Origin of the sequence: Dyadobacter alkalitolerans DSM 23607 (assembly GCF_000428845.1) — a bacterium.
Classification (GTDB): domain Bacteria; phylum Bacteroidota; class Bacteroidia; order Cytophagales; family Spirosomataceae; genus Dyadobacter; species Dyadobacter alkalitolerans.
In genome coordinates this window covers 403,700-461,370 of record NZ_AUAS01000004.1, presented here as the reverse complement: position 1 = coordinate 461,370, position 57,671 = coordinate 403,700, and the positions used below count along the sequence as shown (strand labels likewise).

General features: G+C 46.9%; 54 protein-coding genes (2 of these 54 running past the window's edge). 37 read left to right on the top strand and 17 right to left on the bottom strand.

The window, feature by feature from the left end; translation table 11 throughout:
* The 7 genes from G395_RS0110570 to G395_RS32395 form a co-directional block, all read left to right on the top strand.
* Positions 1-2,184: the 3' portion of an Rv1355c family protein gene (locus G395_RS0110570; protein WP_026630020.1), read on the top strand. Its footprint begins 93 nt before the window's first position; the window shows 2,184 of its 2,277 coding nt (coding positions 94-2,277); the start codon falls outside the window, past its left edge; its stop codon occupies positions 2,182-2,184.
* Entirely contained in the window at positions 2,184-2,876 is a 693-nt protein-coding gene (locus tag G395_RS0110565) for a hypothetical protein (RefSeq protein WP_026630019.1), read from the top strand. Before G395_RS0110570 ends, G395_RS0110565 begins: the two co-directional genes overlap by 1 nt.
* A gap of 7 nt (positions 2,877-2,883) precedes the next feature.
* Entirely contained in the window at positions 2,884-5,055 is a 2,172-nt protein-coding gene (locus G395_RS29140; RefSeq protein WP_035360910.1) for a sensor histidine kinase, read from the top strand.
* The gene (locus G395_RS0110555) at positions 5,048-6,139 is read left to right on the top strand and encodes a hybrid sensor histidine kinase/response regulator (RefSeq protein ID WP_026630018.1); all 1,092 of its coding nucleotides are present in this window, start codon (positions 5,048-5,050) and stop codon (positions 6,137-6,139) included. Before G395_RS29140 ends, G395_RS0110555 begins: the two co-directional genes overlap by 8 nt.
* Positions 6,140-6,146: 7 nt before the next feature.
* Positions 6,147-6,536, top strand: coding sequence for a response regulator (locus tag G395_RS0110550; protein ID WP_026630017.1), 390 nt, complete (start codon positions 6,147-6,149; stop codon positions 6,534-6,536).
* A gap of 363 nt (positions 6,537-6,899) precedes the next feature.
* Positions 6,900-7,082 (top strand): hypothetical protein, encoded by a 183-nt coding sequence (locus G395_RS0110545; RefSeq protein WP_026630016.1) that lies wholly within the window; start codon positions 6,900-6,902, stop codon positions 7,080-7,082.
* Positions 7,083-7,228: 146 nt separating this feature from the next.
* Positions 7,229-7,378: a hypothetical protein gene (locus tag G395_RS32395; RefSeq protein WP_169720023.1), complete on the top strand. Its 150-nt coding sequence runs from the start codon at positions 7,229-7,231 to the stop codon at positions 7,376-7,378.
* Here G395_RS32395 and G395_RS0110535 read toward each other — a convergent pair whose 3' ends face one another.
* From G395_RS0110535 to G395_RS0110520, 4 genes are all read right to left on the bottom strand, one after another.
* The gene (locus G395_RS0110535; protein WP_026630015.1) at positions 7,379-8,083 is read right to left on the bottom strand and encodes an L-ribulose-5-phosphate 4-epimerase; all 705 of its coding nucleotides are present in this window, start codon (positions 8,081-8,083) and stop codon (positions 7,379-7,381) included. It abuts the gene before it with no gap.
* 11 nt (positions 8,084-8,094) lie between these two features.
* Positions 8,095-9,585 carry an L-arabinose isomerase gene (gene araA, locus G395_RS0110530; protein ID WP_026630014.1) on the bottom strand — a complete coding sequence of 497 codons (1,491 nt, stop codon included), beginning with the start codon at positions 9,583-9,585 and terminating at the stop codon, positions 8,095-8,097.
* Positions 9,586-9,609: 24 nt separating this feature from the next.
* The gene (locus G395_RS29135; RefSeq protein ID WP_051350105.1) at positions 9,610-11,295 is read right to left on the bottom strand and encodes a ribulokinase; all 1,686 of its coding nucleotides are present in this window, start codon (positions 11,293-11,295) and stop codon (positions 9,610-9,612) included.
* Positions 11,296-11,401: 106 nt separating this feature from the next.
* Positions 11,402-12,106, bottom strand: a complete 705-nt coding sequence (locus G395_RS0110520; protein WP_026630013.1) for an NUDIX hydrolase — start codon at positions 12,104-12,106, stop codon at positions 11,402-11,404.
* Between the two features lie 212 nt (positions 12,107-12,318).
* Here G395_RS0110520 and G395_RS0110515 point away from each other — a divergent pair, with 212 nt between their 5' ends.
* From G395_RS0110515 to G395_RS0110485, 7 genes are all read left to right on the top strand, one after another.
* The gene (locus tag G395_RS0110515) at positions 12,319-12,903 is read left to right on the top strand and encodes an RNA polymerase sigma factor (RefSeq protein ID WP_035361018.1); all 585 of its coding nucleotides are present in this window, start codon (positions 12,319-12,321) and stop codon (positions 12,901-12,903) included.
* A 72-nt stretch (positions 12,904-12,975) separates the two neighbouring features.
* Entirely contained in the window at positions 12,976-13,992 is a 1,017-nt protein-coding gene (locus tag G395_RS0110510; RefSeq protein WP_026630011.1) for a FecR family protein, read from the top strand.
* 148 nt (positions 13,993-14,140) lie between these two features.
* Positions 14,141-17,752 (top strand): TonB-dependent receptor, encoded by a 3,612-nt coding sequence (locus G395_RS0110505; protein WP_051350120.1) that lies wholly within the window; start codon positions 14,141-14,143, stop codon positions 17,750-17,752.
* 32 nt (positions 17,753-17,784) lie between these two features.
* Complete coding sequence (locus tag G395_RS0110500) at positions 17,785-19,515, top strand: RagB/SusD family nutrient uptake outer membrane protein (protein ID WP_026630009.1); 1,731 nt, start codon at positions 17,785-17,787, stop codon at positions 19,513-19,515.
* A 35-nt stretch (positions 19,516-19,550) separates the two neighbouring features.
* The gene (locus G395_RS0110495) at positions 19,551-20,771 is read left to right on the top strand and encodes a metallophosphoesterase family protein (RefSeq protein WP_026630008.1); all 1,221 of its coding nucleotides are present in this window, start codon (positions 19,551-19,553) and stop codon (positions 20,769-20,771) included.
* Positions 20,772-20,842: 71 nt separating this feature from the next.
* On the top strand, positions 20,843-21,682 hold the full coding sequence (locus G395_RS0110490) for an endonuclease/exonuclease/phosphatase family protein (protein WP_026630007.1): 840 nt from the start codon (positions 20,843-20,845) through the stop codon (positions 21,680-21,682).
* A gap of 209 nt (positions 21,683-21,891) precedes the next feature.
* Complete coding sequence (locus G395_RS0110485) at positions 21,892-22,464, top strand: hypothetical protein (protein WP_157486645.1); 573 nt, start codon at positions 21,892-21,894, stop codon at positions 22,462-22,464.
* A gap of 26 nt (positions 22,465-22,490) precedes the next feature.
* Here the strand turns inward: G395_RS0110485 and mtgA are convergent, their stop codons facing one another.
* Positions 22,491-23,177 (bottom strand): monofunctional biosynthetic peptidoglycan transglycosylase, encoded by a 687-nt coding sequence (mtgA, locus tag G395_RS0110480; protein WP_026630005.1) that lies wholly within the window; start codon positions 23,175-23,177, stop codon positions 22,491-22,493.
* Between the two features lie 133 nt (positions 23,178-23,310).
* Here mtgA and G395_RS0110475 point away from each other — a divergent pair, with 133 nt between their 5' ends.
* Complete coding sequence (locus G395_RS0110475; protein ID WP_026630004.1) at positions 23,311-24,597, top strand: DUF2851 family protein; 1,287 nt, start codon at positions 23,311-23,313, stop codon at positions 24,595-24,597.
* On the opposite strand, the gene G395_RS0110470 is transcribed toward G395_RS0110475, so the two are convergent.
* Positions 24,587-24,787, bottom strand: coding sequence for a hypothetical protein (locus G395_RS0110470; RefSeq protein WP_026630003.1), 201 nt, complete (start codon positions 24,785-24,787; stop codon positions 24,587-24,589). The genes G395_RS0110475 and G395_RS0110470 overlap by 11 nt on opposite strands.
* 24 nt (positions 24,788-24,811) lie before the next feature.
* Positions 24,812-26,230, bottom strand: coding sequence for a CCA tRNA nucleotidyltransferase (locus tag G395_RS0110465; protein ID WP_026630002.1), 1,419 nt, complete (start codon positions 26,228-26,230; stop codon positions 24,812-24,814).
* A 92-nt stretch (positions 26,231-26,322) separates the two neighbouring features.
* Here G395_RS0110465 and G395_RS0110460 point away from each other — a divergent pair, with 92 nt between their 5' ends.
* Both G395_RS0110460 and G395_RS0110455 read left to right on the top strand, forming a co-directional pair.
* Complete coding sequence (locus tag G395_RS0110460; RefSeq protein WP_051350104.1) at positions 26,323-26,592, top strand: hypothetical protein; 270 nt, start codon at positions 26,323-26,325, stop codon at positions 26,590-26,592.
* Entirely contained in the window at positions 26,567-26,914 is a 348-nt protein-coding gene (locus G395_RS0110455) for a toxin-antitoxin system TumE family protein (RefSeq protein ID WP_026630000.1), read from the top strand. The genes G395_RS0110460 and G395_RS0110455 overlap by 26 nt, the downstream gene beginning before the upstream one ends.
* Positions 26,915-26,925: 11 nt before the next feature.
* Here the strand turns inward: G395_RS0110455 and G395_RS0110450 are convergent, their stop codons facing one another.
* Both G395_RS0110450 and G395_RS0110445 read right to left on the bottom strand, forming a co-directional pair.
* Positions 26,926-27,297 carry a globin domain-containing protein gene (locus G395_RS0110450; RefSeq protein ID WP_026629999.1) on the bottom strand — a complete coding sequence of 124 codons (372 nt, stop codon included), beginning with the start codon at positions 27,295-27,297 and terminating at the stop codon, positions 26,926-26,928.
* A gap of 8 nt (positions 27,298-27,305) precedes the next feature.
* On the bottom strand, positions 27,306-28,079 hold the full coding sequence (locus G395_RS0110445; protein WP_026629998.1) for an AMP nucleosidase: 774 nt from the start codon (positions 28,077-28,079) through the stop codon (positions 27,306-27,308).
* A gap of 50 nt (positions 28,080-28,129) precedes the next feature.
* Between G395_RS0110445 and G395_RS0110440 the strand changes: the two genes are divergently transcribed.
* Entirely contained in the window at positions 28,130-28,579 is a 450-nt protein-coding gene (locus G395_RS0110440) for a type I restriction enzyme HsdR N-terminal domain-containing protein (protein ID WP_026629997.1), read from the top strand.
* A gap of 89 nt (positions 28,580-28,668) precedes the next feature.
* On the opposite strand, the gene G395_RS0110430 is transcribed toward G395_RS0110440, so the two are convergent.
* Positions 28,669-29,280 (bottom strand): YceI family protein, encoded by a 612-nt coding sequence (locus G395_RS0110430; protein WP_026629996.1) that lies wholly within the window; start codon positions 29,278-29,280, stop codon positions 28,669-28,671.
* A gap of 75 nt (positions 29,281-29,355) precedes the next feature.
* Entirely contained in the window at positions 29,356-29,814 is a 459-nt protein-coding gene (locus G395_RS0110425) for a MarR family winged helix-turn-helix transcriptional regulator (RefSeq protein ID WP_026629995.1), read from the bottom strand.
* A 152-nt stretch (positions 29,815-29,966) separates the two neighbouring features.
* Here G395_RS0110425 and G395_RS0110415 point away from each other — a divergent pair, with 152 nt between their 5' ends.
* From G395_RS0110415 to G395_RS0110405, 3 genes are all read left to right on the top strand, one after another.
* Entirely contained in the window at positions 29,967-30,545 is a 579-nt protein-coding gene (locus G395_RS0110415) for a Maf family nucleotide pyrophosphatase (RefSeq protein ID WP_035360899.1), read from the top strand.
* 27 nt (positions 30,546-30,572) lie between these two features.
* Positions 30,573-32,078 (top strand): alpha-amylase family glycosyl hydrolase, encoded by a 1,506-nt coding sequence (locus G395_RS0110410; protein WP_026629993.1) that lies wholly within the window; start codon positions 30,573-30,575, stop codon positions 32,076-32,078.
* 154 nt (positions 32,079-32,232) lie between these two features.
* Positions 32,233-33,168 carry an SMP-30/gluconolactonase/LRE family protein gene (locus G395_RS0110405; RefSeq protein ID WP_229204126.1) on the top strand — a complete coding sequence of 312 codons (936 nt, stop codon included), beginning with the start codon at positions 32,233-32,235 and terminating at the stop codon, positions 33,166-33,168.
* Here the strand turns inward: G395_RS0110405 and G395_RS0110400 are convergent, their stop codons facing one another.
* Both G395_RS0110400 and G395_RS0110395 read right to left on the bottom strand, forming a co-directional pair.
* Positions 33,169-33,705, bottom strand: coding sequence for a hypothetical protein (locus G395_RS0110400; RefSeq protein WP_026629991.1), 537 nt, complete (start codon positions 33,703-33,705; stop codon positions 33,169-33,171).
* 11 nt (positions 33,706-33,716) lie between these two features.
* Positions 33,717-34,235, bottom strand: coding sequence for a hypothetical protein (locus G395_RS0110395; protein ID WP_026629990.1), 519 nt, complete (start codon positions 34,233-34,235; stop codon positions 33,717-33,719).
* Between the two features lie 163 nt (positions 34,236-34,398).
* Between G395_RS0110395 and G395_RS0110390 the strand changes: the two genes are divergently transcribed.
* The gene (locus tag G395_RS0110390; RefSeq protein ID WP_026629989.1) at positions 34,399-34,902 is read left to right on the top strand and encodes a GtrA family protein; all 504 of its coding nucleotides are present in this window, start codon (positions 34,399-34,401) and stop codon (positions 34,900-34,902) included.
* A 5-nt stretch (positions 34,903-34,907) separates the two neighbouring features.
* On the opposite strand, the gene G395_RS0110385 is transcribed toward G395_RS0110390, so the two are convergent.
* The 4 genes from G395_RS0110385 to G395_RS0110370 form a co-directional block, all read right to left on the bottom strand.
* Positions 34,908-36,092 carry an acetyl-CoA C-acyltransferase gene (locus G395_RS0110385; RefSeq protein ID WP_026629988.1) on the bottom strand — a complete coding sequence of 395 codons (1,185 nt, stop codon included), beginning with the start codon at positions 36,090-36,092 and terminating at the stop codon, positions 34,908-34,910.
* Between the two features lie 107 nt (positions 36,093-36,199).
* Complete coding sequence (locus G395_RS0110380) at positions 36,200-36,451, bottom strand: DUF6814 family protein (protein ID WP_026629987.1); 252 nt, start codon at positions 36,449-36,451, stop codon at positions 36,200-36,202.
* Between the two features lie 37 nt (positions 36,452-36,488).
* Entirely contained in the window at positions 36,489-38,024 is a 1,536-nt protein-coding gene (locus G395_RS0110375; RefSeq protein ID WP_026629986.1) for an MFS transporter, read from the bottom strand.
* 148 nt (positions 38,025-38,172) lie between these two features.
* Positions 38,173-38,475 carry a hypothetical protein gene (locus G395_RS0110370; RefSeq protein ID WP_026629985.1) on the bottom strand — a complete coding sequence of 101 codons (303 nt, stop codon included), beginning with the start codon at positions 38,473-38,475 and terminating at the stop codon, positions 38,173-38,175.
* Positions 38,476-38,664: 189 nt separating this feature from the next.
* Here G395_RS0110370 and G395_RS0110365 point away from each other — a divergent pair, with 189 nt between their 5' ends.
* The 15 genes from G395_RS0110365 to G395_RS0110295 form a co-directional block, all read left to right on the top strand.
* Positions 38,665-39,414 carry a carbohydrate-binding family 9-like protein gene (locus G395_RS0110365; protein ID WP_026629984.1) on the top strand — a complete coding sequence of 250 codons (750 nt, stop codon included), beginning with the start codon at positions 38,665-38,667 and terminating at the stop codon, positions 39,412-39,414.
* A gap of 49 nt (positions 39,415-39,463) precedes the next feature.
* A complete protein-coding gene (locus G395_RS0110360) occupies positions 39,464-40,564 on the top strand; it encodes a lactonase family protein (RefSeq protein WP_157486643.1) in 1,101 nt (366 codons plus the stop codon).
* A 189-nt stretch (positions 40,565-40,753) separates the two neighbouring features.
* Positions 40,754-41,974: an aminotransferase class V-fold PLP-dependent enzyme gene (locus G395_RS0110355; RefSeq protein ID WP_026629982.1), complete on the top strand. Its 1,221-nt coding sequence runs from the start codon at positions 40,754-40,756 to the stop codon at positions 41,972-41,974.
* A 45-nt stretch (positions 41,975-42,019) separates the two neighbouring features.
* Positions 42,020-43,270, top strand: a complete 1,251-nt coding sequence (locus G395_RS0110350; protein ID WP_026629981.1) for an amidohydrolase/deacetylase family metallohydrolase — start codon at positions 42,020-42,022, stop codon at positions 43,268-43,270.
* A 37-nt stretch (positions 43,271-43,307) separates the two neighbouring features.
* Positions 43,308-45,050 carry a PQQ-dependent sugar dehydrogenase gene (locus G395_RS0110345; RefSeq protein ID WP_026629980.1) on the top strand — a complete coding sequence of 581 codons (1,743 nt, stop codon included), beginning with the start codon at positions 43,308-43,310 and terminating at the stop codon, positions 45,048-45,050.
* A gap of 125 nt (positions 45,051-45,175) precedes the next feature.
* Positions 45,176-45,604 (top strand): c-type cytochrome, encoded by a 429-nt coding sequence (locus G395_RS0110340; RefSeq protein ID WP_026629979.1) that lies wholly within the window; start codon positions 45,176-45,178, stop codon positions 45,602-45,604.
* 19 nt (positions 45,605-45,623) lie between these two features.
* A complete protein-coding gene (locus G395_RS0110335; RefSeq protein WP_026629978.1) occupies positions 45,624-47,120 on the top strand; it encodes a PQQ-dependent sugar dehydrogenase in 1,497 nt (498 codons plus the stop codon).
* A gap of 30 nt (positions 47,121-47,150) precedes the next feature.
* A complete protein-coding gene (locus G395_RS0110330; protein WP_026629977.1) occupies positions 47,151-47,618 on the top strand; it encodes a RidA family protein in 468 nt (155 codons plus the stop codon).
* A 391-nt stretch (positions 47,619-48,009) separates the two neighbouring features.
* A complete protein-coding gene (locus tag G395_RS0110325) occupies positions 48,010-48,621 on the top strand; it encodes an RNA polymerase sigma factor (protein WP_026629976.1) in 612 nt (203 codons plus the stop codon).
* Between the two features lie 193 nt (positions 48,622-48,814).
* Positions 48,815-49,918, top strand: coding sequence for a FecR family protein (locus G395_RS0110320; protein WP_026629975.1), 1,104 nt, complete (start codon positions 48,815-48,817; stop codon positions 49,916-49,918).
* A 196-nt stretch (positions 49,919-50,114) separates the two neighbouring features.
* Positions 50,115-53,549: a SusC/RagA family TonB-linked outer membrane protein gene (locus G395_RS0110315; RefSeq protein ID WP_026629974.1), complete on the top strand. Its 3,435-nt coding sequence runs from the start codon at positions 50,115-50,117 to the stop codon at positions 53,547-53,549.
* A gap of 24 nt (positions 53,550-53,573) precedes the next feature.
* Complete coding sequence (locus G395_RS0110310) at positions 53,574-55,133, top strand: SusD/RagB family nutrient-binding outer membrane lipoprotein (protein WP_026629973.1); 1,560 nt, start codon at positions 53,574-53,576, stop codon at positions 55,131-55,133.
* Positions 55,134-55,291: 158 nt separating this feature from the next.
* Entirely contained in the window at positions 55,292-56,563 is a 1,272-nt protein-coding gene (locus G395_RS0110305) for an amidohydrolase/deacetylase family metallohydrolase (RefSeq protein ID WP_026629972.1), read from the top strand.
* 66 nt (positions 56,564-56,629) lie between these two features.
* Positions 56,630-57,562 carry an RraA family protein gene (locus G395_RS0110300; RefSeq protein ID WP_026629971.1) on the top strand — a complete coding sequence of 311 codons (933 nt, stop codon included), beginning with the start codon at positions 56,630-56,632 and terminating at the stop codon, positions 57,560-57,562.
* A gap of 65 nt (positions 57,563-57,627) precedes the next feature.
* Positions 57,628-57,671, top strand: partial view of a bile acid:sodium symporter family protein gene (locus G395_RS0110295; protein WP_026629970.1) — the beginning only. It continues 1,063 nt past the right edge of the window; 44 of the gene's 1,107 nt are visible here — the first part of the coding sequence; its start codon is at positions 57,628-57,630; its stop codon lies off the right edge, out of view.

Sequence of the window (57,671 nt, the reverse complement as noted above, 5' to 3'; positions counted from 1 at the left end):
TCCGACTATCAACAAAAAATCGTCCTGGATCTGTTTTCTTCCCAAATGAAGGAGCTGATTAAGATACAAAATCCCAGGAAAAAGCTTACAAGTGCTGAAATTGACGAAAAGTATGACGAATGGATTTCAGGTAAAGATCCCGATCTGCTGGGTTCGTGGGTTTATTATCCCTGGACCAACCGGCTGCTGCACATTCTCAACAAGCACGACTTCGTAACATTAAGAACCAGCAGAAACCATTATAAGATTACCCCGCACGAACAGGCAACATTATCTGAACGCAGAATTGGTATCATCGGACTTTCGGTTGGTCATGCAGTTGCACTCAGCGTTGCTACCGAACGCATTTGCGGAACATTAAAACTTGCTGATTTTGACACAATTGAGCTCAGTAATTTGAACCGGATAAAAACCGGTCTGCACAATATAGGGATTAACAAAGCGATAGTGACGGCCAGGGAAATTGCGGAGATAGATCCCTACCTGGAAATAGAATGTTATACGGAAGGAATTACAGAAGGCAATATCACTTCATTTCTTACCGAAGGCGGTAAGCTGGACATTCTCGTTGACGAATGTGACGACCTGGAAGTAAAGATCAGCGCGCGTCAAATGGCCAAAAGCTTCCATATTCCCGTTGTGATGGAAACGAGCGACCGGGGAATGCTGGATGTGGAACGTTTTGACCGGGAAACGGACAGGCCCATTCTGCACGGAATGCTGGCTGACATTCCAGCTGAAAAATTAAAGAACATTAGCCCCTCCGACCGCTTTCCATTAGTAATGCGCATTATTGATGCCATGAACACTTCCACCCGGGGGCGGGCTTCATTGCTGGAAATCGGGCAGACGATCACCACCTGGCCGCAGCTTGCTAGTGCGGTAACACTGGGCGGAGGCGTTGTAACCGACGTTTGCAGGCGCATTCTGCTGGATCAATTTACGGATTCGGGAAGATATTATGTTGATCTCGAAACCCTGATCAATAATAAACCAGACCTCTCCGCGGTCGCCGTTTATAGTAATCCGAACGCACCATTCGACCTGCAACGGGCTGTTGCCATTATTGATTCCCTACCCCAGACTCAGGCGGATGCTATTCCGAACGCGGATGAAATCGGGCAGATTGTTAATGCCGCAACAAAAGCATATTCAACCGGGAATGACCAGCCCTGGAAATGGGTTTTCCGAAATGGTCTGCTGCATTTATTTCACGATACATTCCGCTCGCATTCTTTTTCTAATATCAATAACATGGCCGCGCACCTCGCCCTTGGCGCTGCCTATGAGCATGCGTTGCTGAAGGCCAGTCAGCTTGGCTATCAGACCATCGTACAAAAATCCCCTGTTACAGATTCGAACGAGCTGGTTGCCAGCATTCAATTTATAAAAGAAACCCAGCCCGGAAATAACACTAACGGGCTTGCAGAATCCCTGGAATCTTTCGTAATACACCGGAATTCAACCTTGTCCCATGCGTTGCGAGAAGAAGAAATGAATGCCCTGTGCAAGGCTGTGGAGAGCGTATCCGGTGCTGATGTTCAACTCATTACCGAAAAAGAACAGCTCGCTCAACTTGGAAGAGTTGTCGCCGCCTGCGACAGGATAATGATGCTTCATCCGGAAGGTCATAACGACTATTTCAACCGCGACATCCGGTGGCCGGGCGCGGAAAATGTGAATGCAGGCGACGGTGTTCCTATCCAGGCTTTGGCCTCATCCCCAGCGCATATGGCCGCATTATCCATTGTTAAGGATAAAAAAATCGCTGCCGCGCTAAGCGCATTTGGTGGTGGAAATGCTTTAACGGAACCTATCCAATTCAGCGTCGCAGATGCTTCCTGTGTGGCTATTATTACATTGCCGGATGCAGCAGATCAGTACTTTCTGGGAGGAGTTGCTTCTCAAAGGCTTTGGTTAACCGTTGAACAACTCGGTCTGGGCGGCCAGCCGTTGCTATCACCCCTGTTTTTGTTTGAACGGCTTGATTCAGGCATCGGGTTAAGTGTTACAGAAAAAGACAAATTACAAGGTTTACGCAATGAGTTTCAAAATATCATATCTTTAAAAAATAACACAAAAGCAGTTTTTCTATTTAAGATCATCAAACCGGAAATGCCAGCGATTCCATTACCACGCCTTCCATTGAATGAAACCTTGTTTATTGTAAACGACGCAATTTGATGGTAGCAAAAATTAAAGCGTACAAGTCAACTGAGGATATCGAAACCTGTTACAGGTACATTGACGAGCACCGAAAAGTATTGGAAGCCTATGGCGTAAAGCAGGTGACTTCCGCAAGCCATGACTGGCTGAATGATGAAAATACTTATGTGATCATTGTTGAGTCCGAGGACGGTGAAAAGATTTATGGCGGCGGGAGGATCCAGGTCCGTAATGAGAAAATGAAAATGCCGATGGAAGATGCCATTGCCAAGAAGGACGAGCGCATTTACGGGTACGTAGACAATCTGAAAGAAAAAAAGATCGCCGAGTTCTGCGGCCTCTTCAATTCCAAAGAAGTGGCGGGTTACGGTATCGGAAGCATTTTCCTTGGGAGGATCGGTGTTGCGATCACGTCGCAGATCGGCGTTGAACATTTATTTGCATTGTGCTCTCCGCCTACCTTGCGCCAGTGCCTGCGGATCGGGTTTGAAATTATCCGTGATTTGGGGAACAACGGAACATTTTATTATCCCAAAGAAGGCCTCATCGCCACCGCCATTATCGTCAATGACCTGGCCAATCTGCCCCAGGCACATGAAGAAGAGCGGGAGCGCATTATGCACCTGCGCGAGCATCCGGTTCAGTTTGCGGTGGAAAAAGGCCCGAAGGGAGAAATTGCATTACATTACGATCTCGATATGAAGATTTAGGATTTTTATGAAATTTTTAAAGCACCTATTTGCAATCACATTTCTACTTTTCGCAAAGCTCGTTTACGGCATCCCGGTAAATTTTTACCAGGGCTCACAAATCATTGGCAAGCAGGTTGAAATTTTTGAAGATGCCACCAATGCGCGCAGTTTCGAGCAGATCCTGAAATCCAACGCGTTCGTTCAGAGTACGGACGACACGCCTAATATGGGGCTAAGCCAGTCCACATTCTGGATCCGGTTTTCCATCGCCAACAAATCGGCCAGCTCGCTGCTATACCTGGAACTTGCGCATCCACTGATACATACCTGTGAGCTTTTCGAGGTTGAGGGCGCAAAGGTCAAAGTTGAAACAAATCGTGAAAATGCGGAATTTAATGAACGACGGATCAAACACCAGAATCTTGTTTTTGCGCTTGATATAAGGCCAGGCCAGCAAAAGAACTATTATCTGCGGGTGAAGGGCTACAACCAGGTGATCCTGCCACTCATCCTGCGCGACCAGGAAACATTCTTCGAAGCCGCCCAGATCGGCGAAACCATTAATGGCATTTTCGCAGGGATCATTGCAGTAATGGTGCTTTATAATGTCTTCATTTACTTCTCCACCCGCGACAAGAGTTATCTGTTTTACGTGCTTTATGTGTTGTTCGTAGGATTGGCACAAACCGCATTGTCAGGTTATGGGTTCAAGTATATCTGGCCATTTGCACCAAAATTCAACTCCGTAGCAACCATTTACTTCTCGGGTGTTGCCGGAATCTTCGCCATGCTTTTCGTGAAAAACTTTCTCCAGCTTCCCGAAAAATGGCCGCCAGGGGTCTTCATCCTGAATGTGATCATCGCACTTTATTCGTCCACAGGCTTACTGAACCTGCTTGGGTTTGAATTGCTGAGCTTTCGCGCGGTCGATGTATCAGGAGGAGTTGGAGCCATCGGGCTTTTTATAATCGGGTTTAAACTTTCGAAAGAAAATTATCGTCCTGCCAAACTTTTCTTATTGGCCTGGAGTATTTTCCTGCTTGGTCTGTTCCTTCTTGTTTTGCGAAATATCAACATCCTGCCGTATAATATTTTCACAACTTACACCATGCAGTTCGGCTCTATTGCAGAAGTTGTGCTGCTATCTATTGCACTGGCTGATAAGATTAATATATTTAAAAAGGAAAGGGAAGAATCACAGGAAGAAGCCCTGCGAGTGTCGCTGGAAAATGAGAAAATCATTATGGAGCAAAACATTAATCTGGAAAGGAGTGTCAACGAGCGAACTGCCGAGTTGCAACATGCTAATACAGAACTAAATGTGACGCTCAACAAACTGAAAGACACACAGACACAGCTGCTGGATTCCGAAAAAATGGCTTCGCTCGGTCAGCTTACAGCCGGGATCGCCCATGAGATCAACAATCCGATCAACTTCGTGAGCTCGAACATCAGGCCCCTCCGCCGTGACATTGACGACGTCCTCGAAATCCTCGATTCCTACAATGACATTCAGGGCGTTGACTCAATTGATCAGTTACAGGTTAAGATCAAAGAAATCGAGCGATTGAAAGAAGATCTGGATCTTGACTACATCAAAACCGAGCTGGGCACCTTGCTGAAAGGCATGGAAGATGGCGCCAGCAGGACGGTCGAGATTGTAAAAGGTTTGAAAATATTCTCCCGCGTAGATGAATCCGACCTCAACGTCGTCAACATTAATGAGGGCATTGAGTCAACCCTTATTATTTTGAACTATCAAATGGGTAATTCCATACATTTGGTAAAAGAACTAGGGAATATCCCGAGTATCGAATGTTTCGCAGGCAAGCTGAACCAGGTGTTTATGAATATCCTCAATAACTCCATTTACGCGCTGCTGAATGCTAAAACAGAGGGAAAAACCCCGACAATTTGGGTCAGATCCTGGCTGAAAGACCCGGACAATATTTCTATTTCCATCCGGGACAACGGGCCCGGTATGCCGCCCGCGGTCCGCGCGAAAATTTTTGAGCCGTTCTTTACCACCAAGCAGGTGGGAGACGGAACAGGCCTCGGATTATCCATTGTATTTAAAATAATTGAAGTTCACAGCGGAAATATCCAGGTAAATACCGAAGTTGGAGAGGGAACAGAGTTTTTGATCACCCTTCCAGTAAAACAGAAAGCACGCCCTATCCACGATTTCAATGAGTGAAAAACCAATAACCATCCTTTACATTGACGATGAGGAGCATAACCTTCATTCGTTCAAGGCTTCTTTCCGGAAGCAGTACGATATCACAATCACCTCATCCGTAGTAGATGCGGAAGAGATTCTTGAAAAACAGGATTTCTGCATTATTCTCGCAGATCAACGCATGCCCATTATGACGGGTGTGCAGTTTTTTGAGAAAATCAGGACAAAATATCCAAAACCAATCCGGATTCTGATCACAGGCCACACCGACATCGGGGCGGCGATCGATGCCATCAACAAGGGAGAAGTGTTCAGGTTTATCGACAAGCCCTGGGATTATGGTTATGTTGAGAATGCGATTTCGCACGCCTACGAGATTTATAAAACGCGCGAAGATCTAAAAGAACGGAATGAAGAGTTGCAGAAGGCGAATGAAGAGCTCGATAAGTTTGTTTACAGCGCTTCCCACGACTTGCGCGCGCCGTTGATGTCGGTGCTGGGGATCGTGAACCTGGCGCTGCTGGAAGACGATGTCAAATCACAAAATGAATATCTGGAACTGATCCGGCAATCGGTTAAAAAGCTGGATACATTCATTATTAATATCATTGATTATTATAAAAACGCAAGAGGCGTTCCCGTTGTTACCAACATCAGCTTCGAAGAGCTTGTAACCGAAGTGCAGGCCACCATCCAATATCTGCCCGAATACGGCAACCTGAAAATGACCACTGACATTGAGCAGGATGGTGTGTTCCAGTCGGATGTGATGAAGCTCCGGATTATATTCAATAACCTGATTAACAATGCTATAAAATTCCAGGATACTACTAAGCAGAACCAGTTCGTGCATCTGAAAATTAAGTCCACGCCCAGCGCAGCCAAGATCATCATCGAGGACAATGGCTCGGGCATTAAAGATTCGGATCAGGACAAAATATTCAAAATGTTCTACCGGGCAGGCGCAACAAATAGTGGATCAGGCATAGGTTTGTACATTGTACATGAAGCGATTACTAAACTCGGAGGTGAGATTAGCGTTTCTTCCAAAGTTGGCGAAGGAAGTATTTTCGAAGTCAACATCCCTTCTATCCATAAATAAGAAATACATGAAGCCACTTTTACACTTTTTCCTTATAGACGACAGCACATTCGATCTGTTTATATACGAAAAGTTATTGAAAAAAAGTGGCATAACGGACTCTGTCAAGACATTCAATTCCGCGCGCGATGCGCTCAAACATCTTGTCAGTGAAGCGGATAGCCTTCCTGAAAGCATTATTCTGCTGGACCTGCAAATGCCCGACATGAACGGATTTGAGTTCATAGACGAATTCGACCATCTTCCGGAAAGTCTCCATAACAAGATCAAACTCTTCATGTTATCCTCCACCATTGACACCCGGGACATCGACAAGGCAAAGGCCAGCCGGCATATCATCGATCTCCTTCCCAAACCATTGGAAATCTCAACTTTGAAGCGAAAGCTCGAAATCTGATTTTTGTATTTTGGCGTGTTTCCGCCTGCGTTGATTGTTACCAAGTCCTTACTCTCAGATACATCAATTGTCCTAAAACACTTAGGCATAGATCTTTATCTTTCTTTTGCATAACGCCTTAGGACTAAATGAAAATTACGTTTGCAGGCTTCCGGTTAGTACAATTCCCAGTTTGTCCAGAAATGTAACAAATTTTCTTCGTTTCAGTCCACACATTAGTGCCAAGTGGGAAATTTATGCCACATGATATAACAATATACACTATTAATATAATCTTTTTAATTTTTCTAAAAATTAGGCATGCCGGGGAACAGGTTTATTGCCTGGTTTTTGCATATAGTAATCTTTAATATCCCTTTTTAAATGAAAACTGATAGCAAAACCCTGTCTGAGATCTTGAAATTGCACGCGGAGTACGTTAAGGAGGTTGAATTTAGTGGCATTAAGCCCTTGTCGATGGAAATCTATAAAACCAACTCCAACAATTTCGTTCGCTGGATCCAAGACGATTTCAACCCCGGAAGTAAATTGCGCAGAGGTGCGTGAGATGCGTCAGCCAACAAAGACATTCTTACTCAACGTTTAACTAGCATATGACTATCAGGAACACTTTCCTGATAGTTTTTTTTTACCCCAAACTTTTCTATGTTTGGTGAACGTTCATAGGAAAGTCATCCTTCAAATATTCAAATATGTTATTTGCTCTTTTCAACCTTTTCAAAGGTCGCTTTTCCAAGGAATCCATTAATGAAGCGAAAGCGAGTGAGAAACGCATGTCGCGCCAGGAAGCATTGCAGCAAATGCGCAACATTGCCAGCAAACGCCCTGAAAATAAGAACTAATCAGCAACCCTGTCCGTAGTAAGCATCCTTTCCGTGCTTACGAAAATAATGCTTGTCAATCAGGCCTTGCTTTATGGTCTGAGCAGACGGGTTAATGTGCATTGTAAGGTAAGCCATCTTTGCAATCTCTTCCAGCACAACGGAATTGTAAACGGCCTTAGCCGGATCTTTCCCCCACGTAAACGGCCCGTGGCAAGCCACCAGGACCATCTCCGTTTCTTCATAATTCAACTTATTGTCCCCAAATAAATCCAGGATCTGGTTACCCGTTTCCAATTCGTAGTCGCGCTGGATCATTTCATCGGACATCACTTCGGTTACAGGCACAGCCGTTGTCAAATGGTCGGCGTGTGTGGTGCCCAGGTTCGGGATCGCCATAATCGCCTGCGCCCACGCCACGGCGTAGGTTGAATGTGTGTGGCAGACGCCGCCAATGGACGGGAAATTCTTATAAAGCAATGTGTGGGTTTTCGTATCCGAAGATGGCCGCATATTGCCTTCCACAACCTGGTTATCCAGATCCAGCAAAACTATATCCTCCACTTTCAGCTTATGATAAGGCACGCCGCTGGGCTTAATAGCGATGACGCCCGCACTGCGATCGATCCCGCTCACATTACCAAACGTAACAATGGCCAGGTTCTCCCTGGGAATCTCCATGTTAGCTTCGTAAACCTGCTCTTTTAAATAGGTGTATTTAGACATGCTTTTTAACGTTATCTATACGAAGCCTCGCTCCATCTCAATTCATTTTTCAACTGCCTGAGCGACGTGTTCTTATCAATCACAACCAGCTCAACACCCGTCATTTCGGCCAGCATTTCAATGTGATCTGTGGTGAGGTTCTGGCTGTAAACCGTGTGGTGTGCGCCGCCTGCGTAGATCCAGGCCGCGCAACCCGTAGCCATATCCGGAGCTGGTTTCCATAAAACCCTTGCAACCGGAAGTTTCGGAAGTGCTTCGGTCACTTCCACCGCTTCCACTTCGTTCACCAGGATCCGGAAACGGTTGCCCATATCCACCAGGGAAACATTAATAGCAGGACCTGCCGCGGCATTGAAAACCAGTCTGACAGGATCTTCCTTTCCACCGATGCCCAGGGGATGAATTTCGCAAGACGGTCTGCCGGAGGCAATGCTCGGGCAGATTTCCAGCATATGCGATCCCAGCACGAGGTTATTGGCCGGGTCGAAATGGTAAGTATAATCTTCCATAAAAGAGTTTCCGCCTGCCAGTCCGCTGCCCATTACTTTGAGCGCCCGTACCATGGCCGAGGTTTTCCAGTCACCTTCGCCCGCATAACCATAGCCCGCCGCCATCATGCGCTGAGAACCAATGCCCGGAAGCTGCTTCATGCCGTGCAGATCCTCGAATGTGTTGGTATAACCCTTGAAATTTCCGTCTTCCAAAAAGTATTTCAATCCCAGTTCAATCCGGGCAGCATCCCAAAGCGCCTGATGTCTCCCGTCTCCCTTACGAATGCCGTCCGCCAGATCATAAAGCGATTCATATTCGTCAATCAAAAGTCCGACTTCCTGCTCCGAAACCTGATTTATAACAGCAACCAGGTCGCCCACAGCGTACGTGTTCACCGAAAATCCGAATGTCATTTCAGCAGCAACCTTATCGCCGTCGGTAACAGCCACTTCGCGCATATTATCGCCAAAACGAACAAATTTCGCACCTTTCATATCATGCCGGGCAGCCGCCACGCGTGTCCATTTTGCAAGATCCTCTATAATGTGCTGCTCCTGCCAATGTCCTACGATCACCTTCCGGTTCAGGCGCATACGCGTCATCATAAAACCAAATTCCCGGTCGCCGTGTGCCGACTGGTTCAGGTTCATGAAGTCCATATCAATGTTCGCCCAGGGAATGTCGCGGTTAAACTGCGTATGCAGGTGGAGCAGCGGTTTCTGCATGATCTGCAAACCGCGGATCCACATTTTTGCAGGTGAAAAAGTATGCATCCAGGCTACGATGCCAATGCAGTTTTTAGCCACATTCGCATCCTGCATAATATTAAAAATCTCTTCCGATGACTTCACGACAGGCTTAAAAACCGTCCTGACCGGCATCTGAGCAGATTCGTCGAAATGCTTGCTGATGATCTGCGCATGTTCCGCAACCTGTCTGAGCGTGTCGGCGCCGTACAGATCCTGACTGCCCGTAATAAACCAAATTTCAAATTGTTTTAAATCAACCATTATGATTGTGGAAAGGGTTACATTTTACAATGAAGCGGATAATATATTTTCGGGAGCCGGCTCCCATTTGCGCAGAAAGTCGTTTTCCAGGAATGCACCAGACTGCGTGTATTTTTGATATAATGATTGATAAACAGCCGTTTGCGCCGGTCTGGGCGTATAAACAGCGTCAAAGCCGGAGTTCATGGCTTCCTGTGCTTCCGGCAGGGTCTTGTGAATGCCCGAAGCAACTGCGGCGAACATGGCCGCGCCCAGCGCACAGGCCTGCTCGGAAGCAGCGACTTTGATAGGCATATTAAGCACATCCGCCAGCGTTTGCATCACAAATGCCGATTTCTTGGCAACACCACCAATCGCAATGACTTCATGAATCGGAACGCCTTCTTTCCTGAACCGCTCCACGATGCTTTTGGAGCCGTAAGCTGTGGCTTCCACCAGCGCTTTGAAAATCCGGACGTGATCGCTGGCCAGGTTCAAGCCCAGTATGGCGCCTTTTAATGTATGTTTCGCATCGGGCGTCCGGCGGCCGTTCATCCAGTCGATGGCGATAATGTCATTTTCGGTGACGGGCAGTTTTGCGGCTTGTTGGGCCAGATGCGGAATGAGTTCTTTCGATAATTTCTGCGCAGCTTCTTCGCCCAGCAATGTTCTCACAGGCTCAACGATCAATTTGGAAAACCACGCATAAATGTCACCAAATGCAGATTGACCGGCTTCCATACCCAGCATACCGGGAATAATGGAGCCGTCGACCTGGCCGCAAATGCCCTTGATCAATAAATGTCCAACTTCCTCATTCGGAGCGATCAGCATGTCACAAGTCGACGTGCCGATCACCTTACAAAGTGAATAAGGCTCAATTAATGCTCCTACTGCGCCCATATGCGCATCAAAAGCCCCTACACCAATGACCGTGTCGGCTGGAATGCCCAACTTTTCGGCCCATTTTGGCGAAATGGTGCCCATCGCTTCGTCTGAAGTTTGTGTCTGGGAGAAAAGCCGGTCGCGGATGCCATTAAGAAGCGGATCAAGCTTGGTCAGGAACTCATTGGGTGGCAAACCGTCGAAATCGCTGTGCCATAATGCCTTGTGTCCGGCTGCGCACCTGGATCGTTTCAATGTCAGCGGGTCTGTGTTACCGGTCAGTTCGGCAGAGATCCAGTCGCAATGTTCGACCCAGGAAAATGCTTTGTCGCGTACTTCGCTGTCTGTCCTAAGCGTCCGCAGGATTTTGGCCCAGAACCATTCCGACGAATAAATCCCGCCGACGTATTTGGTATAATCTGTTTCTAAACTGTGTGCCAATGTGTTGATTTCCTCGGCTTCGGCATTGGCCGTGTGATCTTTCCAGAGGATAAACATGCCATTCGGATTCTCGGCAAACTCAGGCAGAAGTGACAACGGTGTTCCGTTCCGGTCCACAGGAACAGGCGTAGAACCCGTCGTATCCACCGAAATGCCCCGAACATTATCACGCGCACCTTCGGGTGATTTGTCCAATGCTTCCAGCAAAGCAGCCTCCATGGCTTCCAGGTAATCCAGCGGATGCTGCCTGAACCGCGACGAAGCTGCATCGCAGTATTTTCCCTGCTTCCAACGACTGTATTCCCGAACCGCCGTCCCGGCCTGATCGCCCGTATGCGCGTTCACAACCAGCGCCCGCACGGAGTCCGTGCCAAAATCAATCCCTATAACGTAACTTTCTTTCATGATCGCTTTATTTCACTTATCACGTAACAAATATAAATAAATTTGTTTATGGTGTTATTTTGACACAATTAATATTACTGATTGACGCCCAAACAAATCTCCTACCCTATGACTGCTTCATGCTGTCGGGCATAAAATTCCAGAACGAGTGAAACTTTTCCTTATATCTAATTTCGTCCAGCTTGTACAAAGTAGCCTTTTTAGTGGTGCTATTGCTGTTCTTGTTTCCGGTGTCTATCAGTAATCCCGTTGACAAAAGTTTGCGGCTGAAATTACGCCTGTCAAGTGGGATGTTGTAGATGGCTTCGTAGAGCTTTTGGAGTTGGGGAATGGTGAAAAGCTCGGGTAAAAGCTCAAAACCAATGGGATGCAGCGCAGCTTTGTATTTTAAATGTTCAATGGCCTTGCAAACCATATCCTCATGATCAAATATCAGCGCCGGACGATTTTCAAGCGTAATCCAGGAAGCATTATGGCTCTTAACCGCCTCAGCGTCATGGTCATCGATCTGAATGAGTGCAAAAAACACAACCGAAACGGTCCTTTCAGCCGGATCTCGGTGGATCTTTCCGAACGTTTCGAGCTGCTCGACGTAGATGTTTTTCAGTCCCGTAAGATTGTATAAAATGCGCGCTGCACCATCCGAGAGGTCTTCATCCGCATTGAGAAAACCGCCCATCAGCGACCATTTCCCCTTTTCAGGCTCAAAATTCCTTTTAATCAGCAACAGCTTGATATCCTTCCCGTCGAACCCGAAAATAATACAGTCTATTGCCAGCAGAATGCGCGAAGCCTGCGGATAATTATTCATTCAATTAATCGTGTAGGGATAAATATTCGGCAATTTAAAGAACCGGCGTTTACAAAAAGCATTTGCCGTCAGGGTCATTTTATATTAATGTTAAGAAAGTAAAAAAAAGAACGAGATTACTTAATCTGTTAAAAGATTCAATAAGGAAATATTGTCCGAATTTTGTGAGCTATTCCAATCCGGGCAGCCGGAATTCAAAGGAAATCTTCGTTATGAACGCCATCTATACTTCCTGTTCCGATGAAAATATCCTTGCGCTGATCAGCGAGCAGGACGACGAGCTGGCTTTTGCCGAGCTTTATAACCGTTATTTCAATGTGCTTTTCAATTATGCATACAGCAAGGTGAACGACCGGTTCGCTGCGCAGGAAATTGTGCAGGAACTATTTGTAAACATCTGGCAGAAGCGTCACGGGCAGCAGATCCTTTCCTGCCGCACATTCCTTTTTGCTATCACTAAAAAGCAGATCATTTCTTTTTACCGCAAAGAATTTACCCGGAAACAACATTACGATCATTGGGAATCACTGCATGCAGATCCGGTTGACTTTGCCGACCAGCATACATTGGCAGCCGACCTGCAAACCCGGTATGAACAAGGTTTGCACTTGCTGTCACCCAAATGTCAGGAAGTGTTTGTGCTGAGCCGGCAGGGCGTTCCCAACAAGCAGATCGGCGACCGGCTTGCGATTGCCGAGAAGACGGTGGAGCAGCACATTTCCAAAGCAATCCGAATTTTAAGGGCACATTTAAAAGACCACATGATCTCAGGCATCCTCTTTTTCTTTTTTAATTAAAAAAAATTTGCACCCCACCTAAGGGTTTGCTTGCCGGCGCGCGACTTGAAGTTTGATACCATACTTTAAGCAATGAAGGCACCCTTTATCTCCCCGATTTTATTAGAAAAATATCTCCTCGATCAATGCAACGATCAGGAAAAAGAAGAGGTTGAGGCGTGGTATGCCGCCATCAAAGGGGATGCCGACCATCTGGAAAATGTATCGGAAACAGAAAAGTCCTCCATCAAGGAAAGCACTTTCGAAAGCATTAAAGGTGAACTGAATATTCTGGACGAATCGCCGGCACGGCCTTTCCCATGGCGCTGGATTTCAGGCATAGCGGCATCCGTGGCCATTGCAGCGGGGCTTTATTTCAATTACCCGATTCAAAAAGAACAGCCCGTTTCTGTAATTGAGGAGATCCAGCAGAAGAAAAAATCAGACATTGTTCAGTTTGTCAATACGGAATCCAGGATCATTACGCATACGCTGCCGGACAGCAGTTCCATCATCATGCACCCCGAAGCTTCGGTAACCTATCCCGCCCGCTTCGATGCAGACCGGCGCATAGTCACGTTTTCGGGAGAAGGGTTTTTCGATATAACAAAAGATAGAACCCGACCTTTCTTCATCCAGAGCGGAGAAATGGTCATTAAGGTGCTGGGAACAAGCTTTAATGTAAAAGCTGCTTCGGCTCAGAAGGTATTTCAGGTGGATGTGCTGACGGGTAGCGTGGAAGTTACCGCGCCGGGCACTGAGACAAAGCCACAGCAGCTCGTCCTGAAACCAAAGCAGCAGGCCATTTTTGAAATTGAATCCAAAAGGCTGACTGCGAAGCAAATAACCATACAACCCCGCAAGGAGATATACGAGCCGGTAACAGTGGTTTTCGAAGAAGCGCCGTTGAATAAGGTCATTGAGCAGCTCGAAAAACGGTTCAACGTAAACATTCGCTTGTCTAATCCCGCCACTGCCACGTGCAGTGTAACCGCCAATTTTGAGGCGCAGCCATTTACGGTGATCCTGGAAATGCTCTGCACGACCTTGGAAGCCAACTATACTATTTCAGGAAACACAATTTTACTCAATGGAACACCTTGTGAATAACCGCCTATGAACCACCGATCCATTCCACCATGAAAAAACCGGAGGTGTACCACCACCCCCGGTCCAAAATTCCATCCTTTTAGCCTCGTACCACCGAAACTAAGGGATGATTTACCCAACAGTGCTTAACCATCAGACAATCAAAATTATGCAAAAAACAGTACGTAACAAGCCCGTAAACTGGCAAATGATTATGCGCATTGGATTGCTTCAATGGCTTTTTGTAGCCTTACTGGCAGGCAGCAGCTATGCAAAGGAAAGTACAGCCCAGTCTATCCTAAGCAAGGATATGACAATCAGTCTTAAAAATGTTTCACTGAAAGAAGCATTGGATGAGATTCAGGAAAAAGTGGATGCGAAATTTGTTTACAGCAGCAGGGTTTCGCTTAAAGAAAACGTAAGTATCGAGGCAAAAAATCAAAAATTGTCCAAAGTCCTGGATCAGTTGCTTGTTTCCCGCGGCATTAATTACCAGGTTATCAACGGGCAGATCGTGCTGGCAAGAGGAAAGGCCGCGAAGGAAGAATCCAACATTCCGGACCTGGAAGAAAAGCTGCAAAATTACGTCCTGCCGGTTGAAATCAATGTAAAAGGCACAGTAACCTCTTCCGATGGCCAGGGCTCCCTGCCCGGCGTAAGCGTTGTCCTCAAAGGAAGCTCCACCGGGACAACGACAGATGGAAACGGGAACTTCGAGCTCGTGGTGCCCAATGTGGAATCGGTGCTTGTATTCAGTTTTGTGGGTTATACATCCCAGGAAGTGGTGGTAGGGAACCGTTCGACAGTGAATATCACGCTGGCAGCCGACAACAAGGCTTTGGAAGAACTGGTTGTGGTAGGTTACGGAACGCAGAAACGCGTAAACCTCACCGGCGCGGTAAGCCAGGTGCAATCGAGGGATTTGGAAAACAGGCCATTGAACAATATGTCGCAAATTCTCCAAGGCATGGTGCCCAACCTGAACATTACATTCGGAACGGGCCAGCCGGGGCAAGGCGGTAACTTGAATGTCCGTGGTGAAACCTCGATAAACGGCGGCGGCCCGCTCGTGCTGGTCGACGGCATCCCGGGTGACATTAACCGCATTAACCCCAATGACGTGGAGTCGGTTTCGGTTTTGAAAGATGCGGCCGCGTCCGCGATTTATGGTGCACGGGGAGCGTTCGGGGTGATTTTGGTTACTACAAAAAGTGCGAAGAACGGAAAGACGAGCGTGAGTTACAGCAACAACTTCGGCTGGTCAACACCGACAGTGAGTACAAACTTCCTTACCAATGGTTACGACCATACCCGCATCAATGACGAGGCATTCAAGCGTGCCAACGGAAATACCTACACGCGTTATTCCGAAGAAGATTATGCCGAGCTGGAAGCGCGTCGCTATGACAAAACGGAGAATCCTGCACGTCCATGGACAGTGGTGAAGAATGTCAATGGAAAAGACATTTACAATTATTACGGAAATTACGATTGGTGGAAAACGCTTTTCAAGCAAGTGGAGCCATCCGTGCAGCATAACATCAGCCTTTCGGGCGGCACGGATAAGGTCAATTATTTCCTGTCAGGTTCTGCATTCCAGAAGGATGGGATTATGCGGATCAACACAGACAGGTTCAATTCCTATACATTAAGAACCAAGGTAAATGCGCAGCTGACGCCGTGGCTGAAAGTGAGCAATAACACGCAGTATTTCGATTCGCGCTACAAATATCCGGGTTTGAAAGGCGGTGCAAATGCCAACTTTACCGCCATTACCGTGCACGCGCTTCCCGCCTATGCGCCGCGCAACCCGGACGGGACCGCAACTTACAACACATTGAAAAACAACTACTCCATTGGTGACGGATTGTTCGCAAACTTGTTGAAAGGCGTTGCCGGCGGTGAAAAAAAAGTACATGAGCTCACGACCATCAACTCGGTTACCATTGATTTTACCAAAACCTGGAACCTCGTTGCAAACCACTCCTACTCGTTCTACATCACGGATGATTGGTATCGCTCCGCCGTTGCCCAATACTCGATCCAGCCGGGCATCCTGGCAACGGTCCCGAACTACAATACAGACCAGCTCGAAAAGACCTTCTGGTTTGACCCTATGCATGTTACCAATGTTTATTCTTCATATAATAAAACATTGGGTAAACATTATCTGGGCGCAACTGCGGGGATCAACTATGAATCCAAAAAGCACCAGGTGCTGACAGGCGCACGCAAAAACCTGCTTTCCGAAGACATTAACGACCTCAATCTCGGAACCGGAGAGCAACTTGTGAACGGCGGCGCTTACGAATATTCGCTTTTCGGTGCGTTTTTCAGGCTGAATTACGACTATATGGGCAAGTATCTGCTGGAAGTAAATGGTCGCTATGATGGTACATCGCGGTTTGGCGCGGGCAGGCGTTACGGATTTTTCCCGTCGGTTTCGGCCGGTTGGAGACTGAGTGAGGAAAAGTTCTTCGAATCAGCCCGCAATGTGGTTAGTAACCTCAAAATCAGGGCTTCATATGGAACATTAGGCAACCAGCTTCCGCCTAAGTTCAATGATAATCCAAGTTCCGCGAGCTTTTATCCCTACATCGAAATCATGCCGACGGCCCTTTCGTCATGGATCAATAACGGACAAAAAATCCCTTACGTAGACAGCCCCAACCCAATCGCTGCCGGCCTGACCTGGGAATCGGCAACGACTTCGAACATTGGTCTGGATGCAGATCTTTTGAAAGGCAAGCTGACCATTGCCATGGACGCTTATATCCGCGAAACTAAGGATATGCTTGTTCCGGGGCGTGTGCTTCCATCGGTGTATGGCGCCACGGTGCCTACGCAAAATGCAGGTGATTTGAAGACAAAAGGATTCGAACTTTCCGTGGCGTGGAAAGACCAGTTCAAACTGGCCGGGAAGACATTTGCTTACAATGCCACTTTCATGGTGTCGGATTACAAAGCGAAAATTACGCGTTATGATAACCCAAACAAGCTGCTATCCAGCCGTTACGAAGGACAAACCCTGGGTGAAATGTGGGGGTATTCCATTGACGGATATTTTAAAACCAATGATGAGGCGCAAGCCTACCCGATTGACCAGTCATTGGTTAACAAGCAGCGTTTGAGCGCACCGGGCGAGTGGAGTAAATTACAGGCAGGCGATCTTAAATTCCTGGATTTGAACGGTGACGGCAAGATTTCCGAAGGCGCAAACACACTGGCGGACCACGGCGATCTCAAAGTGATCGGTAATACCAACCCGCGTTTCAGATACGGCCTTAATCTGGGTGCTTCCTGGGGTGCATTTGATTTTTCTGCGCTGGCTCAGGGCATCCTCCGCCGGAACTGGTATCCGGGAGCAAATGCAGATAAATTCTGGGGCCCTTACTCCCGTCCCTACTATTCATTTCTTCCCGAAAACTTCGAAGATGATATCTGGACGCCTGAAAATACGGATGCTTACTTCCCTATCCTGCGCGGCTACACAGCGCTTAACGGCGGTGGAGACCTTAATGCCCGCAATGATCGGTATGTGCAGAATGTGGGTTATCTGAGGTTGAAAAATATCGTGCTGGGTTTTACCATTCCTGAGCGCATCAGCAAGAAGGTCCGCATTCCCCGGGCGCGCATCTACGTTAGTGGCGAAAACCTGTTCACTTACACGCCTTTAAGATCCAAATATATTGATCCTGAGCAATTTGACGGTGATTTTACAAATGGTAGAACCTACCCGCTTTCCAAAACATACTCTGCGGGCCTAAGCATTAATTTCTAAAATCATTTGCCAAAACATTAAAAGAAAATCAAATGAAAAAGCTGATATATATCATGACCCTGGCCATCGGGCTGGCTTCGTGCGACCTCGACAGGCTTCCGCTTGACGCCATTTCTCCCGAGACTTTTTTCAAAACAGAGAACGACCTGCTGCTTTATACCAACTCATTTTACAATATGCTCCCGAGCGCGGAGGACATTTATAATGAAGATGTTGATAATGTGGTCAAAAATAATTTGCGCGATGAATTGCAGGGGACGCGGATCGTGCCTACCAGCGGAGGCGGGTGGAGCTGGACCAATTTGAGGAACATTAATTACTTCCTGGCCAATTCCGGCAAAGTCCAGGACCCGAAAGCTGTGGCAAAATACAATGGCGTCGCGCGCTTTTTTCGTGCCTATTTTTATTTTCAAATGGTCAAAAGATTTGGTGACCTGCCCTGGTATAGCGGCCCGATTGAAGCAGGAGATGAAACATTGCTAACCAAAGCCCGCGATCCGAGGACATTGGTGATGGACTCTGTAATGGCAGACATTGACTTCGCGATTGCCAATCTGGACGGCACACGGCAAATTGGCACCGTTACAAAATGGACCGCATTGGCTCTTAAATCCCGCATTGGGTTATATGAAGGCACATTCCGGAAATATCACACCGAATTCAACCTCCCCGACTCCGAGAAATTCCTGGACGCCTGCATTACGGCCTCGGAAGATCTGATGAAAAACAGCGGATACAGCATTTATAAATCAACCCCTAAAACGGCTTACCAAATGTTATTCGCATCCGACAATGCGATTGCAGACGAGGTGATCCTGGCGCGCGATTTCAGCGATGCATTGCAGGTCTATCACAACCTGAACTATTATACCATGACGGCATCTTACGGAAAGCCGGGATTGGAAAAGAAGCTTGTCAACAGCTATTTAATGGCTGATGGCTCCCGGTTTACCGACATGAAGGGCTACGAAACCATGCAGTTTTATGACGAAGTCCAGAACCGCGATCCCCGCCTTACACAGACAATCCGCACGCCGGGTTATACGCGCATTGGCGAAACAACCCCGCTCGTTCCGGAGTTCGGAGCAACGGTTACGGGTTACCAACTGATCAAATTTGTTTCGGAGCCAAAATGGGACACATTCGGGAAGGACATTACCGACATGCCTATCTTCCGCTATGCCGAAGTGCTGCTCAATTACGCCGAAGCAAAAGCAGAAAAGGGCACATTAACGCAGGCTGACCTGGACATTTCTACCAAACTCACCCGCGACCGCGTGGGCATGGTGAACATTAATATGGCCACAGCCAATGCAAAACCGGATCCCTATCAGGCCGCGCAATACACAAAACTGACCGGCAAAAATACGGGCGTGATCCTGGAAATCCGTCGGGAAAGACGCATTGAGCTGGTGATGGAAAACTTCTTTCGCTGGGATGACATTGTGCGGTGGAAAGAAGGCCAGTTGCTTACGAAACAATTTAAAGGAATGTATTTTCCTGGCCCCGGAAATTACGATCTGGATAAGAACGGAAAGATTGACCTTGTCATTTATGAAGGCACGAAGCCGGCTGTTCCGGGCGCGCAGTTGTTAAAACTCGGCAGCGAGATTCTTCTGGAAAATGGCAACAAAGGCGGGAACATTGTTATCAACAGCCACATTACCAAAAGGTTTGACGAAAATAAGGACTACTTATATCCTATCCCTACGCAGGAAAGGCTCTTGAATCCAAACCTCACCCAGAATCCAAACTGGAAGTAACTTTAAGCTTGCATCTATTCCTAAACCCATAAATTATGCTTTCAGACAGAAGGTCGTTTCTTGAAAAAATGTCGCAGATCGGCGCGCTGAGCCTCTTGCCCCTATCTGCTGCGCAAGCCGGCGACTCCAATGCATTGTCAGAAGAAAAAAACCATTTCGTTGCGGGCCCTTATTTACAAAATATGGGCACCAACGAGGTGACCATTATGTGGATCACGCATAAAAACAGTTTCAGCTGGGTCGAATACGGGGCCGGGACTTACACCAGCAAACGTGAATTTGGCTACAACAATGGACTGATTGAAGCTAATAATCGTATCAATAAGGTCACATTAAGCGGACTAAACGCAGGCACGGAGCACAAATACAAAATCGTATCCACGGAAATAACAGGTTATAAAGGCTCGAAAGTCGAGTTCGGCGACACCATTGCCAGTGCGATGTTTGGCTTTAAAACACCGGCTGAAAATGAGGACGAGTTTAAAATGGTGATCTTCAACGACATTCACGACCGTCCGCAAATTATCCCGCAACTCCTTTACCGCCACGGCTATACGGGCAACGCCCGTGATTATGACTTCGTGGTGTTCAATGGCGATTGTTTTGATTGGGTAACAGAAGAAATTCAGATGGTTAACCATTTGATCAAGCCTGCAACTGACATTTTCGCTTCTGAAATCCCATTTATCCTCACGCAGGGAAATCACGAATGCCGCGGAAGCTTTTCGAGGCACATTCCGGCTTATTATGCCTATCCCGAAAACAAATATTACTATGCTTTCACGCGCGGACCGGTGCGGTTCTTAGTCCTGGATTCCGGCGAGGACAAAACGGATGACAGCGTGGAATATGGCGGCCTTTCGGCCTTTGACCGTTATCGTGAGGTTCAGAAAAAATGGTTGGAAAAAGAAGTGGAATCTGCGGATTTTAAAAAAGCCGATTTCCGGATCGTCCTCATCCACATATCGCCTTATCATTCGGGGGATTGGCATGGAACATTACATTGTCGCGAGCTTTTCGGTCCGGTTTTGAACAAAGCCAAAATCGACTTACAGATTTCCGGCCATACGCACCGCTACGCCACCCACGAGCCGGATGCAACGCATAATTATCCGATCGTGATCGGCGGAGGCCCGCTGGAAGGCAAAAGAACATTGATCAAACTGCACGCGACCAAAAAACACCTGGACCTGAAAATGATCCGGGACGATGGCGAAGTGGTTGGAAAGTTTCTGCTTGCAAAAAAGGGAAAATGATCACGCAGCCAAAATATCAATAACCGGCAAGCCTGTTAACTTTGCTTCTGTTCACAAATCATAAGTTTTAAATGAAAAAAATCGCCTTCGCCCTTTCCCTGATGTTAGCATTGTCGCAAAGCACTTTTGCGCAAAAAAATACGATCAATGTTGCCTCTTATAACCTCCGTTATAACACCGCTAATGATGGTGTAAACGCCTGGCCCAACCGCAAGGAAAATGTGAAAGGGTTGATCCGGTTCCATGAATTTGACATTTTCGGTGTACAGGAAGCACTGATAGGTCAATTAAAAGACGTGGCCGAATTGACGGAATTCACATTCTACGGAAAAGGCCGGGATGATGGCAAGGAAGGCGGAGAACATTCGGCCATCTTTTACAAAAAAGATCGCTTCAAAGCCCTGCAATCGGGCGATTTCTGGCTTAGCGAAACGCCGGACAAGCCTGGCAAAGGTTGGGACGCAACCTGCTGTAACAGAATTGCTTCCTGGGTTAAGTTCCAGGATCTGTTAAGCAAAAAAGAATTCTATTTTTTCAATGTTCATTTTGATCACCAGGGCGTTGAGGCCCGCAGACAATCGGGTCATTTGATGGTAAAAAAGATCAGCGAGATTGCCGGAAAATCTACGGTCATCCTCACAGGTGATTTCAACTCAACGCCTGAAACCGAGCAGATTAAAACTATTCAGGGATTGCTTAACGATTCGCATGAGGTTACAAAACAGCCTCCCTACGGTCCGGAAGGAACATTTAACAGTTTCAAATTTGACGCGGCTATGGACAAACGTATAGATTATATTTTTGTCAGCAAGAACATTAATGTGCTTAAATACGGCGTTTTAACAGATGCCAAAGAACAACGTTACCCATCTGATCACCAGCCGGTTTTGATCAAGGTTGAGATCAAGTAACGGACGCGGTCCGCGTGCCGGCTTTTGGCAAATCGATTCTGGAATTTTTTTCCTAATTTACTTGTCAAAAGCCGGCAATTTAAAGCCGGCTGCGTCTAAATTTCCGCTGCAAGATGACCAAATGTTTCCTCCGGGTTATTGCTTTTTTCTTTCTCCTATCCCCTGCTTTTGGTCAGATTATTAAAATAAAAATTGTCAACCCGGAACAAATGAAAGGCCGTAAGGCCATTTTATTGACCCGTGAAAAAGGCTTCGCAGCAACTGTTCATTCGATCAAGCTCGGTCAGGACAGCATTAATTTGCTCATGGAAAAGGACTTGGTTCCCAACCTGTATCAAATGCAAGTCTCCCAGCTGAAAGGCCAGTTCTTCTTTTTTCTCGAAAACGGCGTAAAGATCCAGCTCGACACGACAGATATTTCCAGATCGGTCGTCAGCAATTCCAGGAGCAATGAAGAATGGCGGGATTACTGGAACAACATTCAAAAGCCCTCCGACGACCGCCTGCTCATCTACACCGCTGGTGAAGGACGTGCCAGAAACAGATCCCAAGCCGACAGCATCGATTACTGGCGCGGTCTGCAAGCCCTCGAACGCCTGGATCTCCAAACCAAAACCAGCATCTTCATCCAGAACAATCTCAGCTCATTCGTAAGCCTCTACCTCTTGAAAATCAACTGGTACGCCTTGAAAAACCAAGGATTATTCGAAAAACTCAACCCAGCATTAGCAAAGCACCGGACTTATAAGTTTTTGAAAGAGAAAAGCCGGGGGAATAGTTGAATTAGGGTTTTACAGATATATTCGCCTTACAAATCCGCAATATACTTTTGCCCACCCAGATACCGCATTTGCCGTACAATTTGCCCGGTTCGCTTTTGGACGTAGCCGGATGGGTTTTTGATGGAGAAACGGACGGGGTTTGGGAGCACTGCGGCGATGCGGGCGGCTTCGAAGCGAGTGAGCTTTTTGGCGGATTTATTATAGTATCTTAATGAGGCTGCTTCTACGCCGAATGTCATTTTTCCCATTTCGGCTACATTCAAATACACTTCCAGAATGCGCTCTTTATCCCAGATTAATTCGATTAAGACCGTGAAATAGGCTTCCAAACCTTTCCTGACAAAGCTCCTGCCATGCCATAGGAAGACGTTTTTAGCAACCTGCTGAGAGATCGTACTGGCACCGCGCGCACGTTTCCGCTTCTCTGTCACTGCATTATAGATCTGGTCAAAATCAAATCCCCAGTGGTTCGGGAAATTCTGGTCTTCGGATGCTACAACCGCCAGAGCAACCTCTTTTGAAATATTTTCATACGGCTCCCAGTCGTGATGGATTTCCGTGTCTTCGTCGGCCCGGAAAGCTTCGATTTTTCTGGATAGCATAAATGGCGTTACCCAAACCGGTAAGAACTTCAAAACCAGCACCCAAAAGATTGAAAGAACGAAAAAAACAATGAGAATTCTAAGCGCAATAAATTGCAAACGGCGGAGCATAAAACTTTTTACTTCAAAAACCTGTGACCAAACCAAAACATCAGCGTACAAAGAACAGAAACTAATCAGGTTTAGACAAAGAAAATAAAGGCCATTACATTAAATATTTCTACACACGCTAATTCTAAATGCGATGAATGAAGATATCCTGAGTTTTATATGGCGATTCCAATATTTCGCCAACGAAGCCCTTTGCACCGATGAAGGCAGCAGGCTCTCCATCCTCCGAACAGGCCACAAGAACGCCAATGCAGGCCCTGATTTTTCTGAAGCACGGGTTATCATCGACGATTTTCAATGGGTAGGAAGCATTGAAATCCACGTAAAATCCTCCGACTGGTTTCTGCATAACCATGAAACCGATCCCGCATATGAAACAGTAATCCTGCACGTGGTGTGGGAAAATGACAGACCTATTACAAGGGGGGACGGCACATTATTGCCAACTCTGACATTAAAGAACATCGTCGACCACTCGGTTCTGGAACGATATGCGACATTACAGGACGAATCCCAAACGATTCCCTGTGCATCCATGTTCGCGCAGGTGCACGACATACAAAAATATGGAATGCTGGACCGGGTGCTGCTGGAAAGGCTCGATAGGAAAGCAGCTCTGGTGATGGATTTATTAAGTAAAAACAACAACGACTGGGAAGAAACGGCTTATCAATGGTTGGGAAGGCACTTTGGTTTCAAATTAAATGACGCACCATTCGCACGACTTACTGAAATTGTTCCCTGGAAAATAATCCGGAAACACCGCGAAAAACTGAACCAGATTGAAGCACTGCTTTTCGGTTGTGCAGGACTCATCCCCGCCGACTCCAATGACCCTTACATTCGCCAGCTACGAGCGGAACATCATTTTCTGAGCGCCAAATATGGCTTGAAAGATCAGCAAATGAATCGTCATGAATGGAAGAACCTGCGCATGCGGCCTGCTGGTTTTCCAACGGTTCGCCTCGCTCAATTCGCCCGGCTGCTGCACAAAAACGGGAATCTGTTTCCAGAGATTATATCTGCGCAGTCGTTTTCGAGCTTGCAGGCCATGTTCCAGATAGAGCAGTCAGATTACTGGCAGGACCATTATCTTTTTGGTAAAAAATCCAAAGGTAAGGTGCCATTGTTGGGAAAGGATTCAGCGTACTTACTGATTGTCAATGGTGCTGTGCCACTTTTGGTCGCATATGCAAAGCATCGGCAACAGCCCGAACTGCTGGAAAAGGCCATCTATTGGTTGTCGGAAATCGGCGCAGAAAAAAACCGCATTACGCGGGAGTGGGAGATATTAGGAATGAATGTCAAGACCGCCGCTGATTCACAGTCGCTTATAGAGTGGTATAACAATTACTGTACATTCCGGAAATGTCTGGAATGCACAGTTGGCGCCACACTGTTGCGCTCGGTCAGCCTTTAACAAGGTTTACACCGGTAAGCAAAAACACGGTGCCGACCAGAAACGGAACCACGGATTCCCACTTGGAAACGGTAAGTCCCAAAACGGGCTTGTCGGATAAAAATGCGATGCAGGCAAAAAGCAGAACCGAAATGCCCAGGATAGTGAGAAGTGCGCCGAAGAAGCGTTTGAACTGCGTATTGTTTTCCATTTAATTGTAATGAGGAGTCAGATTTTATGATTGTAAAGTTAAGCCCATTTTTTCGCCCTCTTGCACCATATACGCGTATGCGGGATCAAATTCATTTGGAATAATGCCTTCCAGAATGGCCTCCCGTATCACTTCTTTAATGATGCCGACTTCCTTTGCCGGTTTCAAGCCGAATGCCTGCATGATCATCTCACCCGTAATAACTGGCTGGAAGTTGCGCAGCTTGTCGCGTTCTTCAAGATCCTTCAACTTCTGTTCCACCAGATCGAAGTTTTGCAGGAAGCGCTTGACCTTATCGGGGTTCTTGGAAGTAATGTCGGCCCGGCAGAGTTTCATTAATGCTTCAATGTCCTCTCCCGCTTCCACGAGCAGGCGCCGCATAGCGGAGTCTGTTATTTCTTCTTTGGACAAAACAATGGGCCGTAAGTGCAATCGCACGAGCTTTTTTACAAACCGCATTTTTTCATTCAAAGGCAGTTTCATCCGCCGGAAAATGACGGGCACCATGCGGGCACCCACTTCCTCGTGGTTATGGAATGACCAGCCAATGCGTTTATCAAATTTCTTGGTGGCAGGTTTCGCAATATCGTGCAGGATGGCTGCCCAGCGCAGCCAAAGATCATCTGTGTTTTGGGACACATTGTCCAGCACTTGTAATGTATGGTAAAAATTGTCCTTATGCCCCTTACCATCAATGGTCTGCACGCCCAGCAATTCTATCATTTCCGGGAAAATGATTTGTAAAATGCCTGCGTGATAAAGCAATTTGAAACCGTAGGAAGGTGTCGGTGAGAGGATTATTTTATTCAATTCATCCGAAATGCGCTCCATCGAAACGATCTCAATGCGATCCTTCATTTTAATGATCGCATCGAATGTATTGGGCTCAATGTCGAAGTTTAGTTGGCTCGCAAAGCGGATCGCCCGCATCATACGCAAAGGGTCATCCGAGAATGTGATCTCCGGTTCCAGCGGCGTACGGATGATCTTTCTTTTAATATCCCGCAGCCCTTCAAACGGATCCACAAGCTCACCGAATGTTCCCTTATTAAGGCTGATCCCCATGGCATTGATCGTAAAATCACGCCGGTTCTGATCGTCGCTCAATGTGCCGTCTTCCACTGCGGGTTTCCGGGAATCCGCGCGGTAAGATTCTTTGCGTGCTCCTACAAATTCGATTTCCAGATCGCCCTGCCGGATCTGCGCCGTGCCGAAGGTCTTGTATATGCTCACAAAAACATCGGGGCCCAGCTGACTGGCAACCATTTCAGCCAGTTCGATGCCGCTCCCGATCGAAACGATGTCTATGTCTTTACTATTCCTTTTGAGTATCAGGTCCCTTACAAATCCACCGATGACATATGCCTCCACCCCCAGCTCCGCCGCAGCCTTCGCCACAATTTCAAGAATCGGATACTGGATTAACTGCTCTTTAAAATTCATGCGGCAAAGGTAAAGAACTTAACTAATGTCTGATAAAACTTGTTTAACCTTTCGGAATATTTAAATTTGTTAGAAACGGCAACAAAAATATCATGCTTACGCTGACTAAAAAACAAATCGGCAATTGGGTTTTGTTGGATTATTTAGCTCAAAGGCAGCAATTTCAGGATAAAATTAATTTTCTTGAAAAGAAATACAATGCTGATCTACAAGCATTTGAAGCCAGGCTCGAAACTGCAACGTCTGAGGATTTCCAAGCCTGGGACGATCTTATCGAATGGAAAGCCTATACTCAGTTCCTGTCAGAAATAGATTCAAAAATAGCTGATATCAGGAATGGAGATTTTCAAATGGCTGGATGACAAGCGTTTCGTCGCTTCCTATACAATTAATGACTTTCGCGAATTTTCTGAGACTTATTATATTAATCTGGAAATCAGATTTCATAACGATACTTCGCTTTATGTAAGAGAATATGTAGAGGCAAACCGCAGGAGATATGCATTTCATTGGCAAAAAGAAAACGGAGATTTGCTCATACGCTGGGATAACGCGCCGCACTTCCCAAACACGCCGACTTTTCCGCATCACAAACACATTGGCCTAGCTTCTGTTGAAGAAAGTGTTGACATCTCTCTTGAAGATGTTTTGACATTCATCCAAGCTGAAATAGCATTGAGCTAATCCTAGCCGTTTTACCGATTTACCATAAAAAATGCCGTCCTGGGAAAACGGTCGAACAACTCGTCTTTGAGCTCCTTGCTGATGGGAAGCGTTCCTACTGCTTCGGACATGCATTGTAGCCAGGCTACGGCGTCGTCTTCGGTGATGACGTGGGGCATGTGGCGGGCTCGCATCATGGGGTGCCCGTGAACGTCAGAGTAGAGTTGCGGGCCGCCTAGAAATTGCGTAAGGAAAAGGCGCTGTTTCTCCTTTATTTCTTCTTTATCACTTTTGAACAGTCTGGAAATCAACTCATGATTAAAAACCAGGTCGTAAAATTTATCCGTAAGTTGCCTTAGCGCCGCGTCTCCGCCGATGCGCTCGTATAATGAAGCTTCACTCATTTTGCTGATCAATTTTCAAATCGCAAATGTTTCACCGACGCACCGGACCTTGCCAGTTCAGTCAATGATTCTATTCCGATTTCAAGGTGCATTTTGACATAATTAGTAGTCACTTTTTTATCACTTTCCTCTGTTTTTACCCCTTCCGGAACCAACGGGTTGTCGGATACCAAAAGCAATGCGCCATGCGGAATGGAATTGGCAAAACCGACAATAAAAATCGTAGCCGTCTCCATGTCAATGGCCATAGCGCGGATATCGCGCAGATATTCTTTGAAGCTGTCGTCGTGCTCCCAGATTCTCCGGTTCGTGGTGTAAACAGTCCCGGTCCAGTAATCCATTTTATTTTTGGCAATACTTGCTGAAACCGTGCTTTGCAGCCGGAATGAGGGTAATGCGGGAATTTCAGAAGGCATATAGTCATCACTGGTTCCTTCCCCGCGGATGGCTGCGATGGGCAAAATAAGATCGCCTACCTGGGTCTTTTTCAAACCGCCGCATTTACCTAAAAACAAGACCGCTTTTGGACTAATGGCAGACAAAAGGTCCATCACTGTGGCGGCCATAGGACTTCCCATGCCGAAGTTAATGATGGTAATGTCCTTAGCAGTAGCCGTTTGCATCGCACGCCCCTGCCCCTTTACCTCAACATTGAATTTCTCCGCAAACATGGTCACGTAATTCCCGAAGTTGGTCAGCAGAATGTAACTTCCGAAGTCCTCAACTGCCGTGCCTGTGTAGCGCGGCAGCCAGTTTTCGACGATTTGTTCCTTAGTAGTCATGAATTCAATGAGTTTATTGGCTGCATTTGTTGTGATGTGTATCTTCGTTCATGGAATCTCTGAACCTCCCGACGTTTGCTTACAAAGTTAAGCACGTTAACGGGAAACCGCATATCTTCGACATTATACGCAGGAAATTCGTGTCGCTCACGCCGGAGGAATGGGTAAGGCAGCATTTTATTCATTTGCTGATCACAGAATATGGTTATCCTAAATCCCTCTTCGCCGTAGAAACGGGCCTGCAATACAATACATTAGCGAAACGGACGGACATCATGGTTCTATCCGGCGAATCGCTGCCGTTTCTGCTGGTGGAATGTAAAGCGCCTTTCATTACTGTAAATGATGCGACCTTTGCACAGATCAGCCGCTACAATTTTACATTACAGCCCCAATATCTGGCTGTTACCAATGGCATGGCCCACTATTGCTTCAAAGCGGTGAACGGACAGATTCATTTTATGGATGATTTTCCGAAATACAGGGAATTCAATAACTGATTTTTTTGGCATAAAAAACAAAAACCTGCCCAACCAAAAGGTCGGACAGGTTAACAATCTTAGCCATGAAAATCTTAAAAATCAGCTGATTATTTTGAAGCAACCAATTTCACGTCAATTGTGAAATCATCGTTGATCATTTTGTCACCAAGGTTTTCGAAGAAAGACTTGGAGTTGTATTTGATATCATATTTCGAACGGTCAACAACAATTTTGCCAGTTGCCTCTGCACCAGTTGCCGTTGTTTTAACAGTTACAGGAAAAGTTACTGGCTTTGTAATGCCTTTGATCGTCAGGTCGCCGGTAACTTCGTAAACGCCAGTTGATTTTGGTGTCGCTTTCGTTACTACGAATGTTGCAGTCGGGTGTTTTTCAACGCTGAAAAAATCGTCAGATTTCAAGTGGCCGATCAACTTGCCATTGTATTCTTTGTCGGTAAGATCGGTGTTTGTAATCGTGGTCAGGTCGGCAATGAATTTTCCGCCTGTCAATTTAGCGCCGTCCATGATGATAGTGCCTTCTTTCAGAGCGATTTTGCCTGTATGCTCACCAGTTACCTTTTTGCCTACCCAGGTAAGCTCACTTTTTGAGGTGTTTACTTTCAGATTAGTTGCTTTTTTAACTTTGTCATCAGCTGAAACAGAGCCTGATACAAACAAAGCCACAGCAATAGAAGCGAGGAAGAATTTAACGGATTTCATTGTAGTTTTCATTTTGGATTAATTAATTGTAATTAAATTATTGGGTTATTCATTTTTGGGTATTCATGCTCATTATTACTTATTTGACTCCCGAAGTTTGTCAAGCAAAGCGCTGATCTGGTCTGCTTCTTCGCTGGAAATCACATTGAAACGGTTTTCCCATTCCTCTACGAACGGATCAAGTTCTTCCAGCAATTTCAAGCCGTCTTCAGTAATCAACACATCCACAGCGCGCCTGTCGTTGGGGCAGGACGATCGTTTCGCCAGGTTTTTGGCCAAAAGCTTATCCACTAACCTCGATGTATTAGAATTTTTATCCAACATCCTTTCCGTAATGTCACTTACCTTGACCGGGTTCTGTTGCTGGCCGCGCAGGATCCGGAGTACATTATATTGCTGGCTGGTGATGTCGTGCCCTTTAAAAAATTCAAGTTGTTTGGATTCCAGCCAGTTGGTTGTATAAACGAGGTTCAATGCGAGTCGCTGGTAGGCGCTTCGAAATTTTTTTTGTTTTATATCAGTTTCAATAGACATAGCTGACGGCAAAATGTAATTATGATGTATATACATTTAATGTAATAACATTAATATTCTCGCGAATGGTTCATGCATGTGAAAGAAATTTTAAAATATCAACCAACGCAAGCCAAACACGTTGATTATCAGCACCAATTCAATTTCCTTAAATGATTCAGTTACAGAAACCCCTCATACTCGCCTCTAATTCACCGCGCCGGAAGCAGTTGCTGGCAGATGCAGGATTTGATTTTACCGTTGAAGTGCTGCCAACCGACGAGACATTTCCAGCCACATTACCAGCCGAAGCGGTTGCAGATTATATTTCAAAGGAAAAGGCAGAAATGTTCCGCGGCCTCCGGCCGGACGACATGGTCTTGACCGCGGATACGATTGTGGTCGCAGATCATGAAATCCTGGGAAAGCCGGCCAATTTTCAGGAGGCATTCCAAATGCTGCAAAAGCTGTCCGGCAAAACGCATACGGTGATTACATCGGTAAGTTTGCTGGATGATAACAGCATTCAAACTGTTTCAGATGTTGCGGAAGTGACACTCAGCAGACTAGAAGATTGGGAGTTAACACATTACATTGACCAATATCAACCGTTCGACAAAGCTGGTTCTTATGGCATCCAGGAATGGATCGGGATGGTTGGAGTTGAAAAAATTCAGGGATCATTTTACACGATTATGGGCTTACCGGTGCATATTGTTTATAAATTGCTGAAACCTTATTTCATCCGCTGAGCCGGTCCGGTTTCGGGCAACATTCATATGATTGCAGACAAGTCAAGATTTATTCCGAGGGTTTGCTACGAGATATTTGTCCGTTCTTTCTGCGATTCCAACGGCGACGGGATTGGTGACTTAAATGGCATTACATCAAAGCTGGATTACCTGGCCGACCTCGGCATAGAGGCTATCTGGCTCACTCCGATCCATCCGTCGCCCAGTTATCATAAATACGATGTGACGGATTATTATGCCATTGAACCGGAATTCGGGACAATGGATGATTTCAAAAAGCTGCTGGCCAGCGCGCGTGAGCGGGGCATTGAAATTTACCTCGACCTGATCATTAACCACACCAGCACGCTCCACCCATGGTTTTCCGAAGCGCGTAAAAACGCGGCGAACGCTTATCGCGAATTCTACTGGTGGATGACGCCCACACAAATCGAAGCCCTGGGAATTTCAGAAAGGGAAACCTCGGACGATTCGCAGGTGGTTTATCCATGGCACGAGAATCCCGAAGATTTGGAAAAGTATTACGGCCTGTTTTACAAAGGCATGCCCGACCTCAATTACCATTCGCAGGCATTGCGGGAAGAACTGGAGAAAATTATTCGTTTCTGGCTTGTGGATGTTGGTGTGGACGGTTTTCGCCTCGATGCCGCCAGGCACGTTTACCCGGAATGGGAAAAACATTTAAGCGTTGAATTCTGGCAATTTTTTTCAAAACTGGTGCAGGATATTAAGCCGAATGCATTTACGGTCGGTGAAGTATGGGCGGAGACGGAAGAGGTAGCGCCCTATTTCCGTTATCTGGACGCTACTTTCCATTTCGATCTCAGTTTCGCTTTGCAACGCATGCTTATCGGCGAAAAGGATGAAGACATTGTTGAAAAGCTGCAATCCAGTTATGCGGTTTTTGAAAAATATAATCCGCTTTTTGTGGACGCTATCATGCTCACCAACCATGATCAGGACCGGATCGCGAGTGTCACCGGCAACAATAAGGCGAAAATCAAGATGGCCGCAAGCATTCTGCTCACATTGCCCGGCCAGCCGTACATTTATTACGGAGAAGAAATCGGCATGCTCGGCACAAAGCCCGATCCTTACATCAGGGAGCCTTTTATATGGTCCGATGACCTGGAAAGCAGCGGAAGCACCAGCTGGATTGACGCGCAATTTTCAAAAATAGAAACCGTCGTGCCGCTGTCTGTACAAGTGGAAGATCCGGATTCGGTTTACAATCATTACAAAACATTGATAAATCTGCGGAAGGCCGAGCCGGCGCTGAGCCAGATCTTTGCGCCGAACCTGCACCGCGTGTGCCTGCAGGACGATCAGATGCTCTCCTATTTCCGGCCGCATGTGGATAAGTCGTTGGTAATCATCCATAATTTGAGCAGCTACGACAAGCCTATCCTGATGCCCCAAGACAAAGCTGACTTCAAGCACATCCTTTTTTCAACCGATCCGAAACATTCGGGCATCTTACAAACCATGCAGCTCGCGCCCCATTGCAGCCTCATTCTGGCTTCTCATTCGTAAAATCCGTACAGTAGGTTGCGGTGTATCCGCTTCTTTCTTCCATATTCAGGTTGTAATCTAAATAATCTTCGGAATCATGAAGCTTTGCGCGCCATTTCTATGTTCTCTCCTATTGCTTTCGGTATCTGGTTTTGCCCAAAAATCGTATCCCACCATGGGAAAGATCATTTACGAAGATCCTGCATTTGAGAAGCTGCTTGCCAAAGACGCGAAAATCGAAGTGCTTGCTTCGGGTTTTGAATGGTCCGAGGGGCCGGTTTGGGTGAAGGATAGCAGCTTTTTGCTATTTTCGGATGTGCCTAAAAACAAGGTGTATAAATGGGATGAAAAAAGCGGCCTGTCGGTCTTCCTGGAACCTTCTGGTTATACAGGCAGGGGCGTTTACAGCGATGAGCCGGGCAGCAATGGGCTGATCATCGACAGCAAAGGACGGCTTGTCTCCTGCGAGCACGGGGATCGCCGCATTTCAGCTGTTTCGTTAAAAGTGGGTGGAAAAGTTACGCTTGCGGATCATTTCGAAGGCAAACGGTTCAACAGTCCAAACGACGTGACAGAGCATACGAATGGCAGTTACTACTTCACCGATCCACCTTACGGGCTTGCAAAAAAGCATGAAGACCCCACCAGAGAAACCAAACAGTTTGGCGTTTACCGCATTGCGCATGACGGGAAAGTAAGCCTGCAAATCCCGGACCTTACCAGGCCCAACGGACTCGCTTTTTCCCCTGACGGAAAAACCCTCTACATTGCTCAGTCCGATCCCGAAAAAGCCATAATCATGGCCTATCAGGTAGATGAGAGCGGCAATGTTACAAGAAAAGGAAAACTCATTTACGACGCTACACCCATGGTAAAAGCCCAAAAACCGGGCCTTCCCGACGGTTTGAAAATAGACAAAGACGGAAACCTCTGGTCCTCCGGCCCCGGCGGAATGCTCATCATCACCCCGGCCGGAAAGCTGATTGGCAGGATCGAAATGGGCGAACTGACCTCCAACTGTGCCTGGGGAAATGACGGCTCTACATTATATATGACCGTGGATGGCTATGTGTGCAGGGTCAAAACAAACACCAGAGGCGCAGGCTGGTAACTAACGATCCGCAACACGCCGAACCGATCGCAGATCATTCTCGACATCCCGTTTTACAGAAGCCCAATTGGTTTTGCCATTGCGGTAAATGTTGGTATACGCCCTGTAAAGAACCAGTTGATCCGCGCTAATCCTGTCCAGCTGATCCGCCAGAACGCCTTTTTGGGAAGATTTGGCCGTCCGGTATTCGTTGATCAGCACATTATAGCAGCTTTCCAGGTTGTCCAGTTCATACAACACCACTTCGCCCAGCTTGTCCATTTCCTGATATTGGGCGAGCAGTTGCTGGTTGTAATCGGCGCTTCCGGAGGAAGCCGCATTATCGTTACGCGGCGTTTCGTTGAGAACGCGGTCATAATCCCTTTTGTACGTGCCGTTATTGGAGCGATAATCGCTGTCATACGAACGGTGGGAAGCATCAGTACTGCCGGAAGATGTGCCGTGGCGCTGGTCGTAGCGACGTTGTAATTGCTGGGAGCACGATGAGCCGATCACCGTCAAAGCGGCCATACAGCAGATCAGATAAATGTTTTTCACGGTTTTTGTTGTTAAAAGTTGTGTCTTAATCCAATGCTCAGATTGGGATTGAAGTAAAAGAACTTGGGGATCAATTCGAGATAACCACCGCCTTCTACGAAAAACGAAGCAGGTTTCTGTGAGAAAAAGAATTCCAGCCCCGCTGTGACCGACGGCCCTGTCGAAATGTTGGTTGTATACACTGATTTTACATTTCGGTCTGGGTAATATCTTCGCGAATTCACCTGCACACCCGGACCCGCATACGCAATCATCCGTTCGTTAAAAAACGGCGCATACCAAAGATACGTCCCATTGAACATAACGCCTACACCGCCCAGATCGTCATTGCTAACTTTGTAATTATCTTTGCTTTTGAACAACCCAATGTACGTTCCAATGCTGATATCCAGCGCATTACGTTCGCCGTATTTACGAATACTGACGGCGATGGGCTCACCAACTTCAAATCCGACGGCCCATTTTTGAGTTTGGGCAAAGGCAGGAGATGTAGTAAAAAAGAGCGAAACGAGCGCAAGAAATCTTTTCATAATCACTATTCAAAATTGTAAAGAGGACAAAAATAGTGCCATAACAATGACATTGCCTTCCATTTCCAGTTGCTCAAATTACGATTCTGCTTTTGTTTCAGGATCATTTTCTTTCTAATATTGGGCCACAATTGTTCCCGGCAGTCCATTAACCAACTCTCAAGTGGCCCAAGTAAAGCAGGATAAAATTCTCAATGCCAAAGATTTAATAGCGTATTTTCTTGTTGCGGGCACCGGGGCAGTTATACAACTTGTTTCAAGCAGTTTAATCCAGGATTGGTTCGATGTGACATGGAGTGAGTCCATCACATTGTCTTATTTAGTCGGATTTGTTGTCGGTTTTATCCTTACCAAATTATTTGCATTTGACGCACGCCGCAGCAACCAGACGCGCCGGGAAATGGTGAAGTTCTTAATCGTTGCTTTAATATCACTGGGCGTCACGAAGATTTTCACATTAGGATCATTCAAGCTGGCGACCGAAGTTTTGGGCATGGACATTTACATTGTGAAGCTTCCATTTGGTAAAAAGCAAGTTAACATCACCGAAATGGGCTCATATGTGTCGGGAATGGGTTTTAGCTTTGTGAGTAATTATATTTTGCACAAAACCTTTACCTTCAAAAGCACAGGATTTTACAACCGCCTCAAAGTCCTTATCCGCTAATTTTCCTACAATCTTTCAACTATAATTGCCGACGCGCCGCCGCCGCCGTTGCAGATCGCTGCCAGGCCATATCGTCCATTCTTTTGCTCCAAAACGGAAAGTAATGTCGTGATGATCCGCGATCCCGAGGAACCCAGCGGATGGCCGAGTGAAACGGCGCCTCCAAAGACATTGACCTTCTCCAGATCAAGTTCCAGCATTTTAATGTAAGCCAGCGCCACCACGGCAAACGCCTCATTCACTTCAAAATAATCAATCTGGGAAAGTGACATTCCGGCCTTTTTCAAAACTTTTTGAGTGGCCAGAACGGGCGTTGTCGTAAACCAGGCCGGTTCCTGTTCCGCGTCGGCATAGGCGACGATCCTGGCTCGGGGTGTAATGTTGTTATTTTTAACAAATTCTCCTCCTGCAATAACCAATGCCGAAGCGCCATCATTAATGGTGGAAGCATTTGCCGCAGTCACTGTTCCGTCTTTGGAAAAAGCAGGTTTAAGAAAAGGGATTTTTTCAAACTTTACTTTTTTAAATTCCTCATCCTCAGAAACAATCGCAGGCTCTCCACCCTTTGGCGAAGGCACTTCCACAGCTGCTATTTCATATTTAAAAAAGCCGCTTGCCGTCGACTCTGCACTTTTTGTATAGGACCGGATGGCAAAAGCATCCTGCTCCTCTCTTGAAATCTCATATTTTTCAGCCGTCCGGTCACCGCAAACGCCCATTCCGATCTGGTCGTAAACGTCCACCAAACCATCTTTCAGCAATCCATCAATGATCTCGCCGTTGCCATACCCGTAACCATTCCGGGCTTTGGGCAGATAATAGGGCACTTGCGACATGCTCTCCATCCCACCTGCCACCACCAGATCCGCGTCGCCCAGCCGGATAGATTGTGCCCCGAAAACCACGGCCTTCATGCCCGAAGCACACACCTTATTAACCGTCGTGCAGATCACGCCGGAAGGCAAACCGGCATATAGCGCCGCCTGACGTGCAGGCGCCTGACCCAGATTGGCCGAAATCACATTGCCCATGATCACTTCCTGAACCTGCTCCGAAGAGACACCCGCTTTTTCAACAGCGCCCTGAATGGCCGTTGCACCCAGCTTTGTAGCCTGAACAGCAGACAAACTTCCGCCGAAACTGCCTATCGGCGTTCGGGCTGCGGACAAAATAAAAACTTCCTCTTTCATGGTTATTGGCTTGTATGATGAGATCGTCAAAAATAAAAACTATCCCGACAAATTCATGTTAACAAGCACCAAATCCACAAAAGAAGAAGTTTGTGCAATCTTCCCTCCTATAAATCCGCCGAACTTCTGGGCAATTTCTCGTACTCGCCTTTCCAGCCATAATAGCCGAAAATTACCAGTCCCGCGCAAATGGGGATGAAGATCAGGATGATGATTGACCATTGCAATGTTGTGTTTGTCCGTGCGATTCCTTCCGCTGCCAACCCTATTTTTTCAATAGCCTGCATGAAGAGGAAAATAATGATAATGGGTCCCAGCAGCATCCATACCACGCCCAGATATTTCTTTAAAGCATTCATATTAACCTATTTTAAAATATTTTTTACAAATCAAAACTCAATCCGCAACGTTCTCATCTCCCTTATTATTAATGTAAACCGCCCCGATGACAAAGGAAAGTGCCGCAATGCCGATCGGATACCAAAGTCCGGATAATGGCGTAGAGCCGCTGAACGATGCAACCAATGTGGCGATAAACGGCACCAGTCCTCCGAAAACCCCATTTCCAATATGGTAAGGAAGCGACATGGAAGTGTAGCGGATCTTGGTAGGAAACAATTCAACCAAAAATGCCGCAATAGGCCCGTAAACCATTGTTACCAGCAAAACCTGGAAGAAAACCAGCGCGATAATGATCATGTAGGAGGAACCCGAAAGCGTCACGTCTTTGATCACCGTTTGCGGTTCGGGCAATGGTGCCAGCACCTCGTCGGGAATGATCACGACTTTTGCTTCCTTAAACGTCATTCCGTTGTTGAGTGTCTTGAATACGGTGGTTGTGATCAGCGAATCCTTGGTATCGTTCAGTAAAGTCCTTTCGACAACCGGATCAGAAGCGCTTTTCAACTCTGTCTTCTGGAATTCCTTTACATTGGTTGCGTCAATAAAATATTGGTAGATAGGACGATAGCAGATCACACCCAGCAGCATTCCGGTAAGCATGATCCATTTCCTCCCTACTTTATCGCTCCACGAACCAAACACAACAAAGAACGGGGTCGCAAATAAAATGGCCCAAAGCAGCACATAACGCGATTCATTAAAATCCAGCTTGCAAGTATTTTCCAAAAATGATTGGGCATAAAACTGGCCGGTATACCAGATCACCCCCTGCCCCATTGTGGCCCCGAATAATGCCAGCAACACCATTTTGAAATTCGCTTTCTTCTGAAAACTCTCTTTTAGAGGATTGGCAGAAACCTTACCCTCCGCTTTCAGTTTGGTGAAAACAGGGGATTCATGCATTTTCATGCGGATATAGATCGAAACGCCCACCAGCAATATCGACACCAGGAATGGAATCCGCCAGCCCCAGTCCGCAAATGCTTCGGCGCCTAATATGTTCTTGGTGAGCACGATAACACCCAAAGAGAGAAACAAGCCCAATGTTGCCGTGGTCTGGATCCAGCTCGTAAAAAATCCTCTTCTGCCAACCGGCGCGTGCTCAGCTACATAAGTGGCCGCGCCGCCATACTCACCTCCCAGCGCAAGGCCCTGCACCAGTCTCAGGATCAAAACCAGAATCGGAGCTGCATACCCAATGCTTGAATATGAGGGAATCAATCCAATCAGAAAAGTGGAACCGCCCATGAGAACGAGGGTCAGCAGAAATGTATATTTTCGGCCAATGAGATCGCCTAACCGGCCAAAAACCAATGCACCGAATGGCCGTACAATGAAGCCGGCGGCGAAGATGGCCAATGTGTTGATTAAGGCCGATGCGCCTGCGTCGCTGGGAAAAAGTTGCTGCCCGATGATAACGGCCAGGCTGCCAAAAATGTAGAAATCATACCATTCAATTAATGTACCAAGAGAAGAAGCAGCGATTACCTGGGTAATGCTTTGGGAAACATTTTTGTCTGTGGACTGCATGGGTTTAGGTAAAGGTGAGGATAAGATATTCTTCCTGAATTAGCTGGAAAAGCCTTGGGACGGATATCATTACTCATTATTTAAATAAAAAAGCCCCTGGGTAAATCCAGAGGCTATATTTATTTAAATCAATTTATTGGACAGATCGTTATAAAACGTCGTCGTCCTCATCGTCATCTTCACGGTCGATAATCTCGTCCCCGTCAATGATTACAGGCTCTTCGTCATCGAGCAGGCTGTCATCATCGTCGTCCAGGACATCTTGTGGCAGAACATCATCTGCATCGTCGTCGCCATCCAGATCGTCGTCATCATTACCGCCCACCAAGTCCGGATCATCGGCTACTGCGCGGGTTTTCTGCGTATTTGTTGGAAAGTCCGGAACTACCGGTGCTTCCAGAATGGGTTTGCTGGTATCTGCTATTGCGGGTTCTCCTCGTTCGCGTATCATAATGTTAAAAGTTAAATGGTTTTCAGTTGAATGATATGTGCCATTTGTTAAATAATCATTCCAAAGCGTGCCGCAGCCTGGAAAATCGGGCACTTACGGAAAATAATCATTTGGTAATATCTAAAAACCTGAGGAAATTGCCGGAACCTGCTTCCCGCAGCCCCTATTCCATTCCTAAACCATAAAATAATGTTGAAAAAAATCGTCCCCTTTTTTCTGTGGGCGGGCATTTTGACGGGCGCCATTGCTCCGCGCGCCGAGGCGCATGCCGCAATCCCGGATTCCTCCATGGTGATCAAGAAAACCACCGACTTTAAAATAGACGGGCAAGGCAGTGCTGCAAACTGGGCCACTGCAAAGGCTTTTGACATCACGGTCCAGAAAGGCCCGAACCAGCCCGCGCCGGGAAAACAATTTCCCACCAAAGTAAAAATCCTTTACTCCGAAAAAGGAATGTATTTCCTCTTCGACTGCACCGATAAAAAACTGACTGCGACCATTATGGAGGATTATGGTTTGCTGTTTAAAGAGGATGTTGTGGAAGTTTTTCTCTGGCCGGACACCTCAGTGCCCATTTATCTGGAATACGAGCTTTCACCATTGGATTACGAACTTCCCATCATTATTGCCAATATAAAAGGCCGGACAGAAGGATGGAAAGCCTGGCATTACACAGACCGCAACCGCGTACAACATGCCACCAGTGCACAAGGCGGCCAAAAGAAGAGCATGGCATCAGTCGAGGGCTGGAAAGCCGAATTCTTTATTCCATATGCATTGATAAGCCCCATGGTAACAGCCGCACCGAAGTCCGGAACCAAGTGGCGCGGCAACTTCTACCGCATTGATTATGATGAAGAAACTGCCTATTATTCGTGGCAGAAAACAGGCGGCAGCTTCCACGAATTTAACAAATTCGGCACCTTGATTTTTGAATAGCAAGTCGCTACCACACCTAACATTGATCCAAACATTTAATTCCTGAACCATGCGCAATACAATTTTAACATTCATTTGCCTATTATCCGCAGTCATGACATTTGCACAAAAATCCGGAAAAGAAATCCTTTACATTGGCACTTACACCCAAAAAGGTGAGGGCATTTATGTGTATGAATTTGATAGAAGCAACCTGTCTTTCAAAGAAATACAGGTAATGGTGAACAAAAACAGCCCCTCATTCCTGGAATTTCATCCTAACAAAAAATTCCTGTATACGGCTAATGAAGGTAACAGCACGGTTTCTTCATATGCCATTGACGCCGCCGGAAAACTGACAACAATGAATTCCAAACCGTCGCTTGGCAAAGGCCCCTGCCACGTCAGCGTAGATCCGAAAGGCCGGTTTTTGTATGTTTCCAATTACGGAAGCGGGCAACTAGGCGTTTACCTCATCAATAGTGACGGCACAATCGGCGCAGTGGCCGACAGCATTCAGGACAAAGGTGCAGCGTCCCAGAAGCCGCATATGCACTCGGTAATCCCCTCAGCAGATGGCAAATACATTTACGCCTCGGATCTTGGCATCGATAAGATCATGGTTTACAGCGTTGATCCTAAAACGGGTAAGCTCACGCCTGGAGCCGTTCCTTATGCAGAAGTAAAAGCCGGTGATGGTCCGCGTCACTTTGCTATTCATCCCAACGGCAATTTCGGTTACTCAGCCTGCGAGCTGGGTTCGGCTGTTAACTCCTTCAAAATTGTTAAGAATTCCGGCGCGCTTGTGCCTATGGAGCGGGTAACGATGCTTCCTGCGGATTTTACGGGAAAAAGTTTTGCCGCTGATATTCACTTCTCGCCGGACGGCAAATTTCTGTACGCTTCCAATCGGGGACATGAAAGCCTTGCTATTTACGCAGTAGATGCCAAAACCGGCAAGCTAACCATCTCCGGGCACGCCGAAACGCATGGAAAGCACCCGCGTAATTTCCTGGTGGATGCGAAGGGTGAGCTTGTATTGGTGACCAATCGCGACAATGATAATGTGGTATTCTTCAAAAGGAATACAGAAACAGGCCAGCTGACTTATACCAGCAAGGAGATCAGCATTCCTACGCCCGTTTGTGTAAAGCAGCTTTTTATCGATTAGGAATTGAGCCGGAATAAAAAGGGCGTCAATATTTACATTGACCAAAGTTTATTTTCTTATTTTCAATAATTAAAAAAAATAATCTTACAAAAAAGAGTATCAGCATGCATTTCCTGCATCATTGATATGTTGATGCTTTCAACGTAGATTTTTAACGCCCTTATCACTTTTCAAGTCCTTTCCAATATCATGATAAACCGTAGAGATTTAATCAAACACTTGTCCGCTGTGCCCCTTATCGGCGGATTTTTGGGAAACGGCAGTGCGGAAGCTGCAACTTTCGCCGCTAAGCTGCCTGCCAGAAACCTTGTAAAAGAGCTGGGGATCCGAACTTTTATCAACGCTGCGGGTACCTACACGGCTATGACCGGCTCGCTGATGCAGGACGAAGTTGTAGAAACGATACAGGGCGCTGCCCAGAATTTCATGATGCTGGACGAAGTTCAGACCAAGGTTGGTGAAAAAATTGCAGCATTAACGCATGCCGAATCTGCGGTGGTTACTGCCGGATGCTTTTCTGCCTTAACATTAGGACTTGCGGGTGTGCTTACCGGAATGGATCAGAAGCGGGTGGAAGCATTGCCGCATCTGGAAGGAACGGGCATGAAATCCGAAGTTATCATCCAGAAAGGCCATAACATAGGCTACTCCCACGCGCTGACCAACACAGGTTGCAAAATTATCCAGGTTGAGACGGTTGAAGAATTGGAAAAGGCCATTAATGAAAAAACTGCATTGCTTTGGTTCCTGCATATCCAGTCGGACAAAGGGCAGATCAAGCATGAGCAATGGGTGGAAATTGCAAAGAAAAATGGCATTGCTACGATGATAGACATGGCTGCGGATGTGCCGCCTGTTGAAAATCTTTGGCGGTTCAATGATATGGGCTTTGACCTGGTGTGCGTTTCGGGCGGAAAAGCCATGCGCGGACCGCAGAGTGCAGGCATATTGATGGGTAAAAAACATTTGATCGACGCTGCAAGACTGAGCATGCCGCCACGCGGTTCTACGATCGGGCGCGGTATGAAGGTGAATAAAGAGGAGATCCTGGGCATGTATGTGGCCTTGGAAAAGTTCGTAAAAATGGATCACAAGAAGGAGTGGAAAATGTGGGAAGACCGCGCGGCACTGATCAGCAATGCAGCAAAAAGCGTGGCTGGTGTCAATGTCGAGACATTTGCTCCGGAACTTGGCAACCATACGCCTACCCTCCGCATTTCCTGGGATGCTGCCAAAGTAAGCCTGCCTGTGAAATTGTTGCAGGAAAACATGCGGAACGGCAACCCTTCCATTGAGATCATGCCTGGCGAAAACAACACATTAACCATCACAACCTGGTGCCTGAAACCGGGGGAAGAAAAAATAGTTGCCACCCGCCTGAAAGAAGAATTGTCAAAGGCGGTTGTTTAAGATTTTGCATTACCAAGAATACCTATTCCTAAGCCCTATAAAAAAATGAAACACAGATCCCTGCTTATCCTTTTCCTGATATGCAGTGTAACTCTCGCAGTTAACGCGCAGACTTACAGCATATTGATCAAAGGCGGAACGGTCATCGACCCTAAAAATAACCTCAACCAGATCATGGATGTGGGAATATTTGAGGGAAAGATCAAGAAGGTTGCCAGGGACATTGACCCTAAGGAAGCCCGGCAGGTTGTGGATGCCAAAGGCATGTATGTCACGCCCGGACTCATTGATATTCACGGACATGTGTTTTTCGGAACGCAACCAGACCATTATTTAAGTAATGGTTTGGTTGCATTACCACCCGACGGCTTCACTTTCCGCGTTGGCGTCACGACCATTGTGGACGCAGGCGGCGCAGGTTGGGATTCGTTTTCTGAGTTTAAAAAGAATGTTATTTTCAATTCCAAAACGCGCGTTCTTTCCTTCCTGAACATTGTAGGCGAAGGCATGCGTGGTGGAAATTGGGAACAAGACACCAGCGACATGAACCCAGAGTTGGCTGCGGGCGTCGCGTTGAAAAATAAGAATGATGTGGTAGGCTTCAAAGTTGCACATTTTATGGGCAATGACTGGAAGCCGGTCGATAATGCTGTAAAGGCGGGCAAGCTGTCTAACATGCCTGTTATGATCGATTTTGGCGGAAGCACACCGCCGTTGCCATTGGAAGAATTGTTTTTGAAACACCTTCGCCCCGGAGACATTTTCACACACGCATATACTCTGCTGGAAGGCAATGTAAGAGAAACCATCGTGGATGAAAAAGCGCAGAAAGTGCGCCCGTTCGTTCTCGAAGCGCGCAAGCGCGGGATTATTTTTGACGTCGGCTACGGCGGCGCAAGCTTCAATTATTCACAGGCTATTCCTGCCATCAAACAAGGCTTTTTCCCGAACACCATCAGCACCGATTTGCATACGGGCAGCATGAACGGCTCCATGAAGGACATGCTGAGCATTATGTCCAAATTTTATGTGATGGGCATGGATCTGCCTTCGGTAATCAAGGCCAGCACCTGGGAACCTGCGCAGGTGATCAAACGCGAAAACCTGGGACACATTTCAGAGAACGCCATTGCAGATGTCGCCATATTTTCGATGCGCAAAGGCAATTTTGGTTTTTATGATAAAACCGGTTATAAAATGGAAGGAAAAGAAAAGCTGGAATGCGAGATGACCATCATGGGCGGCAAGATCGTCTACGACCTCAATGGCATTGCCAAGCCGATCTATCTGAAATAGCTGCTGACCCTGTTATTCCTAAACTCCTCTATAAATAATGCGCTATCATTCTCTCAAACTTTCAGCTTCGCTTCTGCTGCTTTTTGCATTGGGATTTACCCAAAAGAGTGACCGGCAGAACAGTGTGGTTAATGACAAAAACGGCGGCCTGTTCCTACCGGATGGCTTTGAAGCAACCGTGGTGGTGGACAGCCTGCCCGGCCGCGCACGCCACATTGCCGTGAATGACAATGGTGATATTTATGTAAAAGCGCGTTTTTCCGGCAAAGGGAAATCCGTGATTGCGTTGCGCGACACCAATGGCGACGGCCGTGCAGACATTATTAAACATTTTGGTGGACGTGACGGTGAAGGTGTTTACGGAACTGCCATGCGCATTTACAAAGGTTATCTTTATTTCAGTTCAGAACTGATCGTTTCGCGTTACAAACTGAACCCTGGCGAGCTTGTTCCGGCCGGCGAGGAAGAAATAATCCTGACTGACGACCACGCGCACGGCATGCACGAGCACATTGCGAAGCCCGTCACATTCGACGACAAAGGATTTATGTATGTGCCCTTTGGCGCCAATTCCAATGCTTGTCAGGATGATAACCGCATCCCCTCATCCAGCGGCCTCGATCCGTGCCCGATCCTCGAAGATCACGGCGGGATCTGGCGTTTTGACGCAAATAAGAAAGGACAGTTACAGAAAGACGGCGTGAAGTTCGCGACTGGCCTGCGGAGTGTGGTGGCGCTGGATTGGAATTTTGCTGATAATAATTTATATGCATTGCAACACGGACGGGACGATTTATTGCGCCTGTTCCCGCAGCTTTTTTCTCCCTGGCAAAGCGCTATGCTTCCTTCCGAGGAGTTTTTACGGATCAAAGAAGGCACGCATGCAGGCTGGCCTTATTGTTATTGGGATCAAATGCAGGGCAAAAAAGTCCTTAATCCTGAATATGGCGGTGATGGAAAAGAGGTGGGCCGCTGCGGCGAATATGAAAAACCGCTGATCGGTTTTCCTGGCCACTGGGCGCCGAATGACATTCTGTTTTATCAGGGAAATCATTTTCCGGAACGCTATAAAAACGGCTCATTTATCGCATTCCACGGCTCTACAAACCGCGCTCCTTACCCGCAATCGAGCTATTTTATTGGATTTGTTCCTTTTAAAAACGGCCAGCCATCGGGCGATTATGAGATTTTCGCAGACGGCTTTGCGGGTGTAGATCCGATTGTGAATGTGAGCGACGCGGTTTCTCGTCCGATGGGCCTGGCGATTGGTCCCGATGGTGCGCTTTACATTGCTGAAACAGAAAAAGGGAAGATCTGGAAAGTGACTTACAAAGGCGATAAAAAGAAATTTGCAAAAACGGCTTTGGTCAAAATGGAAAAAAGGAAATCCATGTCCAACATCCGCAGGCCGGAGGAGGTTGCCGACAACCTGGATAAGGATAAGCCCGTTGCCGGAGGAAAGGTTTACAGCGTTTACTGCTCAGCCTGTCATCAACGAAACGGCATGGGCGATATGCAGCGTTTTCCACCTTTGGGCGGGGCCGAATGGGTAACCGGAGACAAGGAACGCCTTATAAAAGTATTGCTGAAAGGGCTGGAAGGGCCGTTGGTAGTGAAAGGGCAATCCTATAACAATGTAATGCCCCAGCACAGCTTTTTGAAAGACGAAGAAATCGCAGAAGTTCTGACGCATATCCGCAGTAATTTTGGAAACACCGCCAGCGCCGTTTCTGCTGAAGAAGTTTCGAAAGTCAGGGCAGCCGTTGAAAAAACAAATTAGCAACAACGTTTTTCTCCTTCCAACCTCGTTTAAGTGGATATTACTCTCCGGCAATTGAGTGTTCCTTTAAGGGGTTGGAGGGAGAAAAATCAGACATTTACATATATCACGTTTCTTTACATTTAATGTTTAAAAATAAGATTTTAGCCGCAAATTTTATCGTTTTAGCCGGAATTATTCTGACTGGATTTTCTTCCGGGAATTTTAATCCGCACGCCAGCCAGGATCCCTGGAAAGCACCCGCCTGGGCCGATACACTGAAAAGTCCCTATAACGAGGAACCGCTGACATTGGCGCAGGGCGAAGAACTTTTCACACTTTACTGTGCAACCTGCCACGGCGATGCTGGTTATGGTGACGGCGCAGCGGGCGGCGCATTGGGACAGAAACCCGCTAATTTTCACGACACATTGGTAAAAGCCCAGAGCGACGGCGCCATCTTCTGGAAAATCTCCACCGGCAGGGGTAACATGCCGCCATTTAAAGATGTGTTCACCGACGAGCAGCGCTGGCAGCTCGTTGCATACATCCGGCATTTAGGCAAAACTGAATAAACTGAACCCATAGGATAAAATGCTGACTATTAGCCGCTATTTCAAACCCAAAGTCGCCGCATTGCTACTTGCCACCATTGCAGGACATGCATTTGCTCAGCTCAAAGAAACCGTCACAAGCACGCCGAAATCACTGCGCGACGACATTACCATTGAGCATTACATGAAAATTGAGCCGGAAGCGGTGCGGATCATTCAGCATCCGGTCACGGGGGAAATTTATTATACGACGTTCTTTGGCGATGTGTTAAAGATCGTCACAAACAACGGTCAGCCCGAAAGCAAGAAAATTCTAAGCGCAGAAGACCACGGCATTACGCGCTTGCAAGGTGCGGCATTCAAAGGGAATACATTGTTTTTGGCAGGGAACATTAATGTCAACAACAACAAGGGGAACAAAGGCCGCATGGTTCGTTATGAGCTGAAAGCTGGCGTGGATACTAACTCAACTGAAAAGCCTGCAATGACGGTTGTCTTCAATACAGTGGAATATGGTGCCAACAAAACAACATTTGACCACGGCTGGAACGCGTTGGAAATCAGTCCGGATGGCAAATACATTTTCGTTAATACCGGCGCCAGAACGGATCACGGCGAAGTGCAGGACAATGGCGGTGAATATCCAAACGCGCGCGATAATGCATTAACAGCCAACATCTTCCGCTTCCCGATCGATGCCAAAGATTTGCTGCTTTCCACCGATACACAAAAATTAAAAGCAGACGGCTATCTCTACGCAGAAGGCATCCGCAATGCATATGACATGGCTTTTGATCCGAAAGGAAATCTGTTCGCAGTCTCCAATTCAGGTGATTACGACCATTCCGAAGATATGTTTTGGGTGCGCCAGGGCCATCATTACGGTTTTCCGTGGGTAATGGGCGGCATCGATAATCCGCAGCAATTTCCAGATTATCAACCCAACCCGGACACCGATCCTTTCCTGAGCAAATTTGCTTTTGCCTGGCTGATGAAGTATTTTCACAATGACCCAAATTTCCCGAAACGCCCCGCTGGCGTGAAGTTCAGCCCAGGCGTGCAGAACATGGGACCGGACGCCAACGAGTACCGCGACCGCAAAACCGGTCAGGTCTACGACGGCGATTCCACGGGCGTGGGCGTAAGCACATTCAACGCACACTCCTCCCCGCTTGGGTTGTTTTTTGATACTAACAATATGTTGGGCAAAGACCTCACCGGCGACGGTTTTGTCATCCGCTACACGGGCGGACCAAGGAACGGGGTCGCTAATCCAAGTCCGCTAAGGAAGCAAGGACGGGATTTGTTACACCTCGAAATGGCCTTCGACAAAGCCACAGACAACTACAAAGTAAAAACCACCCGTATCATCGACGGTTTTACTTCGCCTACGGATGCGTTGCTTGTTGGCAATACGCTTTACATTATCGAATATGGTGGCAAGCAGGGCGGAAATAAATCGGGCGGAAGCATTTGGAAAGTGACGCTGCCTGCAAACGAGAAAATGGCTAAGAAAGGCAAGAAAAAAAGATCATAATACATTCGTTAATAACTTAATTATACTACCATGTCCGAAAGAAGATCAATCCTTAAAAAATTATTCGCCTCTGTTGCCGGAGTAGCCGGAATTGGCGTTGCTTCCAAAGCAATCGCAGAGACGCCTGCTGCGCCAGCGCCCGAAAAGGAAGTCGGTGATGTCGTTATGTATCAGGATGTTCCCTTGTTTTCAGGCCATACCAAATTCAACAATATGGTGTTCATCGCCGGCAAAGGCGCCCACTTTGAAGGCGACATCACCGCCCACACCAAGCACGTCCTGGACGAACTGGAAAAAGAATTAATCAAAGCTGGTTCGTCAATGGAGAAAGTACTAAAATGTAGCGTTTTCCTGCATGATCTGAATGATTATAAGGCCATGAACGAGGCTTATAAAGGCCGTTTCGGCTCAAAACCGCCTTGCCGTACGACTGTGGCAGTTTATGGTGGGGTTCCGGGGGATTCGTTGGTGGAGATTGATTGTATTGCTTATATCTAGCATTTGACATCCTGCACGTGACTTCGGCTCCGCTCAGTCTGACAAGCAGTGTGCTGCTGTTGCAACGGCAGAGAAGTCCATCATCATAGCATTTGTTTCCATTCGGCTTCGCTCGTTCAACAACGCCTTGTCACACCAACAGACAACGCCTTGTCACACTGAGCGGAGCCGAAGTGCTTCCCCAACGTCGCCATACAGACTTACCGCCATGTCACACTGAGCAACTGATTCGTCAGGTGCTTAAAGTGCATCCACAAACTATCAAAATCAAACTTATATTTTGATATAATACAATTAAGCCGAATCTAATTTTAAAATAAAAAATAAAGTCGGTGTTATATTTTAAAATTAAGCGATTAAGCAGTTTCTTTGTTGCCTGACCCAATAAGATTTGAACAAACGACAACGCATCGCTGAGGAGAATGTAATTCTTCTGAATCTCTGGCACCAATCCCAGGCCGGGGACAGTCTTGCATTTTGTCAGCTCGCCGATAAGCAATATCGCACGCTCTTCAACTACGCCAACAGCTTCACGTCGGACCGGGAATTTATCAAGGATTCCATTCAGGAATTGCTGATCCACATTTGGGAGAAGCGCGAGACCATCCACATTCAGTTTGTTTCTATTTATTTTCTGAAAGCACTGCGCAACCAACTGCTGCAAGAATTCCGGAGAAATAACCCGGCCAATTCGCTGCTGGACATTGAAGAAGTCGGGCAAATTTCGGATTTTCAGACGGTGGAAACGGAAATTGAGCAAAGTGAAATTTATTCCGAGAATCAGATCAAGGTCCGTTCGGCCATAAACGAACTTCCCCGCCGCCAAAAAGAAGCCGTTTTCCTCAAATATTTCGAAGGCATGGATAACGAGCAGATCGCAGACCTCATGCAAGTCAACCGCCAATCCGTCGCCAACCTCCTCTTCAAAGCTATCTCATTCTTGAAAACCCATATGCAGGTTTTTAGTCATATGCTGGTTCTAATCTGCACATTCAGCTACTAACTGTTACACAAACTCCCTTTGCTACCAATGTTATATCCCTCTGGGATTGAATTAGTGTTTGGATTTAAGCAGTGCTGGCAATGATAGCGACTGATTCAAACCTCTCCCTTCAAAAAATAATTTCTAAAAAAAGAGTATTGGCCGGAGGAAAGTGCATCCTTAGATAAATTAGCCATACAATTATTTGCCAGATATGCACAATTACCGCAATTTTCTTCCGGAGGAACTCGCAGCCGATGCATCGTTCAGACGCTGGACGTTGTTTAATGATCCCGAAGAAGACACTTTCTGGGCTGAATGGCTTGAACTTAATCCGGACAAAAAAGAACTTGTCGCAAAAGCAAAATACTTCCTGATTAACACCAAATCGGCATTTGATCAGATTTCCGAAGATGAAATTGCTAATGAGATTTACCGGCTTTCACATTCGATTGGCGAAAATAAGGCGAAGAAATCGGGCATAAGAAAGCTTTTCAGGCCCAATTGGTATAATATGGCAGCTTCCGTCTTGCTGCTGATGTTTGCGGGATGGTGGTTTAACAAGCAAACGCCTTCACAACAGCAGTCAGACCAGTATAAGGTGATCCTGAGCCAGATTAAGGAGCCTTTGATGAAGGCTGAGAATACGACGGACAAGGCGCAGCTGATCGTACTGGCGGATGGAAGCTCGGTGCTTTTGCAACCTAATAGCCGCATTACCTACCCGTCCAGGTTCGAAGGAAATAAGAGAGAGGTGTTTTTGAGCGGGGAAGCGTTTTTTGAAGTTGCCAAGAATCCGGACAAACCCTTCTATGTATACGCACACACACTGGCGACGAAAGTGTTAGGCACCAGTTTCAAAGTGAGCGCATTTGAAGGCGATAAGGAAGTGAAGGTTGTAGTAAAAACAGGAAAAGTTTCCGTGTTCCCGATGACCAAAGAAGCCATCGCAACGCAGCAGGCGGACGATAAGCTGGGGGGGATGGTGTTAACACCAAATCAACAGATTGTGTTCGCCCCCAAAGAGTTACGCCTCACACGCAGCCTGATTCCGGACCCGAAACTGCTTGAATTACCGATTCAGAGCCAGTCATTTGAATTCAAAGGCACGCCCATTACCGATGTTTTTGAGACGCTGGAAAAATCTTATGGCGTGAAGATCATTCACGACGCCGATGTAATGAAGGATTGCTATCTGACCGCATCCCTTTCCGACGAACCGCTTTTTGAAAAAATAAACCTGATCTGCAAAACGATAGGCGCCCAATATGAACAGCTGGATGCCAGCATTATCATTACCAGCAAAGGTTGTTACTAACGTTCCTCACCAATCCCCTAAAATTCTGACAATGCCTATGACGAGATCTGTTACCAGTCCCCTAAAAAAGGAGCCGATGATGCTGCAACACCACCGGCTCCGTTAATCCCCTGTTTGTTTCTTCTTACGGTTATCGCCTCGCAGCGGCCGTGGGAATCAATTAATGCCAAATTTTAATCCGACAAAAATCAAAATTATGTCAAAAACAGTACAAATTCATCATGCTTTACAGAAAATCATGCGCATTACGCTGTATCAAGCCATACTCGCTATCGTCGTCAGCACATTCGTGCAAGCTAATGATGTGCGTGGTCAGCGGGTTTTAGAACAAAAAGTAACGCTGCGTTTAGCCAATGCCGAAGTTGACAAGGCACTGGAAAAAATTGAGAATGTGACCAAGGTTAAGTTTATGTATAACCCGCAGATTTTCAATGCACAGAAATATACATTCAAATTCCAGGACGAAGCATTATCCGATGTGCTGGGCAAAATCCTCGCTCCGCATAAAGTGACTTACGAAGTGGTAAAGGACCGTATCATTTTGAAACGCGAGACAGCATCTTCCGAAACGGGATCTTCCTCCAAAGAAGCTCCAAAACGCAATGTTACGGGTGTGGTTACGGACGAAACCGGCGCGGGTCTTCCGGGTGTAAGTGTTTTGGTAAAAGGCACCCAGCGCGGAACATCTTCGGACGCGGAAGGGAAATTTACGATGGACATTCCGGATGCAGAAGCAGCGTCTGCAGTGCTGATTTTCAGCTTCGTAGGTTACACGCCACAAGAAGTTGCAGTCGGAACGCAGACAACACTCTCCGTTCAGCTGGCTCCCGAAGCAAAAGCATTGAATGAAGTTGTTGTAACGGCTTTGGGTATTTCCAAAGAGAAAAAAGCGCTTGCCTATGCAGTCACCGAAGTAAAAGGTTCTGAATTCACACAAGCCCGCGAAAACAACGTTGCGAATGCATTAACAGGTAAAATTGCCGGTGTGAATGCAACGGGGATGTCGACCGGACCGGGCGGATCGAGCCGGATTATCATTCGTGGTAATGGTTCTTTGAGCGGAAACAACCAGCCTTTGTATGTGATCAATGGTATGCCAATGGACAACAGCGTTCCTGGCGGTGGAAATGCTTCTGACGGAAATGGTAACAACACAGACCGTGGAGACGGAATCGGCGGGATTAACCCGGACGACATTGAATCAATCAGCGTTTTGAAAGGTGGCCCGGCAGCGGCTTTGTACGGTGCTCGTGCGGGTAATGGTGTTATTTTGATCACCACTAAAAAAGGTCGCGCGCAAAAAGGCATTGGTGTGGAGTTCAACAGCAACTTTACGACTGAAAACCTGGCGATCATTCCGGACTGGCAATATGAGTTCGGACAAGGTGTGGATGGTGTAAAACCAATGACGCAAACGCAGGCAAAAAGCTCAGGACGCTTGTCATATGGCGCAAGAATGGACGGCACGGATGTGATTCAGTTTGACGGCCAGATGCGCCCCTATTCTCCTCAGAAAGATAACCTTAAAAACTTTTACAGAACGGGAACGAACTACATTAACTCCATTGCCTTCACAGGTGGAAATGACAAGATCAACTTTCGTTTTGGTTTGAACAATACAAAATCAAACAGCATTGTCCCTAACTCGGACTTCACGAGAAGGATTGCGAATTTGAACGTGAATGCATTTTTGGGCAAAAAACTGAGCATTGAAACCGTTGTTCAATACAACATTGAAGATGGCCACAACCGTCCGAAAGTAGGTTATGCAGATTACAACCCGCACTGGGCAACACATTTGATCGCCAATACGGTAGATATCAGAAGCCTTTCTCCTGGTTATGACGCTGTTACAGGCAAAGAAGTAGAATGGAACCCAGTTCCTGCTGCGCCAAACCCTTATTTTGTTATCAATAAATTTAAAAATGACGACCGCAAAAACCGTTTCCTAGGTCAGACCAGCTTGCGGTACGACATTCTTGACAACTTGTTTTTGAAAGGAAGCGTGAGCCAGGACTATTATAATTTCAAATACGAGTTTATCGTGCCGACGGCCAATGCATACGAACCGCTTGGAAAGTATGAGTCCAACCGTACCACTTCGTCTGAAACCAACGGCATGCTGACATTGAACTACAATAAAGAGTTCGAAAATTTCAGTTTTTCAGCATTGCTGGGCGGTAACACGCAGCGCAGCATTTACGACGAAATGGCTTACAGAGGCGCTGAATTCACGATCCCGGGCTTTTATAGCTTCACCAACCTCGCTACTACTACGACCACACCAGTTTACCGGAAAAGCGGTATCAATTCGGTGTTCGGATCGGTGGATTTGGGTTACAAAGGATTGGCTTACCTGACCATGTCGGGCAGACAGGATTGGTTTTCTGTTTTGAACAAATCAAACAACAGCATTTTCTATCCGGCAATTGGTGGAACAGTAATCCTTTCCGAGGCCATTGATATGCCTGCGGCCATTAGCTTCGCGAAAGTGCGCGCTTCATGGGCGCAGGTGGGTGCCGTGAATGTGGATCCTTACAAGATATACCAAAGCTATCAAATGGCGCAAGGCGGTCACAATGGTCGTCCGGTACAGCAATTGGCTTCGGCATTGGTTCCTAACCCTGATTTGCGCCCGCTTACATCAACGACTTACGAAGCAGGTTTGGAAGCACGTTTCCTCAACAACCGTTTTGGTCTTGACCTTACTTTTTACAACCGTAAGACCACCAACGACATTGTACAGAGCAACATTGCATCATCCTCAGGATACACGCAAGCTTTGCTGAATGTGGGTGAATTGAGCAACAAAGGGGTGGAGCTTTTATTGACAGCAACACCGCTTCGCAAAAACAATTTCACTTGGGATATCAGCTATAACATGGCTTATAACCAAAGCAGGATCATCAAACTGGCCGATAACCTGAAAACGCTGAGCATCGGGGCCGGTGTGGGCGGTGGTATGATCCAGAATGTGGTTGATGGAAGCTATGGTGAGGTTTGGGGTTACAACAAGAAAACAGACGGTAATGGCAATGTGGTTTTCAACACAGCCAGCGGATATGCAGTAAGAGGCGATTTGGAAAAATTGGGTAATGGTATCCCTCCGTTGACCATGGGTATCACTAATAATTTCAAATACAAAAACTTCTCACTGAACATTCTCATTGATGGTAAATTCGGAAGCGTGGTTTACTCCAACATGTACCAGTACGCTTACCGTTTTGGTTTGCCAAAAGAAACATTGCCGGGCCGCGAAACGGGTGTAACCGTAACGGGTGTAACGCCTGAGGGTGCTCCTTTTACCAAAACCTGGGAGAAAAAAGATGTGGATACTTACTATGACAATGACAAAAACTACACAGGAATCTTCACTTTCAACAACGACTTCGTGAAGCTGCGCCAGGTGATTTTGAGCTACAATCTGAATGTAAGCAAAATGTCGTTCCTGAAACTGCAATCTGCTTCTGTGTCTCTGGTTGGCCGTAACCTGCTGCTGCTTTACAAAGACAAGCGCAACAATTATTTCGATCCTGAATCCAGCTATACCAATGGCAATGCGCAAGGTCTGGAAGCATTTGGGGTGCCAAGAACGAGAAGTTTGGGTGTAAACCTTACAGTGAAGTTTTAATCATTAAAAAGCATTTTAGTGAATATGAAAAATTTAATAAAAGTCCTATATCTGGCTCCGGCCCTATTCATTGCCTCCTGCGACAATGGGTTTGAAGAAATGAATGTTAACCCCAATGCTTCGACAGAAGTTGTCCCTGGTTTTCTTTTCACGCGGGCTCAACTGGTAACCGTAAGCAATAACTTTACTGGCGCGGCTTACCTGACCATTGGAGGGTCCATGCAGCATTTCGCCACTTACAAGGAAGTGCCTGCGGCAGGTGACAAATATTTCAGTTTCACTTACAGCCAGGGCAGCTGGGCACTTTATGGTGGTGATCCCGTTTCTCAGGGTGCTGTAATTGACATTGCACAAGTAATTGAGGCTGTTTCAACAAATCCTGCCGATGTGAACAAGCTGTCTGTTGCCCGCATCTGGAAAGCCTATCTATTCCACCGTTTGACGGATATGTATGGCGACATTCCTTATTTCGAAGCGGGAAAGGCACTTTCAAGCCAAAACTTCACGCCGAAATATGATACACAGCAAGCCATTTATGCAGATATGCTGAAAGAACTGGAAGAGTCGATCAATGCATTTGATGCGGCACGACCGACTTTCGGAACGGCTGACCTGGTCTACGGCGGGGAAATTGCAAAATGGAAAAAATTCGGTTACTCGCTGATGCTCCGCCTCGGCATGCGCCTGACAGAAGTAGATCCGGCCAGCGCTGAAACATGGGTAAAAAAGGCCATTGCAGGCGGTGTGATCACATCTGATACGGATATGGCGACGATTGCTTACGTGGACGGCTCCATCACAGCCAGCAGAAATTTCATCGCTGCGGGCCTCATGGCGACAGATTATGTTTCTCCAGGCGGTGACAATGTGGAGGGTGGAAAATTGGCCAAAACATTGGTTGACCATTTGAAAACAACCAAAGATCCGCGTTTGAATGTAATCTCTGTGGTTTGGACAAAGGCTTCTGCAACAGCCCCTTATGTTGCTGACACAGCTACTGCTTTGCAAAAAGGAATGCCTAATGCGGCTTTCAACTCGTTGCCAGCAGATTTTGACTCTTACTCCGAGCCAAATCCGAATACGATTTTGAAATACAATGCGCCCTTATTGGTCTTCACCCCTGCGGAAGTGCATTTGCTGCTTGCTGAGGCCGGTTTGAGAGGCTGGTATTCGGCTACGACACCAGCTGCGGAATATGAAAGCGCGGTAACATCAGGCATGAAGCAATGGGCTGCATTCGGCGCAGGCGGTGTGATTTCCGATGCCAAAATCGCTGCTTACCTGAAAGCAAATCCGTTCAAAGCAACCGGAACATTGGCTGAAAAAATGGAGCAGATCGGCACGCAGAAGTGGGTTGCGCTGTTTTTGGAAGATGAATATGAAATCTGGTCCAATTGGAGACGCACCGGATATCCTAGGCTGACGCCTACCAACTATCCTGGTAACCTTACCGGCGGAAAAATCCCAACCCGTTTTGTAATTCCTGATTCCGAAGAGCAGTATAACCAAGCCAATTTCTACGAAGCAAGAACCAGACAAGGCGGCACGAATACGCTGTCGAGCATGGTTTGGTGGGATAAATAATTTTTGTAAAACAATCCAAAATCAGACTTCCAGGCCACAAACCGGGAAGTCTGATTTATTCATAACCAACCCTCCAACATTAAACACACTTGCAGCATTAAAAACGAACTGAAAATTCCTTTAACTATCTAATGTCCATATTCCTAAAACCTGAAAACATGAACAAGAAATTACGCTTAACCTGTTTTGCGCTGCTATTTGCATGCGCCGCCAACGCCCAGCAATATTCTGTGGTGATCAAAGGCGGCCACGTTATCGACCCTAAAAATAATGTGACCGGCATCATGGACGTGGCCCTTAAAGGCGACACCGTCATGCTCGTTGCCAAGAACATCGATGCCAAAGAAGGCAAGCAGGTCGTGAATGCCAAAGGGCTTTTCGTAACACCCGGCCTGATCGACATGCATTCCCACAACTTTTACGGCACCAAGATGGACCAGACTTACAGCAATGGCCCTAACGCATTGCCGCCGGATGGCTTCACATTCCGCACGGGCGTGACCACGGTTGTGGACGCGGGCTGTGCAGGCTGGAAGTCTTTTCCTGATTTTAAAAAACAAACCATTGACATTTCAAAAACCCGCGTGCTCGCATTCCTGAACATTGTAGGAGAAGGCATGCGTGGCGGCACTTACGAGCAGAATGTGGACGACATGGACGCAGCTGCAACGGCGAAAGTGGTGAAAGAAAATCCGGATTACATTGTCGGCATTAAACTCGCGCATTACAACGGCTACAACTGGACGCCCACCGAACGCGCCGTGGAAGCCGGAAAGCTGGCTAATGTGCCTGTTATGATTGATTTTGGTGGTAGCAAGCCTGTTTTGCCGCTGCAAGAATTGTTTACAAAACATTTGCGCCCAGGCGATATTTTCACACATTGCTTCGGGCAGTTAAGCAGCCGCGAGCCGATTCTGGACGTTGCTACGGGCAAGATCAGGCCGTTTGTTTATGATGCGCGTAAGAAAGGGATCCTTTTCGATGTAGGTTATGGTGGCATAAGCTTTGCCTTCTCACAAGCCATTCCGGCCGTTAAGAGCGGTTTTTATCCCAACACCATCAGCACCGACATTCACACGGGCAGCATGAACAATGCCATGAAAGACATGCTGAATGTCATGTCCAAATTCCTGGCTATGGGCATGGATCTTTCGGCTGTGATCAAAGCAAGCACCTGGGCGCCCGCACAAGCCATTCACCGCGAAGAGCTCGGAAACCTTTCAGTTGGCTCGCGTGCAGATGTGACTGTTTTGAGGGTTCTGGATGGTAAATTCCAATTGAATGACACAGGAACATTCGGTTTCTGGGATTACACAGGAACCAAGATTCAGGGAAAACAGAAACTGGAAGCAGAGGTGACGATCCGCGCCGGAAAAGTCGTTTACGACCTCAATGGCCTCACCGAGCCGCTCGTGATTACCAAAAGATAATTTGAATGATAATCCATTCGATGCATCTTTGACATTTATCTTGCCGCAATTTTTTATTTTTCAAATATGAGAGTACAATTTTTAGGTGTAATAACCCTCCTAGCCCTTCATTTCAGCAGTTTGCCCTCCGCACAGGCGCAAGTAATGCCCAAGGAAGAACTGATGTTCCTCACCTCCGAATGGAAAGGCGAACGCTTCCCCGACGGCCGCCCCAAAGTCTCCGACGAGCTCATTAACCGCGCCAAAAACATCTCCATTGAAGAAGCGTGGGTGGTGTTGCAAAATGAAGGTTACAACTGCCAGTTCGACGGAAACTGGAAAATATTAAAAGACGACATCGTCATCACAGGCCGCGCATTGACGGCCCAATTTATGCCCTCCCGCCCAGACGTTGAAAAGCTCGTTAAGGACCGCGGCAACAAAAACGGCATGCTAGGAAACACCAATTCCTGGCCCATCGATAAGCTTTCGAAAGGCGACGTTTACGTGGCAGACGGTTTTGGTAAAATCGCCAGCGGAACATTGATCGGCGACAATTTGGGAACATCCATTTTTACCAAATCAGGCAATGGTGTCGTTTTCGACGCATCAGTCCGCGATCTGGAAGGACTTTCCAAAATCGAGGGTTTCAATGCATTTGTAAGAGATTTCGACCCATCATTCTTAAAGGACGTTTTCCTGACCGGCATTAACACGCCGATCCGCATTGGCCGCGCCATTGTATTGCCAGGAGACATTGTGCTTGCTAAAAAAGAAGGCGTGATCTTCATTCCGGCGCACATGGCCGAAAAAGTGATCCTAACCGCAGAATTCCTCACATTAAGAGACAAATTTGCTCTTCAAATGCTCCGCGAAGGCAAATTCACCCCCGGCCAGATCGACAACCAATGGACCGATCAGCTTAAAGAGGCATTCCTGAAATGGCTGGACAGCAATCCAAAGGAAATCCCGATGAAGCGCGCCGAACTGGACGAATACATGAAGAAAAGAACCTGGTAACCTTCTTATTGAAGTGCCAGGGCACTTTTGCGTTGTTTTTTCAATAGCATTATAACGACAATTATATGAATGTTTACAAGCTACTCGCCGGTGTCGCAGGTCTGTGTCT

Excerpts from the sequence above, each read along its gene's own strand:
- G395_RS0110565 (WP_026630019.1), top strand. The coding sequence starts at position 2,184 with ATGGTAGCAAAAATTAAAGCGTACAAGTCAACTGAGGATATCGAAACC.
- G395_RS29140 (WP_035360910.1), top strand. The coding sequence starts at position 2,884 with ATGAAATTTTTAAAGCACCTATTTGCAATCACATTTCTACTTTTCGCA.
- G395_RS0110555 (WP_026630018.1), top strand. The coding sequence starts at position 5,048 with ATGAGTGAAAAACCAATAACCATCCTTTACATTGACGATGAGGAGCAT.
- G395_RS0110550 (WP_026630017.1), top strand. The coding sequence starts at position 6,147 with ATGAAGCCACTTTTACACTTTTTCCTTATAGACGACAGCACATTCGAT.
- G395_RS0110545 (WP_026630016.1), top strand. The coding sequence starts at position 6,900 with ATGAAAACTGATAGCAAAACCCTGTCTGAGATCTTGAAATTGCACGCG.
- G395_RS32395 (WP_169720023.1), top strand. The coding sequence starts at position 7,229 with ATGTTATTTGCTCTTTTCAACCTTTTCAAAGGTCGCTTTTCCAAGGAA.
- G395_RS0110535 (WP_026630015.1), bottom strand. The coding sequence starts at position 8,083 with ATGTCTAAATACACCTATTTAAAAGAGCAGGTTTACGAAGCTAACATG.
- araA (WP_026630014.1), bottom strand. The coding sequence starts at position 9,585 with ATGGTTGATTTAAAACAATTTGAAATTTGGTTTATTACGGGCAGTCAG.
- G395_RS29135 (WP_051350105.1), bottom strand. The coding sequence starts at position 11,295 with ATGAAAGAAAGTTACGTTATAGGGATTGATTTTGGCACGGACTCCGTG.
- G395_RS0110520 (WP_026630013.1), bottom strand. The coding sequence starts at position 12,106 with ATGAATAATTATCCGCAGGCTTCGCGCATTCTGCTGGCAATAGACTGT.
- G395_RS0110515 (WP_035361018.1), top strand. The coding sequence starts at position 12,319 with ATGAACGCCATCTATACTTCCTGTTCCGATGAAAATATCCTTGCGCTG.
- G395_RS0110510 (WP_026630011.1), top strand. The coding sequence starts at position 12,976 with ATGAAGGCACCCTTTATCTCCCCGATTTTATTAGAAAAATATCTCCTC.
- G395_RS0110505 (WP_051350120.1), top strand. The coding sequence starts at position 14,141 with ATGCAAAAAACAGTACGTAACAAGCCCGTAAACTGGCAAATGATTATG.
- G395_RS0110500 (WP_026630009.1), top strand. The coding sequence starts at position 17,785 with ATGAAAAAGCTGATATATATCATGACCCTGGCCATCGGGCTGGCTTCG.
- G395_RS0110495 (WP_026630008.1), top strand. The coding sequence starts at position 19,551 with ATGCTTTCAGACAGAAGGTCGTTTCTTGAAAAAATGTCGCAGATCGGC.
- G395_RS0110490 (WP_026630007.1), top strand. The coding sequence starts at position 20,843 with ATGAAAAAAATCGCCTTCGCCCTTTCCCTGATGTTAGCATTGTCGCAA.
- G395_RS0110485 (WP_157486645.1), top strand. The coding sequence starts at position 21,892 with ATGAAAGGCCGTAAGGCCATTTTATTGACCCGTGAAAAAGGCTTCGCA.
- mtgA (WP_026630005.1), bottom strand. The coding sequence starts at position 23,177 with ATGCTCCGCCGTTTGCAATTTATTGCGCTTAGAATTCTCATTGTTTTT.
- G395_RS0110475 (WP_026630004.1), top strand. The coding sequence starts at position 23,311 with ATGAATGAAGATATCCTGAGTTTTATATGGCGATTCCAATATTTCGCC.
- G395_RS0110470 (WP_026630003.1), bottom strand. The coding sequence starts at position 24,787 with ATGGAAAACAATACGCAGTTCAAACGCTTCTTCGGCGCACTTCTCACT.
- G395_RS0110465 (WP_026630002.1), bottom strand. The coding sequence starts at position 26,230 with ATGAATTTTAAAGAGCAGTTAATCCAGTATCCGATTCTTGAAATTGTG.
- G395_RS0110460 (WP_051350104.1), top strand. The coding sequence starts at position 26,323 with ATGCTTACGCTGACTAAAAAACAAATCGGCAATTGGGTTTTGTTGGAT.
- G395_RS0110455 (WP_026630000.1), top strand. The coding sequence starts at position 26,567 with ATGGAGATTTTCAAATGGCTGGATGACAAGCGTTTCGTCGCTTCCTAT.
- G395_RS0110450 (WP_026629999.1), bottom strand. The coding sequence starts at position 27,297 with ATGAGTGAAGCTTCATTATACGAGCGCATCGGCGGAGACGCGGCGCTA.
- G395_RS0110445 (WP_026629998.1), bottom strand. The coding sequence starts at position 28,079 with ATGACTACTAAGGAACAAATCGTCGAAAACTGGCTGCCGCGCTACACA.
- G395_RS0110440 (WP_026629997.1), top strand. The coding sequence starts at position 28,130 with ATGGAATCTCTGAACCTCCCGACGTTTGCTTACAAAGTTAAGCACGTT.
- G395_RS0110430 (WP_026629996.1), bottom strand. The coding sequence starts at position 29,280 with ATGAAATCCGTTAAATTCTTCCTCGCTTCTATTGCTGTGGCTTTGTTT.
- G395_RS0110425 (WP_026629995.1), bottom strand. The coding sequence starts at position 29,814 with ATGTCTATTGAAACTGATATAAAACAAAAAAAATTTCGAAGCGCCTAC.
- G395_RS0110415 (WP_035360899.1), top strand. The coding sequence starts at position 29,967 with ATGATTCAGTTACAGAAACCCCTCATACTCGCCTCTAATTCACCGCGC.
- G395_RS0110410 (WP_026629993.1), top strand. The coding sequence starts at position 30,573 with ATGATTGCAGACAAGTCAAGATTTATTCCGAGGGTTTGCTACGAGATA.
- G395_RS0110405 (WP_229204126.1), top strand. The coding sequence starts at position 32,233 with ATGGGAAAGATCATTTACGAAGATCCTGCATTTGAGAAGCTGCTTGCC.
- G395_RS0110395 (WP_026629990.1), bottom strand. The coding sequence starts at position 34,235 with ATGAAAAGATTTCTTGCGCTCGTTTCGCTCTTTTTTACTACATCTCCT.
- G395_RS0110385 (WP_026629988.1), bottom strand. The coding sequence starts at position 36,092 with ATGAAAGAGGAAGTTTTTATTTTGTCCGCAGCCCGAACGCCGATAGGC.
- G395_RS0110380 (WP_026629987.1), bottom strand. The coding sequence starts at position 36,451 with ATGAATGCTTTAAAGAAATATCTGGGCGTGGTATGGATGCTGCTGGGA.
- G395_RS0110375 (WP_026629986.1), bottom strand. The coding sequence starts at position 38,024 with ATGCAGTCCACAGACAAAAATGTTTCCCAAAGCATTACCCAGGTAATC.
- G395_RS0110370 (WP_026629985.1), bottom strand. The coding sequence starts at position 38,475 with ATGATACGCGAACGAGGAGAACCCGCAATAGCAGATACCAGCAAACCC.
- G395_RS0110365 (WP_026629984.1), top strand. The coding sequence starts at position 38,665 with ATGTTGAAAAAAATCGTCCCCTTTTTTCTGTGGGCGGGCATTTTGACG.
- G395_RS0110360 (WP_157486643.1), top strand. The coding sequence starts at position 39,464 with ATGCGCAATACAATTTTAACATTCATTTGCCTATTATCCGCAGTCATG.
- G395_RS0110355 (WP_026629982.1), top strand. The coding sequence starts at position 40,754 with ATGATAAACCGTAGAGATTTAATCAAACACTTGTCCGCTGTGCCCCTT.
- G395_RS0110350 (WP_026629981.1), top strand. The coding sequence starts at position 42,020 with ATGAAACACAGATCCCTGCTTATCCTTTTCCTGATATGCAGTGTAACT.
- G395_RS0110345 (WP_026629980.1), top strand. The coding sequence starts at position 43,308 with ATGCGCTATCATTCTCTCAAACTTTCAGCTTCGCTTCTGCTGCTTTTT.
- G395_RS0110340 (WP_026629979.1), top strand. The coding sequence starts at position 45,176 with ATGTTTAAAAATAAGATTTTAGCCGCAAATTTTATCGTTTTAGCCGGA.
- G395_RS0110335 (WP_026629978.1), top strand. The coding sequence starts at position 45,624 with ATGCTGACTATTAGCCGCTATTTCAAACCCAAAGTCGCCGCATTGCTA.
- G395_RS0110330 (WP_026629977.1), top strand. The coding sequence starts at position 47,151 with ATGTCCGAAAGAAGATCAATCCTTAAAAAATTATTCGCCTCTGTTGCC.
- G395_RS0110320 (WP_026629975.1), top strand. The coding sequence starts at position 48,815 with ATGCACAATTACCGCAATTTTCTTCCGGAGGAACTCGCAGCCGATGCA.
- G395_RS0110315 (WP_026629974.1), top strand. The coding sequence starts at position 50,115 with ATGTCAAAAACAGTACAAATTCATCATGCTTTACAGAAAATCATGCGC.
- G395_RS0110310 (WP_026629973.1), top strand. The coding sequence starts at position 53,574 with ATGAAAAATTTAATAAAAGTCCTATATCTGGCTCCGGCCCTATTCATT.
- G395_RS0110305 (WP_026629972.1), top strand. The coding sequence starts at position 55,292 with ATGAACAAGAAATTACGCTTAACCTGTTTTGCGCTGCTATTTGCATGC.
- G395_RS0110300 (WP_026629971.1), top strand. The coding sequence starts at position 56,630 with ATGAGAGTACAATTTTTAGGTGTAATAACCCTCCTAGCCCTTCATTTC.